This window comes from Daejeonella sp. H1SJ63 (assembly GCF_029360775.1).
Lineage (GTDB): Bacteria > Bacteroidota > Bacteroidia > Sphingobacteriales > Sphingobacteriaceae > Daejeonella.
The window spans coordinates 461,374-519,044 of record NZ_JARKMZ010000028.1; the positions used below are offsets into that span (position 1 = coordinate 461,374).

Annotated in this window: 36 protein-coding genes (2 of these 36 only partly in view); 30 read left to right on the plus strand and 6 right to left on the minus strand. The window is 38.2% G+C overall.

Going from position 1 to position 57,671, the window contains the following annotated elements; genetic code table 11:
• The 6 genes from P2W72_RS09840 to P2W72_RS09865 form a co-directional block, all read left to right on the plus strand.
• Positions 1-1,514, plus strand: the 3' portion of a protein-coding gene (locus P2W72_RS09840) for a SusC/RagA family TonB-linked outer membrane protein (RefSeq protein ID WP_276361587.1). It extends 1,741 nt beyond the left edge of the window; only the last 1,514 of its 3,255 coding nucleotides appear in the window; its start codon lies beyond the left edge, outside the window; it ends in the stop codon at positions 1,512-1,514.
• A 50-nt stretch (positions 1,515-1,564) separates the two neighbouring features.
• Entirely contained in the window at positions 1,565-3,184 is a 1,620-nt protein-coding gene (locus P2W72_RS09845) for a SusD/RagB family nutrient-binding outer membrane lipoprotein (protein ID WP_276361589.1), read from the plus strand.
• 492 nt (positions 3,185-3,676) lie between these two features.
• Entirely contained in the window at positions 3,677-5,020 is a 1,344-nt protein-coding gene (locus P2W72_RS09850) for an AGE family epimerase/isomerase (protein ID WP_276361591.1), read from the plus strand.
• A gap of 16 nt (positions 5,021-5,036) precedes the next feature.
• Entirely contained in the window at positions 5,037-6,389 is a 1,353-nt protein-coding gene (locus P2W72_RS09855) for an AGE family epimerase/isomerase (protein WP_276361593.1), read from the plus strand.
• 70 nt (positions 6,390-6,459) lie between these two features.
• Positions 6,460-7,803 (plus strand): AGE family epimerase/isomerase, encoded by a 1,344-nt coding sequence (locus P2W72_RS09860; RefSeq protein WP_276361595.1) that lies wholly within the window; start codon positions 6,460-6,462, stop codon positions 7,801-7,803.
• Positions 7,804-7,979: 176 nt separating this feature from the next.
• Entirely contained in the window at positions 7,980-8,921 is a 942-nt protein-coding gene (locus tag P2W72_RS09865) for an IS982 family transposase (RefSeq protein ID WP_276361597.1), read from the plus strand.
• 28 nt (positions 8,922-8,949) lie between these two features.
• Here the strand turns inward: P2W72_RS09865 and P2W72_RS09870 are convergent, their stop codons facing one another.
• The 6 genes from P2W72_RS09870 to P2W72_RS09895 form a co-directional block, all read right to left on the minus strand.
• The gene (locus P2W72_RS09870; protein WP_276361599.1) at positions 8,950-12,030 is read right to left on the minus strand and encodes a PVC-type heme-binding CxxCH protein; all 3,081 of its coding nucleotides are present in this window, start codon (positions 12,028-12,030) and stop codon (positions 8,950-8,952) included.
• A 42-nt stretch (positions 12,031-12,072) separates the two neighbouring features.
• Positions 12,073-12,969: a TIM barrel protein gene (locus P2W72_RS09875; RefSeq protein WP_276361601.1), complete on the minus strand. Its 897-nt coding sequence runs from the start codon at positions 12,967-12,969 to the stop codon at positions 12,073-12,075.
• A gap of 16 nt (positions 12,970-12,985) precedes the next feature.
• Positions 12,986-14,785, minus strand: a complete 1,800-nt coding sequence (locus P2W72_RS09880; RefSeq protein WP_276361604.1) for a RagB/SusD family nutrient uptake outer membrane protein — start codon at positions 14,783-14,785, stop codon at positions 12,986-12,988.
• A gap of 23 nt (positions 14,786-14,808) precedes the next feature.
• Entirely contained in the window at positions 14,809-18,192 is a 3,384-nt protein-coding gene (locus P2W72_RS09885; protein ID WP_276361606.1) for a SusC/RagA family TonB-linked outer membrane protein, read from the minus strand.
• A gap of 119 nt (positions 18,193-18,311) precedes the next feature.
• The gene (locus P2W72_RS09890) at positions 18,312-19,400 is read right to left on the minus strand and encodes a FecR family protein (RefSeq protein WP_276361608.1); all 1,089 of its coding nucleotides are present in this window, start codon (positions 19,398-19,400) and stop codon (positions 18,312-18,314) included.
• A gap of 59 nt (positions 19,401-19,459) precedes the next feature.
• Complete coding sequence (locus P2W72_RS09895) at positions 19,460-20,065, minus strand: RNA polymerase sigma-70 factor (RefSeq protein WP_276361610.1); 606 nt, start codon at positions 20,063-20,065, stop codon at positions 19,460-19,462.
• Between the two features lie 631 nt (positions 20,066-20,696).
• Between P2W72_RS09895 and nagA the strand changes: the two genes are divergently transcribed.
• The 24 genes from nagA to P2W72_RS10015 form a co-directional block, all read left to right on the plus strand.
• Positions 20,697-21,884: an N-acetylglucosamine-6-phosphate deacetylase gene (gene nagA, locus P2W72_RS09900; protein WP_276361612.1), complete on the plus strand. Its 1,188-nt coding sequence runs from the start codon at positions 20,697-20,699 to the stop codon at positions 21,882-21,884.
• A 26-nt stretch (positions 21,885-21,910) separates the two neighbouring features.
• Positions 21,911-22,666, plus strand: a complete 756-nt coding sequence (locus P2W72_RS09905; protein WP_276361613.1) for a glucosamine-6-phosphate deaminase — start codon at positions 21,911-21,913, stop codon at positions 22,664-22,666.
• A gap of 95 nt (positions 22,667-22,761) precedes the next feature.
• The gene (locus P2W72_RS09910; RefSeq protein ID WP_276361616.1) at positions 22,762-24,081 is read left to right on the plus strand and encodes a sugar MFS transporter; all 1,320 of its coding nucleotides are present in this window, start codon (positions 22,762-22,764) and stop codon (positions 24,079-24,081) included.
• A gap of 248 nt (positions 24,082-24,329) precedes the next feature.
• Positions 24,330-27,470, plus strand: a complete 3,141-nt coding sequence (locus P2W72_RS09915; RefSeq protein WP_276361618.1) for a heparinase II/III family protein — start codon at positions 24,330-24,332, stop codon at positions 27,468-27,470.
• 176 nt (positions 27,471-27,646) lie between these two features.
• Positions 27,647-28,462, plus strand: coding sequence for an SDR family oxidoreductase (locus P2W72_RS09920; protein ID WP_276361620.1), 816 nt, complete (start codon positions 27,647-27,649; stop codon positions 28,460-28,462).
• Entirely contained in the window at positions 28,462-29,664 is a 1,203-nt protein-coding gene (gene uxuA / locus P2W72_RS09925; RefSeq protein WP_276361622.1) for a mannonate dehydratase, read from the plus strand. Before P2W72_RS09920 ends, uxuA begins: the two co-directional genes overlap by 1 nt.
• A gap of 240 nt (positions 29,665-29,904) precedes the next feature.
• Positions 29,905-30,471: an RNA polymerase sigma-70 factor gene (locus P2W72_RS09930; protein ID WP_276361624.1), complete on the plus strand. Its 567-nt coding sequence runs from the start codon at positions 29,905-29,907 to the stop codon at positions 30,469-30,471.
• Positions 30,472-30,610: 139 nt separating this feature from the next.
• Entirely contained in the window at positions 30,611-31,702 is a 1,092-nt protein-coding gene (locus tag P2W72_RS09935) for a FecR family protein (protein ID WP_276361626.1), read from the plus strand.
• A 176-nt stretch (positions 31,703-31,878) separates the two neighbouring features.
• The gene (locus P2W72_RS09940; protein WP_276361628.1) at positions 31,879-35,247 is read left to right on the plus strand and encodes a SusC/RagA family TonB-linked outer membrane protein; all 3,369 of its coding nucleotides are present in this window, start codon (positions 31,879-31,881) and stop codon (positions 35,245-35,247) included.
• 17 nt (positions 35,248-35,264) lie between these two features.
• Positions 35,265-36,866 (plus strand): SusD/RagB family nutrient-binding outer membrane lipoprotein, encoded by a 1,602-nt coding sequence (locus P2W72_RS09945; RefSeq protein ID WP_276361631.1) that lies wholly within the window; start codon positions 35,265-35,267, stop codon positions 36,864-36,866.
• Between the two features lie 28 nt (positions 36,867-36,894).
• A complete protein-coding gene (locus P2W72_RS09950) occupies positions 36,895-38,136 on the plus strand; it encodes an aminotransferase class V-fold PLP-dependent enzyme (protein WP_276361633.1) in 1,242 nt (413 codons plus the stop codon).
• A gap of 37 nt (positions 38,137-38,173) precedes the next feature.
• Positions 38,174-39,436 carry an amidohydrolase/deacetylase family metallohydrolase gene (locus P2W72_RS09955; protein WP_276361636.1) on the plus strand — a complete coding sequence of 421 codons (1,263 nt, stop codon included), beginning with the start codon at positions 38,174-38,176 and terminating at the stop codon, positions 39,434-39,436.
• Between the two features lie 84 nt (positions 39,437-39,520).
• Positions 39,521-40,786, plus strand: coding sequence for an amidohydrolase/deacetylase family metallohydrolase (locus tag P2W72_RS09960; RefSeq protein WP_276361638.1), 1,266 nt, complete (start codon positions 39,521-39,523; stop codon positions 40,784-40,786).
• 58 nt (positions 40,787-40,844) lie between these two features.
• Positions 40,845-42,077 (plus strand): amidohydrolase/deacetylase family metallohydrolase, encoded by a 1,233-nt coding sequence (locus P2W72_RS09965; RefSeq protein WP_276361641.1) that lies wholly within the window; start codon positions 40,845-40,847, stop codon positions 42,075-42,077.
• 130 nt (positions 42,078-42,207) lie between these two features.
• Positions 42,208-43,473 (plus strand): C4-dicarboxylate transporter DctA, encoded by a 1,266-nt coding sequence (dctA, locus tag P2W72_RS09970; RefSeq protein ID WP_276361643.1) that lies wholly within the window; start codon positions 42,208-42,210, stop codon positions 43,471-43,473.
• Between the two features lie 123 nt (positions 43,474-43,596).
• Positions 43,597-44,070, plus strand: coding sequence for a RidA family protein (locus P2W72_RS09975; RefSeq protein ID WP_276361645.1), 474 nt, complete (start codon positions 43,597-43,599; stop codon positions 44,068-44,070).
• Between the two features lie 159 nt (positions 44,071-44,229).
• On the plus strand, positions 44,230-45,207 hold the full coding sequence (locus tag P2W72_RS09980) for an RES family NAD+ phosphorylase (protein WP_276361647.1): 978 nt from the start codon (positions 44,230-44,232) through the stop codon (positions 45,205-45,207).
• Between the two features lie 348 nt (positions 45,208-45,555).
• On the plus strand, positions 45,556-48,759 hold the full coding sequence (locus P2W72_RS09985) for a SusC/RagA family TonB-linked outer membrane protein (RefSeq protein ID WP_276361650.1): 3,204 nt from the start codon (positions 45,556-45,558) through the stop codon (positions 48,757-48,759).
• Positions 48,760-48,799: 40 nt separating this feature from the next.
• Complete coding sequence (locus P2W72_RS09990) at positions 48,800-50,416, plus strand: SusD/RagB family nutrient-binding outer membrane lipoprotein (RefSeq protein ID WP_276361652.1); 1,617 nt, start codon at positions 48,800-48,802, stop codon at positions 50,414-50,416.
• Between the two features lie 214 nt (positions 50,417-50,630).
• Positions 50,631-52,217 (plus strand): sulfatase, encoded by a 1,587-nt coding sequence (locus tag P2W72_RS09995; RefSeq protein ID WP_276361655.1) that lies wholly within the window; start codon positions 50,631-50,633, stop codon positions 52,215-52,217.
• Between the two features lie 46 nt (positions 52,218-52,263).
• Entirely contained in the window at positions 52,264-53,352 is a 1,089-nt protein-coding gene (locus P2W72_RS10000) for a formylglycine-generating enzyme family protein (RefSeq protein ID WP_276361658.1), read from the plus strand.
• A 524-nt stretch (positions 53,353-53,876) separates the two neighbouring features.
• Positions 53,877-54,434 (plus strand): RNA polymerase sigma-70 factor, encoded by a 558-nt coding sequence (locus tag P2W72_RS10005; protein WP_276361660.1) that lies wholly within the window; start codon positions 53,877-53,879, stop codon positions 54,432-54,434.
• A 71-nt stretch (positions 54,435-54,505) separates the two neighbouring features.
• A complete protein-coding gene (locus tag P2W72_RS10010) occupies positions 54,506-55,753 on the plus strand; it encodes a FecR family protein (RefSeq protein ID WP_276361663.1) in 1,248 nt (415 codons plus the stop codon).
• A gap of 111 nt (positions 55,754-55,864) precedes the next feature.
• Positions 55,865-57,671: the 5' portion of a SusC/RagA family TonB-linked outer membrane protein gene (locus tag P2W72_RS10015; RefSeq protein ID WP_276361666.1), read on the plus strand. It continues 1,661 nt past the right edge of the window; only the first 1,807 of its 3,468 coding nucleotides appear in the window; the start codon lies at positions 55,865-55,867; the stop codon falls past the right edge of the window.

Below are 57,671 nucleotides of genomic sequence, written 5' to 3' on the forward strand. Positions count from 1 at the left end.
AAAAAGTTAATGAGGATTGGAATTTCAATATTAATCTGGGAGGAAATATTCGGAATGACCGTAATTCATCCTTAAGCTCTAATACAGGTGTTGGTATGATAGTACCTGATTTTTGGACATTGTCTAATACTCTGGATGGTATCACTTCAAATAATCCCGGACCTAATATTGACGTACATTCTGCTTATGCCTTTGCAAATATTGGATGGAGGAATGCCATATTCCTGGATATAACTGGCAGAAATGACTGGAGTTCAACTTTACCAAAAGCAAACAGATCCTACTTCTATCCATCAGTTGGACTTAGCGTAATTCTTTCAGATTTGATAGAAATGCCTGAATTTTTATCCTTCGCCAAGTTAAGAGGCTCATGGGCAAAGGTTGGTAGTGGCGGTCCGGCATACATGCTTAACCGTACAGCGACATTTTCTCCTGGAGGAAATAACGGATATTTACAATTAAGCAGTACCCTGCCTAATACTGATTTACGTCCTGAAGAAACAAAGTCTTTAGAATATGGAATTGATTTGAGTTTTTTTAATGATCGTATCGGATTCAATGTAACAGGTTATAAAACAAATACCGTAAATCAATTGTTTACTGTTGCTCTGCCTCCGGGATCTGGTGCAAGTCAGTTTTTTACTAATGGTGGTGATGTTGAGAATAAGGGTGTTGAGTTGGGTCTAACTGGTATACCATTAAAAACTGCAAACTTTAAATGGGAGAATAGTTTAACATTTTCAAGAAATCAAAATTTAGTTAACAAACTAAATGATGAACGACCTAAACTTATAGTTGGATCGGATCAGAGTTTCCGTGATTTTGTTGTGGTTCAAGGTCAACCTTTTGGACAAATTTTTTCTATAGGATGGAGAAGAGATGCAAATGGTAATGTCATTGTGGGTAGTAATGGTGTTCCACTTAACTCCGGAACAAGAAGTCTGAGTGTGGCAAATGCTATACCGGATTGGATGGGTGGATTTAGTAATACCTTTTCTTTTAAGAACTTAAATCTTAGTTTCCTAATAGATCACCGTCAGGGAGGTACCGCACTATCTGTGACTGATGCAATGTTGAACTTTGAAGGATTAACTGAAAAAACATTAACGGGAAGAGAAGGCGGACTTATTTTTGGTCAGAATTTATTTCCTGGTCAAAGGGCTGTTAAACAGGATGGAACTCCAAACGATATTCCTGTAAATGCTCAGACATTCTGGAGAACCACCGGTGGTGTGGTAAATCCTGTAGGAGAGGCATTTGTAGAAAGTATGACCAATACCCGTCTTAGAGAATTAATGTTAGGTTATACTTTCCCTAAATCTTTGTTAAGAAACCTGCCGGTTAAAAGTGTTAAACTTTCTGTAGTAGGAAGAAATCTATGGTTCATCTACAGAGCTTCTAAAACAATTGATCCAGATATAACCGCAGGAACAGGAGTAATATCTGAAGGTCAGTCTGCTTTTGCACCTCCAACGGTTAGATCTTATGGACTCAATTTGAAAGTAGACTTATAATATAAGCTACGCTCAAATAAATAAATCATTTAATATTTAATTTTTTAAATATGAAACATTTACAAAATAGAATAGGCCACAGGCTTATCAATTTAGCTATTCTTGCAATTACAGTCTTACTTGCCAATAGTTGTACAGATAAGTTTGATGATAGAAATATTCCTCAGGATAGGATAGTTGCAGATAAAATGGATGCGAATTTAGCTGGACAAGCTTTCGCTTTTGCCCAATATAATTCTGTTAGTGGTTTGTCAACATACATATGGAATTCAGCGCTTTATTCAGATAGGTTTGCTCAATATTTTTCAAATATTCATCCTGCATTTCAATCAGAACAATATGTTGAAGCAGGAGCCCATAAGGATAGGTTATGGAGCAACTTTTATGATATGGTAGCAACTCAGTTACATTTTGTTCAGGAGTATACAGCTAAGAATAATTTACCTGTTGAAAATGCAATAACCAAAGTGCAGAAAGTTGCATCTTATCACAGAATGACTGATCATTTTGGACCTATGATCTACTCTGAGTTTGGAAGTGGTAAGACAAGTGTTAATTATACCTCGCAGAAGGATATGTACCTTGATTTCTTCAAATTACTGGATGAAGCATCGGCTGTGTTCAAACAAAATGCCGGAAAGAAAAATGCATTTGGAACAAATGATCAAATGTATAGGGGCGACGTCAATTTATGGGCAAAATTTACTAATTCACTAAGGCTCAGACTAGCATTAAGAATTGTTTATGTTGAGCCTGCATTAGCAAAGACACAGGCTGAAAAAGCGGTAGCTGATGGAGTCATGATTAATAATTCTGAAAGTGGTTTAATTGCATGTACTATTAATTCATTGAATGGTTTGTCTAAAATTACTTACCACGAAGAATGGAGAATGAGTGCAACAATCCATAGTTTAATGATTGGATATAATGATCCGAGAACTCCCGTTTATATGTCGCAACGTTGGGATGGGGGAGGTTACAGGGGGCTTAGAAATGGGCTGCCCGTAAATCAAAGAGACCGGGGTGCAATGACTTTAAGTTATTCAGCAATTGGCAACAGGTGGAGACCATTATATACCGGTGCTTGGGGTGATGCAGGAATAAATGCTCCAATGGGAGTATTAACAACTTCAGAGGTTTATTTTTTAAGAGCAGAAGGTGCCTTAAGAGGATGGAACATGGGTGGTACTGCTAAAGAGTTGTATGAAAATGGTATTCGCATGGCAATTTCTTCAATTACAACTGCCACATCTGCTGCCATTGAAACTTATATTAACGGCACTACATTACCTGTTCCCATAAATGATCCTTGGAATAGCCCTCCGGTAACGAATATTCCAGTCGCTTATCAGTCATCTGGTAGTTTCGAGACACAACTTGAACAAATCATAACTCAGAAATGGATTGCAATTTTTCCTGATGGATGGGAAGCATGGGCAGAACGTAGAAGAACAGGTTATCCATTAGGCTATGCCATCATAGAATCTCTGAACCCTAATCTAACTAAATTTGACCTGGCCAGAAGAAGAGAATATCCTCCAATTGAAGCTTCAGCGAATGCAGAAGGATTTAAAAGTGGTTTAACTTTATTAGGAGGGCCAGACCGTATGGATACCAGACTATGGTGGGATGCAAAACCATTAACCTCATTTAAACAGCCAACGAACTAGATTTTTAACAACTGGATTTTAATCGAATTCACATATCGGTTATTGATTAATGACCTTAATGTAACAAGATCTATTATTGATTAACCTTTATATCAATAATTTGATTATCAGATTTGGTTTAATTCAAATTACTTAAGGGCAGATCAGCCTGATCTGCTCTTAAGTAAAATTGATTCTTATCAAAATCTTGATTGTTTAACTGTTGCAATTTACCGGTAAATCATAATCAGAGATTCGATTTAAACCTCTTTTTGAAGTAATTCTGGGCCGACTTCCATTAGTTTGTTGAAAGCACCATGAACTAATTATCTATTATTTTCTTGAAAGCAATTTATTATATCCTGATCTGCTTGTCAGGTAATTGCTCTCAGATCATTCCTAAAAGGACTGTCATGTTTCAATGCTGCAATAAGGACAGGCATAGACCTTCCTGTATTGTGAGCAAAACGATTTGAAATAAATGTTGAATTGATATTATCTAAAATTTAAAATATGAAGAGTAACGATTTTTCCAGACGTGGTTTTTTAAGAATAAATGCCATGTCAGCTGCAAGTGTATTACTACTGGGGGCAGCAGGATGTGATGGCAAGAGTTCTGATTCATCAAGTAATACAAATTCTTTAAATGATCCCGGGGATCTGGATCTTGAGAAACTTAAAAATAAATACAAGGCAGAGTTATTTGATCGGTTTATCCCTAATATGGATAAATACGTTATAGATCATGAATTAGGCGGATTTATGTGTTCTGTAGAGATTGAATCAGGAAAATCTGGTTCAACTGATAAACGATCCTGGTATGAAGGTCGTGGAATGTGGACTTATTCCTTTCTCTATAATAACCTCGAGAAAAAGCCTGAATATTTAGAGATTGCTCGTAAGTCAAAGGATTTTATTTTAAAGTCACAGCCCAAAGATAACAGGTTTTGGACTACTTCATTTACCAAAGAAGGTAAACCCTTATCAGAGGATGAAGGAGATATTTACAGTAGCCTTTTCATTGCAGAAGGATTGGCTGAATATTCAAAAGCTTCTGGTGAAAGTCAATATATGACTCTTGCAAAGACTATTCTTTTTTCTTGTCTGGATCGTTTTGATAGCCCTGATTATGAATACCATGTTGCATATTTAACCAAAGACTCACCCAAAGTTCTTGCTCCAAGAGTATTGGGGCATTGGATGGTATTTTTAAGAGCAGCCACTCAGCTTCTTGAAAATGCACCGGATACTAAAGTTGAAAAGTTAGCAGATCGTTGTGTTGATGCGATAATGAATTATCATCTCAACCCTGACTATCATCTTGTTAATGAGTTGCTAAATCATGATTTAACCAGACCTGAGAATGAATTTAATCAATTTTCATATTTGGGTCATGGTATTGAAACCTTATGGATGGTATTATTTGAAGCTGCTCGTCGAAAAGACAAAGCTCTTTTTGATCGTACGGTTGAGGTTTTTAAGCGACATGTAACTGTTGCAAAAGATTCTGTTTATGGAGGTTATTTCCGTTCACTGGATCATGTAGATAATAATACATGGAAGGTAGATAAAGTATTATGGCTTCAGGAAGAAGTATTGATTGGAACCTTGTTTATTGCCGAGCATACCGGTGATACATGGGCTAAACAATGTTTTAATGAGACTTATGACTACGTATATAAAAATTTCGTCAGAGAAGGCTTTAAATTCTGGCTCTCAGGTGGTGATCGAAAGTTAAAAGAATACAATAAGGTCAGGGCCGAACATTATCATCACCCACGTCATTTGATGCTTAATCTTCTTGCTCTCAATCGAATGATTGAAAGAAAAGGTAATGTGTCAAATCTGTTTACCTGATAAAACCTGAAGAGTTATGAAAAGTACAGGTTTTTCCAGACGTGACTTTCTGCATTCAAACTCATTTTATGGATTATTAGGCACTATTTTTCTTAATAATTCATTTACCGATAAGTTTGATTCATCAAAGATTGCGGTAGATATCTTATTAGAGCAAAAGAATAGAGCTGGATTCATTGATATATCTGCACTTATTGAATTAAGAGCTAAATATCGTTCTGAATTGTTCGGTAATTTTTTGCCCAATATGAATAAATTGATAATCGATCATGAATTAGGTGGATTCATGTGTGATATTGATAACAAAAAAGGTAAACTTTTATCAACAAAGAAGCGTGCCTGGTTTGAAGGGAGAGGAATTTGGCTTTATTCATTTTTATATAACAATTTTGGTAAGGACCCCAGTTATTTAGAGATTGCAACTAAATCAAAGAATTTTATCCTAAAACATCTTCCACCTGATGAGAATTTTTGGATTTCATCCTTTACAAAAGAAGGGCATCCATTACCCGGCGAGGGAGACATATTTTCTAATCTGTACATCGCTGAAGGTTTAGCTGAATATTCAAAAGCTTCCGGTGAAATTGAATATTTCAACCTTGCTAAGAAATTATTACTTCAATGTGTTACTGTATACGATAAAGAGGACTACGAATATGCTTCTGAAAAATCAATTAAGGGTCCCAGAGTTTTAAATCACTGGATGATCATGTTGGGCAATTCTACCCAAATGCTCAACTACAAACAGGATAATGAAATTGAATTATTGGCCCAAAGGTGCGTGGATGCAATTTTAAATGATCATTTCAATCCTGATTGGCAACTATTAGATGTGATGCTTTCTCATGATTTAACAAGATTGTCAGATTCAGAATCAGCACAAAAAGTAAGTTTTGGATTAGGAGTTCAAGCTTTATGGATGATATTATCTGAGGCTTTAAGGAAAAAAGATTTAATACTTTTTGAAAAAGCTAAAAAACTCCTTAAAAGACATATTGAAGTAGCGAAGGATAAAGTCTACGGAGGATATTACTGGTCTATTGAGAATGTCAGTTCAAATACTTTTAAGCTTGGCAAAGTACTTTCATTGCACGATGAAATTTTAATTGGTTCCCTTTTATTAGTTGAACATCAGGCAGATCAATGGGCCTTGGGCTGTTTTTCTGAGACGTATAATTATATAAAGAATAATTTTATGAAGAAGGATTATGTATTTCCCGTGGAAAATGGGGATCGTAAAATTGTTAACTTTTCGGATAAGGGTATGGGCATATATCATCATCCAAGGCAGCTGGTACTAAACCTGCTGGCAATAGAAAGAATTATTGATCGCAATGGGAAGAGCTCTAATGTTTTTGCCACAGATTAACATTATTTAGGGTGCAATATCCTTTTTAAGGGATAAACACTGAATTATTTCAATCATTAATTTAAATAAAATGAAAAGATATTCTAGACGCGATTTTTTTAAGAAGAATTCAATGGCAGGCATTGGGATAATTGGTGCCGGGTCAGTTTTGAGTACAATGATTTCAACGGATGTATTGGCTTATATACCTGAAAAGCCAGACCATCTTACCAAGATCTCTGATTTGAACCTTAAAAATCTTCGAAAAACTTATAAAGAGGCATTACTGGATAAATTTATTCCCAATATGGATAAATATGTGATTGACCATGAACTTGGTGGATTTATGTGCTCAGTAGACATTTTGACGAAAAAACTTGTCAATACTAATAAAAGAGCCTGGTTTGAAGGCAGAGGGATGTGGACTTATTCCTTTCTCTATAATAACATCGATAAAAATCCGAGGTATTTAGAGATTGCCAGAAAGTCTAAGGATTTTATTTTAAAACTATTGCCGTCAGATGGAAGTTATTATATTTCAGGGTTTACCAAAGAAGGAAAACCTTTATCTGATGTTGAAGGCGATATTTATGGTAATTTATTTGTCGCTGAAGGTTTGGCTGAATTTGCAAAAGCCAGTAATCAGATTAAATATCTTGATCTTGCCAAAGAAATTACTTTAAGAGCTGTAAAACGTTACGACAGGCCGGAATTTACCTATCCTTATAAAGCACAAGAGCGGATTGAAGGACCAAGGATATTGGGACATTGGATGATTCTTTTAAGCCTATCTACCCAAATGCTCAGACAAAGACCAGATAAGGAAATAAGTCAATTAGCTGATCGTTGCGTTGATGCGATAATGAATCACCATCTAAATCCTGAATATAAATTACTAAATGAAGCTCTGGCTCATGATCTAGGTCCTTTATCAGATCCTATAGCATCACAGTTTGGAGATATTGGACATGGTTGCGAGACATTAGCTTTTGTGTTAAATTATGCTGTTTTAACAAAGGATAAAAATTTATTTGACCGGGCCGCAAAGGAATTTAAGAGACATGTTGATGTTGCCTGGGATGATGTTTATGGAGGACACTTTCATGTACTTGAAAATGTAAGTTCTAATATCTGGACTTTAAATAAAGTTAGATGGCTTCAGGAAGAAATTTTAATTGGGGCTATGATTCTTATTGAACACAGGGGAGATGAATGGGCTCTGAACTGTTATTCAAAAACAGAGGCTTTTATCAGACAAAAGTACGTTCGCCCGGAATATGCTTTTATTATTGATAGTGGTGACCGTAAGATGGAAAAGCATTCACAAGTAAGAGCAGAGCATTATCATTTCCCTAGACAATTGATGGTTGGGATATTGGCAATTGATAGGATTATTGAAAGAGGTGAGAAACCTTCGGGATTACTTGGACAGTGATTAAGATAAATTTTAGTTGTTTTTATCATTTTATTAATGAGCATGTTGACTCGATTTGGTAAATTTTCTTATTAACCTGAGTTCGATTAATAATTATTGAAATTTTAATGTAAAATAGCGGGCGGATATTTATATTTAATTATCTGATAATAAAATAGTTAGTAACAAAATTCGCTATGGTTACTTACGATAAAGTTACCGATATTTTCTGTATAGTCGATGAGTTCTGCAAGAACTTTGATAATACCACCCAACACTTCATTTTAGGGAAGCCATCCAAACGGGCCCCTAAGATGGCCAAAAGCGAGGTGATGTGCATCATTATGCTTTTCCATTTAAGCGGCTTCCGGTGCTTCAAACATTTCTATCTTTTCTATGTGGAATGTCATATGCAAAGCGATTTTCCTCAAACAGTGTCCTACAACCGGTTTGTAGAGCTTAGCCAAGGTGTGATACTGCCGATGGCCATCTTCCTTAAAACCTGTTGTTTAGGCAAGTGTACCGGGATATCCTTTGTGGATTCGACCCCTATCCGGGTTTGTAAAAATAAACGGAACAAGGTTTTCAAAGGCACGGCTACGGTAGGCCAATCCACAATGGGCTGGTTCTATGGTTTTAAACTGCACATCGTAATTAATGACAAGGGCGAGATCCTGAATTTTGCCGTTTCACAGGCCAATGTCGATGATCGGGACCCCTTGAAAAATGAGGAGTTCCTGAAAAACGTGTTTGGAAAGCTCTTCGCCGATAAAGGGTACATTTCCAAAAAGTTGGTGGAAATCCTGTTTACCGATGGCGTACGGTTAGTCACAGGAATCCGTAACAACATGAAAAACTGCTTAATGAGCATGAACGACAAGATTATGTTACGCAAAAGATCTGTAATAGTAACCGTTAATGACGAACTAAAGAATATCTGCCAGGTAGAACATTCAAGACACCGTTCTTTTGTAAACTTCATTGTAAACATTATCGCTGGATTGGCAGTATACAGCTTTTTCCCAAAAAAAGCCCTCGATCAGGTACGAAACTGTAAAAACAAATCAATTATATGCTTTTTGATTAATCGAACGCAGGCTTATAGGAATTGTTTCGTTTACGGGTTAAAGCAACAATGATTTGAGATCAAATTCTACAGCAAGTATGTTATTTCTTTTTAAGTTCAGATAAATAAGCAAGTAAATCTGCCAGTTCCTGATTACTCATTGTTTCATGCAAACCGGAAGGCATCATCGATTCGGTAAGTTCTTTTTTAGATTTCACATCACTGGTTTTGATCTTTTGTTTTACCCCAGCCGGATATTTCAGGTCGATGTCGCTTTCTGTTTTACTGGCAATAATACCGGTGAGTACTGATCCATCTTTCATACTTAGTTGCCAGCCCTCATAGCCGAAATTGATACCTGCTGAAGGTTGAACAATGGCTTCTAAAACAGCTTCTTTAGGTAATTTTGTCCCTATTTCAGAAAGATTCGGGCCAAAATCATAGCCTTCATTATTTACCCGGTGACAAACAAAGCAATTGTTTTTAAATACTGCTTTGCCTTTTTCAGCACTGGCATTTAAAGTCTCTATTTCTTTTATAGTTGGTATTTTCTTTTTCTGTACAGATTTGCCTCCATCAGGTAAATAGGTTCTGGCTTCTAAATAAATCGCTTTGCGCCAGGCTCCTTTCAAACCGTCAACAAAATTCGGGATCATTTCCTTTGAGATCTTTTTATCCCTCAATAACTGCAACACTTTGTCTTCACCACTCATACTGCCGCCCATTTTACTGGCAGCTTTTAAGCGGATAGGTTTATTGTATGATGATGAAAAAGCTACATTCTGTAAAATGTCGATGGATTGTTTGCTGCCAACACCTCTCAAAGCAGTTATTACTTTCATCGATTTAGAGGTGTCGCTATTGCTGATGGCATTACGTACCAGATCGGAGCCTTTTAAGTCTAATAATAAAGAAATTGCAGCACGTCCCAGTGGTATATCAGCTTTTGATATAGCAAGATCCATCAGTTTTGGTTTTTCGCTTTTAAGTTCATACCTGCGAACCAGGTCTATATATTCTTCAGTGCCATAAACTGATTTCAATACTTCAGTGACAGCTTTTTTAGCGATTTCAGATTGTTGTACCGTTTTAAGATCCAGATGATTTAAAACCAGTTTATTCAGTTCGGGATTGCTGGTTTTGTTGCTTTCAATCATGGCTAAAAGGTACCTGGCTTTTGCCGGTCCCGTATTAAAATCAAAAGCACGGAAATATCTTAATCGTGATTTAAGACTGACTCTTTGGTCTGAAGCAAGCTGAGCCAGGTAAGGGATAGCCTTATCTGTTCTGGCACGCCAAACAATATCTTTCCCTGCCTGATTTTTTAAAGGATTTTTTACGAGTTTGTTATATGCTGAAAAGCAGGCATCCCATTGACCATCGGCACCAATTCCCAGAGCTTCCAGATACCAGCGGTCTTTTCCATCGTGCTGATTTGCCAATGTTGCCCAAAATTTTGGCATTTCAGAAGATTTATTATGCCTCAAAGCGATGGCGCATTCACGTCTGACCTGCGGATCTTTATCAGTAACTAACTGCCCAATAACCCCGATTACATTTGAATTAACTTGTCTGGCTGCTCTCAATCCCATTATTCTTAAATCAGGATTGTCTTCTTTGATAGCCTCATTGATGTATTTATCGGCACGGACTATCTTAACCAGCACCCAAAAAGCTCTGGCACGCATCCGCGGATTTGGAGAGGACTTCCAAACTTTCTCTAACGCTGGGACAGCGGTTCCTCCAAGGCGTGTTAATGCTTCCCAGGCGTGATGACGGACCGCCAGATTTGGACTTTGCAAAGCAGTTACAGCTCCGGCAGCGGTATTGAAATCTTGTTTTGGAATGCTGAATTTTGAACCTTTTGGAGCAATGCGATAGATTCGCCCTTTCTGCTGATCACCAGCCTGATGACCACCCACTCCAGGGTCATACCAGTCGGCAATTATTAATGAACCATCCGGTGCAACGCAAACATCCGCCGGACGGAACCACTGATCACGTTCTCCTTTCAGGATATTGATAATTTCGGCTGTATATCCTGCGCCGGCTTTCTTAACAGGATAAGATCGAACCACGTTCGGTCCCGGATCAGAATGGATTATTTGATTTCGAAATTGTGAAGGCAGTAAAGATCCTTCGTAAATAACTATTCCGGTAGGAGAGCCGGCGCCCGTTTGTAAAAGATTTGGGATCACACCCGGATCATTTAAATGCCAGTGGCGTAATGGGATGGAATCTTCAATGTTCGTACGGTTTGCCGACCAGGAAGCGCCGGTCATTTCATCCTTATAGCCATAGTTACCGTAATCCATTACATAATTTATGCGGGTTGCCCGGTTGCCATCATCGTCGTTATCGCTTTGCCACATGGTACCGTAACTATCTACAGCAAGCTCATAATTATTCCTGAAGTTATGAGCCATACACTCTACCTGGGTACCATCCGGGTTACAACGGAAGATCATTCCCTGGGTATATTTTCCTGGCCCGATTTCATCGCCATCCTGATCTTTAACAGGATTTCCATTCTTATCCCTTAAGGTCTTTCCTTCGTTACCAAAATTGAAATACAGTTTTCCATCCGGCCCGAATGTAAATGTATGCATTCCATGGTCATGCTGTACACCACCAATTCCCTGAAATAATATTTCTTTACGATCGGCCTTGTCATCGCCATTGTCATCATAAAAAGCCCAAACATAAGGGCTCTGAGAAATCAGGATCCGGTTTCCCAGCACACAAATACCCAGAGGCGCATTGATCTCGGGTCCCTGATAAAAGACCTTAGTGGTATCAGAAACACCATCCCCATTTTTATCTTCCAGAATGATAATACGGTCGCCTTTTACAGTGGTGGGATTAGCATTTATTTCCGGGCGATAATTATAAGCCTCGGTAACCCAAATTCTTCCCCGCTCATCAACATCCATATTGGTTGGATTTTTAAGCATAGGTTCTGTTGCCAGAACCTGAATCTCTAAACCCGGGTCCGCTACCAGGCCTCTTAATGCATTTTCAGAAAGATGCTTTTGATTTTCATCTAAACCTGGTAAGCTGTCCTGGCCTGTTTTTTTCTGATAATCAGAACTACAGGAAGTAAGAAAAACCATTGTATTGAAGAAAATAAAAAAAAAGCTGTTTTTAATGGATGGAAGAATACGGCTAAACTTTATCATCATGGATTAAAATTACAGTTAGAATATTAGGGATTAATTTTGGTATTAAACTACATCACAAATCTGGACTCCTTGTTTTAAGGAGGCTAATTTATCAGGCCTTTTCGGAATAAATTCCTGTGCTACATGGCCTTTAAAGCCAGTTTCTATGATAGCTTTCATAATTGCCGGGTAATTTAATTCCTGTGTATCGTCTATTTCGTTTCTTCCGGGTACACCACCTGTATGGTAATGGGAAATGTATTTGCTGTATTGTTTTATGGTAGCAATTACATCACCTTCCATTATCTGCATGTGGTAAATATCATAAAGCAATTTAAACCTGTCTGAGCCCACTTCATCACATAAAGCAACGCCCCATTTAGTATGATCGCATTGATAATCATGATGATTTACCTTGCTGTTTAAAAGTTCCATTACCAGGGTTACCTTATGTTTTTCAGCCACATTGATCAGTCGTTTTAAACCGATAGCAGAATTTTTAATTCCCTGCCCGTCATCCAAACCATTACGGTTTCCTGAGAAACAAATTATTTGGTTATAGCCAGCTGCGGCTGCTTTAGGAATAATATCTTCATAACTTTTTACAAGTTCATCATGATATTTCAAATCATTAAAGCCTTTGGTGATGCCCTTACCTGCCCCCCAGGGCAGAGCAGAAGTAAGTCCGTATTTTTTAAGTATTGGCCATTCATCCGGGCCAACCAATTCAATAGACGAAAGCCCTATATTTTTGGCAGCCTTGCACAGATCTTCCAAAGGGATAGAATCATAGCACCAGCGGCAAACGGAATGATTTACTTTTCCTTTTAAATTGGATTCTAAAACGGCTTCTGCTGCAGAAATGCGATTAAATAAACCGTTGCCAACAATTGCAGCAGTAGTAGCAGCGGCCATTTTTAAAGCGGTTCTTCTTGAGAAACCTTGCAGATTTTGTTTCATGACTGGTCTGTAAAGATTAATATAAAGGGTTCTGGACAAGTTTACTGTTTCTGTTCATTTCATCCTTCTTGATAGGAAGAAAATAAAAACGCGGATTCCATGCTCTGGCCTGCGCTGTTATATTTGAATAGGTACGTACTGGCTGAATGGCACCATTTCCATCCATTAAACCGTCAACCCTTACTCCCTGTGCATTCTGATAAGCAACATCTGCAATCATCCAGCGACGTACGTCAAAATAACGCAGATCTTCAAATGCCAGTTCAATACGGCGCTCATTACGGTAACGGTCAATTAAAGCTTGTCCGCTTTCATTAACCTGAGGCATACCAACACGTGTTCTGATCATATTAATGTGAGTGCGGGCTTCCTGCTCCTGACCTAAAGCAAGGCATGCTTCTGCGTAATTCAATATAATTTCTGAATAACGTATGAAACGCCATGGAAGATCCTGCTTTACAAACTGAGCATTTAGGGTTGGATCAATAAACTTACGCATATAATAGCCTGTATAAGTGCCATTCCAGTCTTCAATCGGACTATTCCTTGTATCCAGACCTGGAACTACAGTACCATCAGGTTTTTTATAATATCCTACCTGGATAATCCCAATTGGGTCTTTTCCCGCTACATCTGAAGGACGCGGTCTCCAGACAGCTCCTTCATAATTGATACTGGCATAAAAACGAGGGTCACGGTTTGCATACGGAGCAGCCTTGTGGGCAGGATTGTTCCAGTCAAATTTAGAACCATCCGCCATTTCATACGCATCTACCATTTGACCAACCGGAGTATTGCTACCCCATCCATGCCAGCCATTGGGATTGTTATATAACCCAGGATTATAGCCGTCCCAGTTTTCATCAACTTTTGGTGTAAATAAGCGCAAAAATATATCTTCAGATGTTTCTTTAGACAGAAAAATATCCGCATAGTTTTTAATAGCCTCAGATGCTGAAGCCGGAGTTCCCGCTTTATAAATGCTATAAACTCCTAAATCCATTACCGCTTTTGCTGCATTTTTTGCTGCCTGCCAACGGGCAATTCTATCTCCTCCTACATATCCAACAAGTTCTTTATTAGTTCCACCTCCCCATGCAGCATCGCTATTGTATAAATCGCTTGCTGCGTATAATAATACTCTTGATTTTAAAGCCAGCGCAGCACCTTTAGTTGCACGTCCTTTATTATTCCCGGATTGTGTAAGCGGCAATAAAGCAGCTGCCGAATCCAATTGAGATGTTATAAACTTAATGCAATTTTCATAGCTGTCGCGAGGCGCAGTAAAGTCATCCGCAAGGCCATATGCCTTTGTTATAATAGGTACGCCGCCGTACATGGAAACTAAGTTATGATACAGATTGCCTCTTAAAAAGTATACTTCCCCCTTAATTCGATTTTTATCTGCCTGATTGTCAAAAGGGACTTTATCTATATTCGCAAAGAAAACATTGGCAGACCTGATGAATTTGTATACACGTGCCCAATTCATACCCCTTTGCCTGTTACCAGACCAGAAATTTTCGTCAAATATGGATAAGTCGCTGGGTGTTATAAGGCTCTTAGTTACGTTACTGCTTCCAAAGTCAGCATTGTATGTGGTTTCATCAACCATGGATGACATCATAATGTTACTAAAGCCATGGGGTATTCCAAAGTATATATTGTTTACAAATGCCTGAGCAAGAGCGGGGTCGCTCCAAACTGCCTCTTCCGAATACTTATCCGAAGGTGTCTGATCCAGAAAATCTTTCTTACACGAAATGGTATTTGTCAGGACGAATATCCCTAATAGTATATAATAAATTTTTTTCATGACGACTGATTTATAAAAAATGTTTAAAAAGTAACAGATAAACCACCATTTACTATTTTTTGTAAAGGATAACCTTGGCCTGAGCCAGATCCTAATTCAGGGTCGAAATCCTTCAAATCAGGGCTATAGGTTAACAGGTTATATCCATTTATGTATACGCGAAGGTTTTTAAGTCCGGCACGACGGATCATGGATGAGGGTATGCTGTAGCCTAATTCCAGGTTTTTGAGTCTCAAATAATCTGTTTTATGGACCCAAAAGGTGTTAGACTGACCTACCCAATATTCATTACCACGGTTAAAAGTACGGGGTCCGCTTGCATCCGGATTTTGAGGGGTCCAGCGATTATCAGCAAAATCTTTCAGGAAGTTTCCTATTTCGCCGGATTCAGTGGATATATATTGTATAGCTCCTGCTGCACCCTGAACTAATGCTGCAAAATCAAAGGCTTTGTAGCGCAGATTCATTGTGAAACCGCCATTAAGTGTAGGGGTAGTATTTTTATTAAATCTAACCCTGTCATCTACAGTGATTTTTCCATCTTTGTTATAATCTTCAAATATCACGTCTCCGGGGCGGGCATTACTTAAGTGCGGATATTTATCTATAGCAGCCTGGTCTTTGAAAATGCCCATTGCATTGTAATAAATATTGCTAAACATAGGGCGGCCGGTGGTTCTTTGATAATCAGGAGCGCCAGCAGGCTCATCCCAAAACAAAACTTTATTCTTTTGATATCCACCGTTAATGCCAAACTGGTAAGACAATTCGCCTGCTTTTCCGTTATATCCTACGCTGAAATCAAATCCTTTATTACCAACTTTACCAATATTTTCTCTAGGTAATTGAATACCTGTGGATGAGGGAACAGAGGCATTTCTAAACCACAGGATCTGAGAACGTGTGTAATTAAAGTAATCAGCAGTTACAGAGATCTTATCGTTTAATAAAGTTGCATCAAAACCAATATTAGCCTGATTTGCAACTTCCCAGGTAACTTCCTTATTTGGCAATACGGTCTCATATAATGCTGGGTTTTCAACATTGCCATTAGTTATAAATGTCAGTGCAGGATTCCATGTTTGCGCTCTGATTCCACCAAGTCCGTACATTGCCAAATATTGATATTCATCAATCTGGTCGTTACCTGTTTGTCCCCAGGAAGCGCGAAGTTTAAGGGAATTAACAGCCGCTATCTTGTCTTTCCAGAACTTTTCTTCGGATATTCTGTAACCTAAAGAAATCCCCGGGAAGAAGCCGAATCGGCTCTCTTTAGGGAAGATATAAGAACCCTGGTATCTCCATACAAATTCAGCCAGGTACTTTTGCTTATAATCATAGTTTACCCGGCCGAAGTAGTTTAATCTTGCCTGGGAATAAGCCCGACCATCATTTGACATAAACTGATCAGTAGCACCTGCAAACATTTGATCAAGTAATGGTGAAGTGAAATTTTTACGATAAGCGCTATAATTATCCCCCCTTCCCGTTATCTTTTCAACACCTGCCAAAAAATTGATATTATGGTCAGTAAGGAATTTAGTTTCATAATTAATAAGTCCATTGAGGAGAATATTCTGGTTATCTTCTGTTCTCAGTGTAAGGGCAGGGCTGTCGAATCCTCTTTTTGACTTTTGAAGTATAGGCTGGTTATTTGCATCAAACCCATTAAAAGAATACAAATACCATGGGGTCTGCCAGGTTTTTTGAAAACGAAAATTTTTATCGACGGCGGCATTTCCAGTTAAAGATAGCCCTTTCACCCATGGAATTTTTACATTTAGTCTGATATTGCTATTCACCACATATCGCTTATCATGATCATAGCCGGTAGCTTTGGTACTTACTACAACCGGATTATCCCCGTATTCGATATCAGGGCCGGGAACTCCGTTAGGCCAGTAAGCAGTCATGGTAGGTTTACCACGCATTACCATTCTGAAAATGCTGCCTGCACTACGGGTAGGATAGTTACGATCCTCCGTACGGCCTGCAACATCGAAAGTAAGGCTGATATTTTTATTTATCTTTCCGTCTAAATTTGTACGGAAATCGTATTGATTATACTTGGTTCCGCTATTGTAATAAAATCCTTCCTGGCCTGTTTTTCCTAAAGAAATAAGATATTTAACGCTCTCGCTTCCTCCGGAAACAGAAGTATTAAGGTAGTTTTGGCCAGACCATGGTTTTAAAACTTCTTTAAACCAGTCTGTATTAGGATAGTTCCAGGGATCTGAGCCATCAGCAAACGTTTGAATTTGCTTGTCACTATAGACAGGTGTATAGCCACCCGGATTTTTATAATAAGCAATTTCATTCACCATGGTAGCATAGGTTGGTGCATCTGCCATTTCAGGGAGCCTTGTTGGCCTGCCATAGCCCTGATTAAAGCTGGCTGTAATGGACGGGGCTCCTATTTTACCTCTTTTAGTAGTAACCAGGATAACCCCATTCGCTGCCTGGGCTCCGTATATTGCTGCAGAGGCATCCTTCAACACTGAAATGCTTTCGATCGTGCTCGGATCAAGACGGTCTAATGAACGGCCGGGAATACCGTCCACAACAATTAATGGGTCATTATTATTTAAAGTATTCATCCCGCGAATTCTTAAAATAGTGCGGTCTGCTCCAGGCTCGCTGCTTGGAGTTACAGCAACCAGACCTGGTAAACGTCCGGCTAAGCTATTACTTACGTTAATTGTAGGAGACTGAAGAATTTCCGATCCCTTAACGGAAGTAACAGAACCGGTTAAAGTCGCTTTCTTTTGTATACCATAACCCACCACCACAACTTCATCTAACTGACTATTTGCGGGGTTAAGCATAACACTTAATCTGGTTTGTCCTGAAAATCTTATTTCGTAGGTTTCAAAACCCAAATAAGAAAATATCAATGTCGCATTTTCAGGAGTACTAATTGAGAATTCACCATTGATATCTGTACTGGCACCAATATTAGTCCCTTTAATTTTTACCGATACACCAATTAATGGTTCACCCTGGCTATCGGTCACCTTTCCGCTTACTACAATATCGGCTTTAGAAGATTCAGTCTTTTGAATCGCTATAAGCTCGTTGTTGATAAATTGATAACCGAGCCCTGAGTTTTTCAGTAATTCCTTTAATGTATGTTCAATACTGGCATCTTCAAGATTAACAGATACTTTTTTCTTTATCTCATCCAGATTCTGATTATACAGAAATCTGTAAGAAGATTGTTCTTCAATCTGGCTTATTGCATGAGCTATTGCTGATTTATTTACCTTTAGATTAATTTTGTTCTGTGAAAATACTGTGGCTGAAGCACTTATCGAAAACAGAAGTGCCAAAATTGCAGTTAGATTCATACTAATAAGAACAAGATTAGAAGAGAACGATTTTCTTGAAATCGTAAAAAAACTTTTCATACTTTTGAATTAGGTTAAATTAAATAATCCAACTTTTCGCAGGGTTGGGGTTTTTGTTTAATCGATCATAACGGAGCATGCGTCAACATTCTCCGTTATTTATTTATATCGGGTATAACTTATTCAAGTGATCTAATAAATATTTCACGTCCTTGTATATTAAAATTGAATGCACCTACTTTTTGAAGGGCATTAAATGCCTGTTCTGCAGTTTCTTTCTCAAAGGAGCCATTAAATGTTAATGCTTTCACATCATCATCTTCAAACTCTATTTTAACATTATACCAGCGCTCGAGTTTTCCGGCTAATTCTTCAAATGTTTCACCCCTAAACTCAACTCTGTTGTAAATCCATGCTGTTTCAATTCGCTCCGTCTCTTGAAGTTTCGCATCCAGGTTAACCAGTTCGTAGGTTTTATCTGGTGCAGATTTCTCAGTTTTTGATGGCTCTTTCTGGGGGATGATAAGCTTCTGATTGGGGACAAGAAAAACAGATGGCTTAGCTTTATTTGTATTATCTGTTACCTCGATTTGGCCATGCAGAAGGGTTGCTTCTATATTTTTGTCTCCCTGATAATATTTAACATTAAATACGGTACCATGTACTATAATGTCAATTTTCCCGGCATGAACAATAAAAGGTCTGTCTTTTTGCTTTACTACATCAAAAAATGCTTCACCATCCAAGCGTACTTCGCGTTGTGTACCCGAGAATTCATAATCGTAGTATAGTTTGGAGCCCCCATTAAGCCAAACAGTGGTACCATCAGATAAAAGTACCTTACTTCTGCTGCCATTTTGAGCTGAAATAACTTGTTCTTCGGCAGTATTTACTTCTTGTTTTGATTTGCCTATAAAAAGTACCACAGCCACAGCCACAGAAGCTGCACAAGTATATATTAATCTTTTTGAAAATAGCCGTTGAATAAAGGGCTGTAGATTTCTTTGTGATATTTTATTGGCGTTTTGACGATCAATCTCTGCTTTACAGATAATTTTTTTGAAAAGAGTTTCTTCATTATTTTCTTCCTCTAAAACATCGTCCTGAGTAAAACTCTTATTCCAGAGTTTTTTTAACAAGGAATACCGATGATTCAGATGCAGATCAAGTTTTAGTAGGGAGTGTAACTCTTTTTGTTCATCAGCAGAGATTTCACCGCTCAATGAGCGACCCATCATTATCCATATTTTATCATTGCTGTCTATCATTAAGCAGGAGGCTCTTTTTAATAAAGACAGCAGAATGAACGAAATCTACTAAAAGGATTTTATTTTTTTTTCTCTGTAAGCTGAGAAACTTTATTTCCGGATTGGATATTTAAAGCAGCGCATAATCGCTTAACCGCAATTGCCATTTGTGTGTCGATAGTGTTTACGGAAATATTAAGGATCTCTGAAACTTCCTTATATTGCAATTGGTCTTCTCTTACCAATTGAAATATAAGCTTACAGCGCGGCGGTAAAGATTCTATTGCGCTTTGAACCGATTGCATTAATTCTGAAGTAACCAATAGATCATGCGGAGTATTATTTTCTGAATGAACATCGTATTCAGTAACTTCTAATAATTCAGTAACCACTCTTCGTGCTTCCTGAGAAAGGGCATTTAAAGATTGGTGTTTTACAGAGGTGTATAAATAAACCTTCAGGTTTTTAATCTGAGTTACATTTTCACGGTTATACCATAGTTTTACAAAAACATCCTCTACTATTTCTTCAGCCAGTTCTTTAAACTCAGTATAATTCCTGGAGAATGATATTAATTTTTTATGATAATGATTGTAAATCTTTTCAAAGGCTTGTTCATTGCCTTCTGAAACCAATTGCTGATATTCAGGCAAGCAATCAGGGAAAGGTTTTTTATATAACTTCATAATTGAAATTACTCCAAATTAACACTCTGAGAATTGAAGAGATTTGTTGGTAATCTTTGAACATTTCTCATTGTTTAAAATTTGCCAGCTTCTGTAATATCAATGTTACTGATTTAACATTAGGTTTCAAAATTTCTTTTCCCCCCAATTTATATAGCCAATGCCAGAATCATAGTAGTTTAATGCCGTGTTAAAAGCCCTGGGTTTTAGGGAAGAAATATTTTGTGCGGCGGCTACAATTTGCAAACCTGAGTTCTATTAATCAAAAAGTATATAATTGCTTTGTTTTTACAGTTTCGTACCTGATATATGGGGCTGATTTGCGTCTGATAAAATATTTCAGACAAAATAGTGATGTAGGGGAAATAATCAGAATTGTTAAACCATAATCAGATTTTTCTCCGGATATGGCTTTAGTAGGAACTATAACATATTGATGAAAACAACCAAATTAGCTTATATCAATATATATTTATCATCAATAGGACATTTTATATTTTATGAGTCATAATAAATGTAGCTGTTTCTTTAATTTTTGAAACACAAAGTTTACAAACCAAAACACATAATAAATAATTAGGTTCTGTTATTTTTCTAATTTAGGCAATCTGAATAACAGACAGTAAATCGTATGGAAAGAGTATTAAAAATACACAATGGTAAAATTTTAACTCCCTACAGAATATTTGAGGGAACAGTGATTGTTGAGGGATCAAAAATCCGTGAAGTTGTTGAAGGGAATATAGAAGTGGCGGGGGCTACAGAGATTGATGCAAAAGGCAAATATATTTCTCCGGGCTTTATTGATATTCACGTTCATGGTGGCGGTGGGCATGATTTTATGGATGGCTCAGAAGAGGCATTCCTTAAGATTGCAGAAACACATGCCAAATATGGCACTACAGGCTTAATGCCAACCACTCTGACCAGTGAGTTGGATGAATTATACAATACACTTGAATTATACAAGCAGGCAGATAAGAATAATACCAAGGGAGCACAATTTTTAGGGATGCATCTTGAGGGGCCTTATTTTGCAATGACTCAGCGTGGTGCTCAGGATCCAAGATATATCAGGAATCCGGATCCAAAAGAGTACATGGATATTCTTTCACGTTCGTCAGATATCAAGAGATGGAGTGCTGCACCTGAATTAAAGGGGGCAATTGAATTTGGGAATCATCTAAGATCCAAGGGAATTCTTGTTGCAATGGCTCATACTGATGCGATCTATGAGGAAGCTTTGGAAGCATTTGAAGCCGGATTTACGCTTGCAACACATTTCTATTCATGCATGTCGGGGGTTTCTCGCCGAAATTGTTTCCGTTATGCGGGAGTGATTGAAACAGCCTACCTCCTTGATGAGATGGATGTTGAAATTATTGCTGATGGAATTCACCTTCCTGCACCATTGCTCAAATTGATTTATAAAATCAAAGGTCCTGACCGTATTGCACTGATTACTGATTCTATGCGTGCTGCAGGCATGCCTCCGGGAGACAGTATTCTGGGCAGCAAGCACAACGGACTTAAAGTTCTTGTTGAAGATGGTGTAGCGAAATTACCTGATCGCAAATCTTTTGCAGGAAGTGTTGCTACATGTGATCGCCTGGTTCGTAACATGATCAATATGGCTGATGTTCCATTACTTGAAGCAGTGAAAATGGCAGCTCAAACCCCGGCAAATATATTGGGACTTGGTTCTTCTAAAGGATCAATCATCACCGGAAAAGATGCTGATATTATCATTTTTGACGATAACATCAATATAAGTACCACCATTGTGGGAGGAAGAGTGATATATAATAAAGAGAACTAATATTTACAGAATACAAAAATACCTTCATGAGAGAGATTAAAAAAGATAAGTTAACCGCTAAAATTTATAGTGGAAGACCCGAGTTAGGAGCTGCAGCTGCAGAAGAACTTACAGCAAGAATTGCTGAATTACTTAAAACAAAAGAATACGTAAATATAATCTTTGCTTCGGCACCTTCTCAGAACGAGTTTCTTGCTGAATTACTGAAGAAAGATATCGAATGGGGTAGAATCAATGCATTCCACATGGATGAATACATTGGTTTAGATCCGGATGCGCCACAGGGATTTGGTAACTTTCTTAAGGACAGACTTTTTAGTTTTGTTAGCTGTCGCACAGTCAATTATTTAAATGGAAATGAAGCAGATCCACAGGATGAATGTAAAAGATATTCAGACCTGCTGATCAAATATCCAACAGATATCGTTTGTCTGGGCATTGGCGAAAATACTCATCTGGCATTTAATGATCCTCATGTGGCTGATTTTAATGACCCATTGATCGTTAAGGTTGTTGATCTTGATCAGGCATGTCGTGTTCAGCAGGTTAATGATGGTTGTTTTGCCGGTATCGATCAGGTCCCAACCCATGCATTGACTATTACAATGCCGGCTTTGTTTAAATCAACTTATGCCATTGCAATTGTACCGGGTAAATTTAAAGCGGATGCAATTTACCATACCATTAACAGTGAAATCAGTGAGAATTATCCCTCAACGATTCTTAGAAGACATGATCATGCCATCTTATTTATTGACGAAGACAGTGCATCCAAATTATAAGATAAATTAGGACTGAACAATTAAAATAATATATTTAGAAAATTAAGACTTTAAGGTCGGGATTAAACGGAAACCTAGGATTAACAAAAAATAAAATGAGTAACAACAAAACAGTATCAGTAGGATCTTTAAGTCAGCGTGATACCATAACAGGTATGGTGATCATTGCGTTCATGTTCTTCATGTTTGGATTTACATCATGGATCAATGCAATCTTAATTCCGTATTTTAAAATTTCATTCGAGCTTTCACACGTTCAGTCTTATCTCGTAACATTCGCTTTTTACATTTCTTATTTGCTCTTTTCTGTTCCAGCATCTTATCTCCTGAAAAATGTAGGGTTTAAGAAAGGAATGATGATTGGTTTCTGGATCATGTCTACCGGAGCTTTCCTCTTCGTTCCGGCTGCAATAACTATGACTTATGAATTGTTTCTTTTGGGTTTGTTCTCAATCGGTGCCGGATTAGCCCTGCTTCAGTCGGCCGCTAATCCATACATTACTATTTTAGGTCCTAAAGAAAGTGCTGCTCAGCGTTTCAGTATTATGGGTATCTGTAATAAAGGAGCAGGAATTCTGGCACCTTTATTATTCGCGGCAGTTATTTTCAAAGCAACAGACAGTGCGATGCTGGATAATATCAGCTCCATGACTCAGGCAGAAAAAGATACTGTCTTCCATGAACTGATTCAGAGGGTTATTGTTCCTTATGCATGTGTCGGTACATTCCTGTTTCTGATTGGTTTGTTTATTCGCTATTCACCGCTTCCTGAGATTGATACAGAGCACGAAAGCGAAGAGTTAGCACAGGCTAATTCATCTAAAACGAGTATTATGCAATTTCCTCATCTTGTATTAGGAGCATTTGCAATATTTCTGCACGTAGGAACTCAGGTAATTTCTATCGATACGGTGATTAGTTACGCAGCAACTATGAACCTGAATCTTATCGAAGCGAAGGTGTTTCCTTCATATACTTTAACCGCTCAGATTTGCGCATATCTGGTTGGTATATTTTTTATTCCAAAATTTCTCTCTCAGTTAACAGCGTTAAAAGTTAGTACGATATTTGGAGCTATCCTCACCCTTCTCATTATTTACGCAAAAGGAGATGTAACATTCCTTGGTCATACCAATGATATTTCCCTTTGGTTTGTAGTAATGCTTGGTCTTGCAAATTCTTTGGTTTGGGCAGGTATCTGGCCATTGGCTTTAGATGGTCTGGGACGTTTTACCAAGGTAGGTGCTTCCCTGATGGTGATGGGTTTGGCAGGTAATGCAATACTTCCATTGATTTACGGATACTTTGTTGATGTGTTAGATGCACGTCATGCATATTGGGTATTGTTTCCATGCTATATGTATCTCATATTTTATGCGTTCCGAGGCTATCGCTTACGCAAATGGACCAGTTAAATCATTAATTTTCAATTCATTTAATGCTTAATTGTATCCTTATGGGTTGATATGGTAACGTACCCGTTTTTAAAGCCATTACAACTGATTTGATGAGTTTATATTCAGCTTTGATTTTGAATAATAGAAAAGTATAAGAATTTGATATAATCTTTTTTACGATGAAACCATCACGATTTTGCCAAAACCCGCAGGGGGTATGATGATTAAATCATGATCAATTCATCACCATTAAAAAAAATAAACGGATGAAAAACCTATTATGTTTATTAAGCCTTGTAACCGGATTTAGTGCAAATTCAGTTCTGGCTCAAACTGCAAATTCGCAACAGGTAGCCATTGAGCCCTGGTCATATTCAGAAAATTTTGAAGACAGGGAACTTGGAGCATGGGCATCTTATCCGCATTGGCAGGATATTGCTTATAACCAGGATTTCAGACCCAAAGAGATGGTATCCGGAGATCCTAATATATCTGTTGTTCAGAAGGTAACGGCTTTTACAAATGTTGATGCGTATGCAGGTGCTCAAAAGCTTCTGGATATGTATCTTGTTCCGGGCGCTAAGTTGAATTTCAGATTTTACTTAAAGTCAAATACGCCGTCAGAGTTTTATAAAGTAAGATTTGCAGCCGGAGATCTGGGTAAAATCGAATATACGATCAGCAATCCTGAACGAAATAAATGGGTTAATGCATCAGTAAGTTTTGAGGATCTGCTTAAAGCAAATCCGAAAATTTCAGGAATGGATAAGGTTAGGATTTATGCCCTTGCATTTATTGCTAAATTCCCGATGGCAGATCCGGCAATGCCTATTTATTTTGGGATAGATGATATTGCATTCGCTGCTGCCCGTGAAACTGCTTTCCGTTTCAATACTCCAGAGATGTATAAACTGCCTGAATACGCACAGTATATACCAAAGAAACATTATTTCGCAGGAGATAATTTTGTGCTGAATGGTCAGTGGCCGCTGGATGCAAAAAAGGTAAGTGTCGAGATCTTTTCTTTTGCAGATCAAAAGAAATCATTTTATAAAGCTGATCTGGTGAAAAATGGTTCAGACTGGAGTTTGAAGCCATTGAAGCTTAATTTTCCGGTAGGACTTTACCTGGCTAAGCTAAATGCAAGCAATGGTACTTCAGGTATTGCCACTACAGAGTTTACAATTCATATTGCTCCGGCAAATATGGCCGGAAAGCATCCACGTTTATTATTTGATGCCGATAAAAAGAAATTGCTTGATGCTAAGTTTAAGCAACCTGAATTTGCGAAGGTTTATGATGATATTCTGAAAAATGCAAAGGAACAGAGAGAAAAGATTCCTGTAAATACATTGATCTTTGATCTGGATCAGTTTCCTAAAGAAGATTGGTTGCCAACCTGGAATGCCTGGGGTAACAAAATTTATCATACAGGAGAAGCCTTAAGATTAAATGCGAGAGCTTATGCATTTCATGGTGATCGTGAGGCAGGTACATATGTGAAAGATGTATTGATTAAACTTTCTTCCTGGCCAAACTGGACACACCCATGGCAAACGAATAGGGGCAGATACAGCGAACACCGTACCGGTAGCTGGGCACATCGTGTGGCTGAGGCTTATGATCTTACTTACGATTTAATGAGTGCTGATGAAAGCAGGCAGATCCGCAAGGCTATCATGGCCAATATTGTAGATGGAGCACATCGTACTTATGTATTTAATGATGATGTAACAGCGGCCACTTCAAACTGGCTGGCAATGATTCTTGGTGGTTCATTAATGAATATGGCTTCAGTTTATGCTGACGGGCCGGATACAGAAAACCTTGAGCCATATTTCACCGGCGCGATCATTAAATATAACAAATTTATAAACCGTGTAGTGGATCAGAAAGACGGAGCATGGGGTGAAGGATATGGATATAACAGTTATTCCTTCTCTAATATGGCATACAGTTTACCATCACTGGATAATGTATTCAAGGTAGATTTAACTGCTCCGCTGGTGGGTAGTTATAACGAATTTATATGGGGCGGATTAATTAAAGATAAACTTTGGTTTGAATATGGTGATTCAGGAGGCCCGATGGGACCCGCAACATTCTGGAGTTTCCTTCTTGAAAAGAGAAGAGAACCAAGATTAAGCTGGTTCTATAATTTCATGAAGAAGGGAGAAAATTATGAGGATGTAATTTTCAACACCAAAGGAATTCAGGAAGATAGTCCGTTTGATGAAAATCCGGTAAAAATATTCCGAGAAGTAGGAACTACGGTATTTAAAGGTGGATGGGAAAAGGATGATTTCTCATTTGTAATGCGCTCAGGGGCATTCTATAATCATCAGCATATTGATCAGGGAAGTTTCTGGCTTGCTGATAAAGGAGTGATCTTTATAGAAGAACGTCATTTGAAAAACTCTACTTATTACGATGATCCTATTTATCAGTCTAAATTAATTCAGCCTGTTGGTCATTCAACGATTTTGATTAATGATAATGAGCAGAGTCAGCGTACCGGAGATCATCTTTACCATGCTCCCGGATTTAACGATCAGGCATACATCGCAAACTTTCTGGATGGAAAAGACGCTGCATTCTCTGCAGGTAATATTGGTGAATTGTATTTCGACAAAGTAAAGGATCTGAGCAGAAATGTTCTTTTCATCAAACCAAGAACTCTATTGATGCTTGATACTGCTGTTCCGTCTGATCAAGATGCAAAAGTTACATTATTGTATCAGACTGCTGAGCTTGAGCATATCAAGGCGGGAAATGATGTTTCTAACATTACTAAAAAGGGGGTGACCTTAAACATTATGCACCTTGCTCCAAAGGCTGTTGAAACTAAAGCTGTTGAAACCCCTCATTATCTTTATACCCTTCAGCGTGAGCGTCACCTGAAGAAAGAAGGAATGCTTACAGTTTCTGCAAGCACAAAGAATAAACAGCCACTGGTTATTGCCAATCTCTTAACCACCGATGGAAGTAACGGGGTTTCGGAAGTAATAACTGAAGAAGGAAATGGATTTGTGAGTGGTGTGGCATCGGGTAAAAAGTTTGCTTTCAGTACTAAACCAGGCAATACTTATCAGGCAGCAGGTATGGAAACAGATGCTGCAGCAATTACCTGGTCTGATGACAGAATCTTCCTGGCACTTGTTTCAACTTTTAGAAGTAAAGATGGTTCAAAAGTAATCAGCTCAAGCAGTCCGGTGAGTTTGGAGATTTCTTCAGAAGGGATCAAATATGGCAGCAATGCATCAGCTAAGTTAAATATTGCATCTGCTTCAAGACCTAAAGCAGTATTATTAAATGGAAAGGCTGTCAGCAATTATACTTACGACAATGCTAAAAAACAAGTTTCTATACAGATTGCTGAAGGTGAAGGACTAATTAAGATTAATTGATAGCTTGTTGATTTATTGCAATCAGATTTGAGTTATTTATCATTAAACTGATAAATTTACACCAATCCTGATAACAGATAATAGTATCAGGTATCAAGATGGAGGCAGCAAATAATGGAATGAACTGCTCTTTCCGATAACAGATAACAGGCAACAGAAAACAGATAACACAAAAAATGGAAGAATTCTCATTAAAGGATAAAGTAATAATAGTTACAGGAGGTACCGGCATTCTGGGCAATTCATTTATAAACGGAATTGTCAAAGCTGGGGGTACAGTTGGTATTCTTGGGAGGAATAAAGATGTGGCTAATGAACGGGCTGATGCAATTAATAAGAATGGTGGTTGTGCAATAGCCCTGATTGCAGATGCTATGGATGAAGCTCAGCTTATTGATGCAAAGAATAAAGTGCTTGATACATATGGACGTATTGATGGATTGGTAAATGGTGCCGGTGGAAATCAGCCACATGGAGTTTTATTGCCTGGTGATGATATCTTCAAAATGAACCTTGATGGGATGAAGCAGGTTATGGACCTGAATACCTGGGGAACCCTGATACCAACCCAGATATTTGGAGAAGCCATGGTTAATACGGTAGAGAAGGGGAGTATTGTTAATATATCATCCATGAATTCTAAACGTGCCATTACACGCGTACTAGGTTATAATATGGGTAAGGCAGCTGTAGATTGTTATAATCAGTGGTTTGCTGTTGAACTTGCTAATCGTTATGGCGATCGGATACGTATGAATGCTCTGGCTCCGGGGTTCTTCCTGACTGAGCAGAACAGAAATCTTCTGACTAATCCGGATGGTACTTTTACTGAGCGCGGTGAAAAAGTGATCAGAAATACACCGTTTAAGAGATTTGGCCATCCTGATGAATTACAGGGGGCTTTGGTATGGTTATTAAGTGATGCATCCAAATTCGTTACCGGATCTATGGTATGTGTGGATGGTGGATTTTCAATTTTTGGCGGAGTATAATGAACACTAATAATACAATTGACACAGCATTTGCTATGCAGCAAACTATGCGCTGGTACGGTCCGAATGATCCGGTAAGCCTTTCTGATATCCGACAGGCGGGTTGCTCAGGAATTGTTTCTGCCTTACATCATATCCCTAACGGGGAAGTATGGACGGTTGAAGAGATCGAGAAAAGACGAATAGAAGTCTGGAACGCCGGAATGATCTGGAGTGTAGTTGAAAGTGTACCTGTACATGAAAATATCAAAACTCAAACCGGGCTTTATCTTAAATACATTGAAAACTACAAGCAAAGTATCAGAAATTTAGCTGCATGCGGTATTAAATGCATTACGTATAATTTTATGCCGGTGCTTGACTGGACCAGAACTGATCTGGCTTACACTGTTGAAGATGGTTCAAAAGCACTCCGGTTTGAAAAGGCAGCTTTTATGGCCTTTGATTTATTTATTTTAAAGCGGCCGGGTTCAGAATCAGATTACACTCCCGAAGAAAGGGAGCGTGCCAGAGTTCGTTTTGCCGGTATGAGTGATCAGGATAAACATCAGCTTACCAGAAATATTATTGCAGGTTTGCCAGGAAGTGAAGAAAGTTTCACCATTGAGCAATTCCAGCAGGCTTTGGATACTTATAAAGGAATTGATGCTGCACAACTTCGTCAGAACCTCATCTATTTTCTTTCTGAAATTATTCCGGTAGCTGATGAATGTGGTGTCAAAATGGTGATTCATCCTGATGATCCTCCTTATGCAATATTAGGGCTTCCAAGAGTGGTTAGTACAGCAGACGATATCAGTAAACTTATCAGCGCTGTTCCTTCGCTTTCTAATGGACTTTGTTTTTGTACAGGGTCATTTGGTGTACGTCAGGATAATGATTTACCGGCGATGGTTGAACAGTTTGCAGATCGAATTAATTTTATTCATCTGAGAAGTACCCGAAGGAATGAACTTGGGGATTTTTATGAAGATAATCACCTTGACGGTGATGTAGATATGTATGCAGTTGTTAAGCAGCTGGTACAAATATCACAGGCCAGAAAAGTCTCTATTCCAATGAGACCGGATCATGGGCACCAGATGCTGGATGATTTGAAGAAAAAAACCAATCCGGGCTATTCAGCAATTGGCAGGCTGCGTGGTTTGGCAGAGTTGAGAGGATTAGAGTATGGAATAATGCATGGTTTAAATCAGAATTAATATTTTTTTCTTAAAAGTTAATATTTAAAAGTTAATATTGAATTAATATAGCCGTATTTAACATATTAAAATAATTCAGATCTCCGGTATTCGTGGTAATAACCGGAGATTTTTTTTGAATCCGGATAAAGGATAAGAAGATCGTTTTTGCTTGAAAATATTCTGTAAATGGTTGATTAATTATATATTAGGAATCAATGAAATTGCATAATCTATGGGAACTATTTTTATTGTTAAATAATGAATCATAATCATTCGGAGTTTAAATTTTGGAATGCTGATGTGAAAGAATTTGAGTTATTATTCAAATCTCATTATGTAAAACTTACTTTTTACGCTAATAAGTTTTTAAACGATATAGATATTTCTAAGGAAATTGCCTCGGAAGCATTAACTTTTCTTTGGGAGAAGAGAGGATCATTGTCATTTACGACTTCAGTTACAGCTTATCTATATAAAATGGTTCAGAATAAATGCCTGAATTATTTAAAACATCAGCGTATTGAAAATGAATACGTAAGTTACATGATCAGGAATAAACTTCTTGATGAAGTACCTGAACATGAAACCAACCCCTATCATGAAAAGGAACTTGCCGAACAGATCAGAAAGGCAATAGATACACTCCCTGAAAAATGCAAGCTTGTATTTGAGATGAGCCGCTTTGAATATCTGAAGAACAGGGAAATAGCCGAAAAACTCAATATTTCGCAGAATACTGTTGAAAGGCACATCACAATAGCTATTGAAAAGCTTAGAATAAGCCTTGGGTATACAATCAGTATTCTAATTGCTATGGCCCAATAATTTTCCTAAACCATTAATTTTTTATTCCTGAAATGTTAGTATGGAATATACCTTCCTTCGGAAATAATAACAAAATCTTAATAATAATTTAATATGTGTTGGGGGTACAGCAGTAAACAGTTGTCTTTAATTAACAAGCATGAAAGAAATCGACAAAGTTTTAATTACTAAGTATGTAACAAGGCAAGCTAACGAGGAGGAAGTTGCCCTGGCTAAGTATTTAATCAGCACCAGTGAAATTCATGAAGAATTCTATATACAGGTATATGAGTCATGGCAGCAGTCTTTACATTATAAGATAGGCTATATTGATTCGGAGAAGGCGTATACTGAATTTATGCACAAATCGAATACCAGAGATTCAGGCAAAGGCATCATTAAGCAGATGAGCTGGAGAAAGCTCTCGATTGCTGCCGTTTTGCTTGTTTTATGTGCTGTTTCACCTTATTATTTTGATAAAAGGCAGTTTAAAGTTAATTCCACATCAGAAATGGCCTTTTCCGAAATTAAAGTCCCTAAAGGATTTGTAAGGAAGCTTGTGCTGCCTGATGGAACAAAGGTTTCTGTAAATGCAGGGAGTACCCTGAAATATAATATTGACTTTGGTAAAAAAACAAGAACTGTTCATCTGAGCGGTGAAGCCTATTTCGATATTGCAAAAGGCGATGTACCGTTTATTGTTAATACCGATAACTATACAATCAGGGATATTGGTACTGTATTTAATGTTAAAGCCTATTCAGATGACCTCTCTTTTGAAACGATGGTTGTTGAAGGAGAAGTGCAGATCGAGGGGAAATTAACAATAGACTCAGATAAGCCACAGAAAGTTTCGGTCAAAAAACAACAGGTTTTCAAATTGAATTATGCTTCCGGAGAAACTGTTCAGAACCTCTCTGCTAATGATTTTTCAGATATCATTGAGGTTAAGGTTCAGAAACTCACCCCTTCACAGGTAGAAGAGTATGCCGGGTGGACAGAAGATTTACTGGTATTTGAAGGAAAGTCTTTCCATGAAATAATAAAAATTATGGAAAGAAGGTACGATGTAGACATTGTGCTGGAAGACAGTAATCTTAGAAATTATGAATATACAGGAAGCTTTAGAAATATTGATAGTGTAGAGAAAGCATTGAAAATAATGAAAGAAACCACAGATATAGAATATAATAAAAAGGGTAGGGAAATAACCATTCGCCGGATTGATAACTTAAATGATGAAGGACTATGATATAATAACAACGAATAAAAAATAACCGGAAGTGCGCTAACACTCCCGGCCGTTCAGTAGTAGCTAATACCCATTGCTTGGGAAGCCAGTATTAACTAATAACACACAAAACTATGAAAATTCTTTATCAAAATGCAGAATTCGTCTGTCTATTGCGGCGAAAAACCATCCGGGCTATGAAATTAATAGCAATTTTTACTTTAGCAGCAATCTTTCAGCTACGCGCCGAAGTTCATTCTCAATCATTCAATTTTAATGAAACCAATACGACTGTCAGACAGATGTTTAAACAGATCGAAAAGAATAGTAAATATTCAATTTTTTATCGTTTAGATCAGGTTGATCTTGATCAAAAGGTTAATGTGATTACTAATGGTGGAACGATTGAAAATGTTATGAGTCAGGTTTTGCGTAATCAACCATTAACTTTTGAGGTGGTTGATCAGGTTGTGGTTATTAAGCTGATTAATACTTCAATTTCGGATGCCAAAGCTATTGTTAAAGGTTTGGTTGTAGATTCTAAAGGTGAGACTTTGCCCGGAGTTAGTGTAAGAATAAAGGGGACCGCTACAGGTACAACAACAGATATATCGGGAGCTTATAGTCTGAATGCTCCTGATAAAAGTATTTTGGTTTTTACATATATAGGATATGTAACTCAGGAAGTATCAGTAGATGGAAGAACAAATATTAATGTTACCATGCTTGAAAACCGGCAGTCGCTGACTGAAGTTGTGGTGACCGCTTTTGGTGTAACCAAAGCAAAAAGAGGATTAGGTTATGCAGTTCAGGAGGTTCGTGGTCAGGAATTCACTGAGGCCCGAATGAATAATGTTGCAAGTGCTTTAACCGGTAAGATTGCAGGAGTTGATGCTACCCAGGTAAACTCTGGGCCCGGAAGTTCCAGCCGTGTAATTATCAGGGGTAATACCTCATTAAATGGCAATCAGCAGCCTTTATACATAGTTGATGGTATGCCTATTAATAATACAAATCGTGGTGCCGCAACTAATGCTCAGGGTTTGAATGTTGACCGTGGGGATGGTATTTCGAGTATGAATCCTGATGACATAGCGACTATATCAGTTTTGAAGGGTGGTGCTGCAGCTGCTCTGTATGGCAGTCAGGCTGCAAATGGAGTTATACTGATTACAACAAAAAGAGGGTATACTCAAAAAGGAGTTGGTATTGAGCTTAGCTCTGATGCGAATTTCGGAGCTCCCTCTGTTTTCCCAAATTTTCAATATGAATATGGTTCCGGAAATGATGGTGTAAAACCAGCTACTATAGCTGCTGCATTGAGTGCGGGCCGTATATCATTTGGGGCTAAAATGGATGGCTCAAGTGTGATACAGTTCGACGGGGTAATGCGGCCTTATTCTCCTGTTTACGTTAAACAGAATATTTTGAGTTATTATCAAACAAGTCAGAATATATCCAATACAGTAGCTTTCAATGCCGGTAATCAGAATATGCAAATGAGATTATCAGTAAGTGATCTTCGTTCAAAAGATAATCAACCTAATTCTAAATTTTACAGAAAAACTGTCAACCTGAATGTACAGGGTAAGATGGGTAAAAACGATTTTATAAAACTTGAATCTGGTGTTCAGTATAACATTGTCCAGGGTGTAAACAGACCCAATGTTGGTTATGCTGAAAGTGCAGCATGGCCTGTTTACCTGGCAGCAAGTACTGTTGATGTCCGGAACTTCAGAGGGCAGGATCCGAACCGGCCTGGAATTAATGTAGCAACCGGTAATGAACTGTTGTGGAATCCTGTTCTTCAGGCAACCAACCCTTATTTTACGGCTTATCAAATGGGTAACAACGACGATCAGCAGCGTTTGATTGGCAGAGCAAGTGTTCAGGTTAATATTTTGCCAAAACTGTTCATTAAAGGAACTGTTGCCAGAGATTTCAGTTATTATACAGAATCTAATTATGTACCTAAAGGACATGGATTCAGACCTCTTGGCTATTACAATTCTGCGACAGATCAGACTAATAAAACAAATTTCCAGGCTATAGTAAATTATAATACAAAGTTCCTCTCAGATAAGATCGGATTTAATTTAATGGCAGGTGGAAACAGGGATAAAAATTACAGTGAAAGAAATACTGCGAATGGTACCGAATGGGTAGTTCCTAATTTTTATAGTGTTTCAAACCTTGTTAACAGAGAACTGGTAAACATTGGACAGGGAGCAGAAGGTATCAATTCTCTTTTTGGAGAAGCTAATATTGACTATAAAAATGTCCTTTATTTAACTGTAACCGGACGGCAGGACTGGTTTTCAGTATTGAACCCTGGTTTTAATTCTATCTTTTATCCGTCTATAGGAGGAGGATTAATTCTTTCTGATGTAGTTAAACTTCCAAAGCTATTTAATTATGCTAAACTTCGTTCTTCATGGGCGCAGGTTGGAAGTGCTACAGTTGGTGCAGGAAGTATTAACAGGACTTATGCGCTTAATACGGTTAATGCAGATGGTCTTCCTGTTTTAAGTACTCCTAATGAATTGCAAAATCCAAACATCCGGCCTGTAACTGTAACAACGCTGGAAGGTGGATTCGAAGTCCAAATGCTTGATAGCCGCATAGGTTTAGATGTGAACTATTATTCAAGAAGAACGACCAACGATATACTTTCACCGCCAATATCCCAGACAACCGGATATTCTGCCGGAAGACAGAATATGGGACTTATCACCAATAAAGGCTGGGAGATCAGTTTAAATGGTTCTCCGATCAGGAAAGATAATTTCAGCTGGGATATCAATTATAACTTTGGGTATAACCAAAGTAAAATTGTTGAGCTTGCAGAGGGAATCTCTGTATTGTCATTGGGAACCGGAATTGGTGGTACCAACATGATTAATGCAGTTGGCCTGCCATATTCAACCTTAAGGTCATTTGTAATGAAGAGAGATGCAAATGGAGTGTTGGTTTATAATAAAGCAACCGGATATGAAGAAAGGGTTGAACAAGATATGGGTGTTGGAAATCCTCCATATTTGATGGGTATAGGTAATAATTTCAGATACAAAGCTTTTTCATTAACAATTGATATAGATTCTAAATTTGGTGCTGTAGGTTACAGTAACCTGATTCAATATGCGACCAGATTTGGCAGTACTCCATTGACTCTTCCGGGAAGAGAGTCGGGTTTAACTGTTAGTGGAGTTGATGTGACTGGTGCACCCTATACAAAGGTATGGTCTGTTGTAGATCTGGATACGTACTATAATAATTTTGGAAGTGCCTATCCTGGTCAGTTTGTTTACAAAACAGATTTTGTTAAGCTTCGCAGAGCCGTCTTTAAATATAATCTTCCTCCAAATCTTCTGAAATATATAAAGGTTCAGGCGGCTTCCTTAGGTATAACAGGATTGAATCTGGCAACACTTTATCAGGATAAGCGCATTAAAGAAGCTGGTGTTGATCCTGAAATACAGTCAACCGTAGGTAACGCACAGGGAACCCAGGGAGTTGCCGGACCGAGAACCAGAAATATAGGCTTTAATCTGAATGTAAGATTCTAAACATTAAATCTAAGAAGATGAAAATATTATCTATAAGAATGATATATGTGTCGATAGCCATTATCATTTTGTTCGCATTCCAGTCTTGTAATGACAAGGAATTAACGGATATGAATAAAAATCCGAATGTAATTGAATATGCTATACCTGCATATACGTTTACAGCTGCCGTACATAATAGTATCCCTGGTCAGAGCTACAGAGCACTTGGCGGAGGATTGCAATATTTCGCTGTTTACAGAGAGGTAAATGGATCAGGAGATAAATTCTATGATTTTGGAGGTACTGCGGGTAGTTTTGATGTTTATAATAATCAGTGGAACAGGCTTCTGCAGCTTAATGAGCAGATACCCGGCCCTGAAAATGTAAACAAAAGGGCTGCAATTGAGATTTTAAGAATATTAGCTATTCATCAGGTAACTGATGTGATTGGCGACATGCCTTATACCGAGGCCATGAAGGGTTTGGCTAATCTTAAACCTAAATATGATACCCAGAAAAGTATCTACACAGCAATGTTAAACGAACTTGATATTGCTCTGAAATCTATGGATTTGACTAAACCAAATGTATTTGGCAATGCAGATCCATATTTTAAAGGTGACATAAGCAAGTGGAAAAAATTCGGTTACACACTGATGATGCGTTTAGGAATGCGTTTGTCGGACGTGGAGCCTGCTACAGCCAAAACATGGGTTGAAAAAGCAGTTGCCGGAGGTGTTATGAGCGCTAATACTGATATTGCTTATCGTAAATTTGCAAATATTACAGGTCAGACTAATCCAAGGGTGGATGGGCTAATTGCCGGTGATTTCGTCACTCCGGGAGGAGATAATGTGTTTGGAGGTAAATGGTCAGCAAAGTTTATCGATCATTTGAAAAATACGCAGGATCCTCGTTTACCTATTGTATCAGTAGTTTGGGTGCCTTCAGGCAATACCTATGTTGCAGATAATACCGTTGCAAAGCAGCGTGGAATGATAAATGGAAGTCTGAATACTAAACCGACAGATTTTGATACCTACTCTGAACCATCATTGCTTTATTTGGATCGTGGTTCACCAATTATTACAATGGGGCCTGCAGAAGCATATCTTCTTCTGGCAGAAGCAGCATTAAGAGGTTGGAATGTTGGTACAACTGCAAAGGCGGCTTATGAGAATGGTGTTCGTGCTGCAATGGCTCAATGGGCATTATGGCCAACTGTGGCCCCTCATTCCGGGGTTATTTCTGCTACTGCAGTAGATACCTATTTAACGAACAATCCATATTTAACAGGCGGAACATTTGAACAACAGCTTGAGCAGATTTCAACTCAGAAATGGGTATCTATGTTAGGGGATGATTTTGAAATTTTTTCAAATTGGCGCCGTACTAAATATCCTGTATTCAATTACAAAAACTGGAGGCTGCCTAATGGAACTCTTTCTTATTATCCCGGAAACGTAACCGGTGGAAAGATGTGGAGAAGATTCTCAATACCTAATGCAGAGAAGACCTTGAATTCTGTTAACTACTTTGAAGCGATTAAAAGACAAAACTTCACAGAAGACCAGATAGACTTGTTGCAGGGCAGAATGTGGTGGGACGTTGGTCCGGGAACAGGTCAGGTAAATTGATATAACTTTTTAAATTAATTTTCATACTATGAAACGTAGAGATCTTATTAAATACCTGTCAGTAGCACCTTTGGCAGGCACTGTGATTGGTTCGGGTGTGCCTTTTCGGGCAGAGGCTGCTACATCAGCTGTAAAACCTAAGCGCGATCTGATTAATGAGCTGGGAATCAGAAGGTTTATTAATGCTTCCGGGCCATATACAGCGATATCAGCATCCCTGATGCATGATGAAGTGCTGGATGCAATTAACAGTTCTTCCAAAGGATTTGTAATGTATGGAGAAGTTCAGGACAAGGTAGGGGCAAAAATTGCAGAAATTTGTCATTCTGAAGCTGCTATGGTAACTGCAGGTTGTTCTTCGGCATTATTATTGGGTACAGCCGCTGCACTTACCGGAATGGATCGCAATAAAGTGGCACAATTGCCCAATGTAGATGATTTTGATAAAAACGAAGTAATAGTTCAGAAAAGTCATAACTATGGCTATATCCATGTTCTGAATAATACCGGAATTAAGAAGGTGTTAGTTGAAACTTCTGAGGAGCTGGAAAAAGCGATTAGTAGTAAAACTGCGCTGATGTATTTTTTGAATGATCATACACCTGATGGTAAAATTAAACATCAGGAGTGGCTGGCAGTTGCAAAAAAGAATAATATTCCCACAATTATTGATATAGCTGCAGACGTTCCTCCGGTAGAAAACCTTTGGAAGTTCAATGATATGGGCTTTGATATGGTATGCGTGTCGGGAGGAAAGGCAATAAGGGGTCCACAAAGTACCGGTATTCTTATGGGAAGAAAGGATCTTATTGCTGCAGCCCGCTTGAGTGCACCTCCGGATAATAAAAATATCGGACGTGGAATGAAAGTGAATAAGGAAGAGATTTTCGGACTTTATGCGGCTTTGGAAAGATATGTAAACCAGGATCATGATAAGGAGTGGAAGATGTGGGAAAGCCAGATTGCTGTGATAGATAATGCTGTGAAAAAAGTTAAAGGAGTTTCAACAGAAGTGGTTATTCCCCCAATTCATAACCGTACACCCAATCTTAGTATTTTTTGGGATTCGGCCGCAATTAAATTGACTACTAAGCAGATTACAGAAAAGTTGCGTGAGGGTAATCCTTCTATCGAAGTAGGAATTCGCAGTGCTTCTGTTCCAAGTCAGAGTGGTGCACTCAATATTACAGTATGGATGCTTCAGCCCGGAGAAGAGAAAATTGTTGCTAAACGCATCCAGGAAGAACTTTTTAAGGCATCTGTCAGCTGATTTAGTTATTGTATAGAGCTTACCTGAAACCGAAAATATGAGAATAATATCCTTAAGTGTAGTTTTCGGGTTCGCTCTGCTTACTTCTGTTGCTCTGGCACAGCCCCATACCATTCTGATAAAGGGGGGACATGTAATTGATGCAAAAAATAACATCAATGAAGTAATGGATATTGCAATTTACGAAGGTAAAATTGCAAAGGTTGCAAAGAACATTCAATCTTCTTCGGGAATGCAGATTGTGAATGCAAAGGGACTTTATGTTACTCCCGGCCTGATTGATCTGCATACCCATGTTTTTGCGGGTACAGAAAATGGCTCATATAGTAATGGCAGTGCTGCTCTATCTCCCGATGGATTTACTTTTCGCTCCGGTGTAACAACTGTAGTTGATGCAGGTGGGGCAGGTTGGAAGTCTTTTGACACTTTTAAGAGAAATATCATCGATAAGTCGCAGACCAGGGTATTGTCTTTCCTGAATATTGTTGGAATGGGAATGCGCGGGGGGGCTTACGAAATGGATCTTGGTGATATGGATCCCCAAAAAACAGCAGAAAAGGCATTGGCTAATAAGGAATATGTTGTAGGGTTTAAACATGCTCATTTTCTTAGGGCAGACTGGGTACCTATTCAAAGAATTGTAGAAGCAGGAACTATTGCCAATATGCCTGTTATGATAGACCTGGGCGGTAATGAATTGCCCGGAGGAAAAGTACTTCTTGATGATCTTTTTTTCAAGCTGCTACGTCCCGGTGATATCTATACTCACACTTTTACTGAAATAGCCAGAAGAGATCCTGTAGTGGATCCGCAGACCAGGCAATTAAAATCTTATATAATCCCTGCTCAGCAGAAAGGGATTTTGTTTGATGTTGGCTTTGGAGGCTCCAGCTTTAATTTCAATCAGGCCAGACCGGCTATTAAGGCCGGATTTCTGCCAAATACAATGGGCTCTGATCTTCATATTGGTAGTATGAATGGTGGTATGAAGGACCAGCTAAATGTACTTTCTGTTTTCCTTTCGATGGGAATGGATATTCAGGGCGTCATAGCACGCAGTACATGGGCTCCTGCAAAGGCCATTAAACGGGAAGATCTCGGGCATTTGTCGGAAGGGTCTGTTGCGGATATTGCTATTTTAAATTTGCGCGAGGGACAATTTGGGTTTAAAGATGTCGCAAATAACAGGCAGGAAGGTAAATATAAATTCGAATGCGAAATGACAATAAAGGGAGGAAAGATTGTATATGAATTGAATGCAATTTCTGATCCCATTTTAATTAATTCAAACAGTAAATAGAATTGAATTCAGGATAATACAGTTTTATTATTTGGCTGTTGAATTCACAAACAAGTTATTTTTTAATTTTTAACAACTAAACCTATGCGAAAAATTTCAATGTTTTTTCTCTCTGTACTATGTCTCCTGGTTTCTTTTACTCAGGCACAGGTTTCAGCTCCGATTTATAGTATAATCCTCAAGGGGGGGCACGTGATTGATGCCAAAAATAATATCAACGAAATCATGGATGTTGCCATACAGGACGGCAAAATAGCAAAGGTAGGAAAGGATATTAATCCTGCTCTTGGAAAGCAAATTGTCAATGTAAAAGGAATGTATGTCACTCCCGGTCTGATTGATATACATACTCATGTTTTTTATGGTACTGAGCCTAATCATGCATATAGTAATGGAAGCAATTCCGTAATGCCCGATGGTTATACTTTTCGTGCAGGAGTTACAACAGTTGTGGATTGTGGCGGGGCCGGCTGGAAGTCATTCCCATTATTGAAGAAGAATGTAATTGACAGGTCGCAAACAAGGGTTTTGTCATTTCTGAATATTGTTGGCGAAGGTATGAGAGGACGGGATGACTTTGAACAGGATATCAGTGATATGGATCCTAAAATGGCAGCTAAAACTGCTCTTGAAAATAAAGACTATGTTGTAGGATTTAAGCATGCACATTTTGCTAAGCCCGACTGGACACCTATTAGAAAAGTTGTGGAGGCAGGTACCCTTGCTAATATGCCTGTTATCATTGATTTGGGCGGAAGTGAAGTGCCTGGTGGTAAAGTATTACTTGATGATTTATTTTTCAAGTTATTACGTCCCGGAGATATCTATACCCACACTTTCACAGATATAGCCAGAAGAGATCAGATAGTAGATCCTGTAACCAAACAGTTAAAGCCTTATATCTTTCCTGCTCAAAAAAGAGGAATTGTATTTGACGTTGGATTTGGTGCAGCTGCTTTCGACTTCAGTCAGGCTGTTCCGGCCATTAAGGCCGGATTTTATCCTAATACTATCAGCACAGATCTTCATACCGGCAGCATGAACAGCGCTATGAAAAATATGCTGAATGTCTTATCTACTTTTCTTGCACTCGGTATGGATGTTCCTGATCTGATTGCCCGTAGTACATGGGCACCTGCCCAGGTTATTAAGCGTGAAGAACTTGGTAATCTGTCTGTAGGTTCAGTGGCTGATATAGCTGTTTTAGGTATACGTGAAGGTAAATTTAGCTTTAGGGATGTTGCAAATAAGAGACAGGAAGGAACAAAGAGATTCGAGTGTGAAATGACTGTAAGAGGAGGGAAGATTGTGTACGATTTGAATGCGATAGCCGGGAATGTTGCTAATTAAAGTTAGAACTAAACCGAAATACCTAAACCTCAGATTTTAATAATTAAATAATTAAGTTATGAAGAAAATATTTTTCCTGTTTATTTATATAGGAATATTGACAGGATTTGCTCAGGCTCAAACCAGGTATGAGATCCTTATCAAAGGCGGACATGTTGTGGATGCCAAGAATAACATTAATGAATTAATGGATGTAGCCATTCAGGATGGTAAGATAGCTGCAGTTGCAAAAGATATTAATCCTGATCTGGCTAAACAGGTTGTAGATGCAGGAGGAATGTATGTCTCTCCCGGATTCATTGATTTGCATAGCCATGTTTTTGCCGGAACTCAGCTTAACCGTGCTTTAAGTAATGGTGATTTATCTGTCGCACCTGATGGGTTCACTTTCAGATCAGGAGTAACCACGGTAGTTGACTGTGGTGATGCCGGATGGAAATCTTTTCCAACATTTAAAAGAAACATTATCGATAAATCAAAAACAAGGGTATTGACTTTTTTAAATATTGTAGGTGAGGGAATGAGAGGTCGTGCTGATTATGAGCAGAATATCAACGATATGGACTCTAAAATGGCAGCAAATACCGCACTTGAATATAAAGAGCATATCGTTGGATTTAAACTGGCACACTTCAATACATTTTCTTGGGTTCCGGTTCAGCGTGTTGTAGAAGCCGGCAAACTGGCTAATGTGCCTGTAATTATAGATTTGGGTTATCCTCTTCCACTTGAAGAGCTATTTTTCAAGTATTTGCGTCCCGGTGATATTTACACCCATGTTTTTACTCAGGCTGCCAGAAGAGAACCTGTTATAGATGCAAAATCAAAGCAATTAAGATCATTTATAATTCCCGCTCAAAAGAGAGGAATTTTATTTGATGTTGGCTTTGGTGGGGGTAGTTTCAATTTTAATCAGGCAATACCAGCTATTAAGGCAGGATTTATTCCAAATACAATCAGTACTGATCTTCATACCGGCAGTATGAACGCAGGTATGAAAGATCAGATCAATGTAATGTCAACCTTTCTCGCGATGGGCATGGATATTCCGGGAGTAATTTCACGCAGTACATGGGCACCCGCAAAGGCTATCAAGCGGGAGGAATTAGGCAATCTTTCGGTTGGTGCAATTGCCGATCTTGCTGTTGTGTCTGTTCGCTCAGGTAATTTCGGTTTCAGAGATGCTGACGGTAACAGGATTGGAGGTAATCAGAGATTAGAATGTGAAATGACAATCAAGGATGGAAAGATAGTTTATGAATTTAACTCAATCACCAGAACAAATCCATGATATTCTGAATACATCTTGTTTTTCTTTGACTTTGCCGGGTTAATTTATTTAACTGAATATTTAAATATGAATGTTACCGGTAAATGTCTGAGTTGATATAAATGGCAAACATTAATTCCTTATTTACTTTATGAAACGCGTAGTATCACATCTTTCCTTTCAGGTATTGGTTGCCATTGTCATTGGTGTCCTTGTTGGTTTGAACTCTCCCGGTTTTGCTCCAACGGCAAAATTGATTAGTCAAACCTTTATAAATATGATAAGCATGCTCATAGCACCAATTGTGTTTTTCACTATTGTGCTTGGGATAGCCCAAATGGGCGACATGAAAAAGGTCGGAAGAGTTGGAGGAAAAGCGCTCATCTATTTTGAACTGGTAACTACACTAGCCATTATTATTGGATTAATGGTTGCCAATATATTTCAGCCGGGAAAGGGTTTTGATCTTTCTTCAGTCAGTATTGATGGTTCTAAAGTGAAAACCTACCAGGATAGTGCAAATAACATTAATTGGGGCGAATTTTTATCCCACATTGTTTCCAAGAATATTTTCGACTCTTTCGCCAGAGGGGATGTCCTTCAGATATTATTTTTTGCAGTACTTTTTGGCTTCGGTTTGAGCAGAATGGGATCTTCGGGAACGGCTCTTATCAATACTTTTGAGAAATTGTCGAAAGTGTTTTTTAATATCATGAAAATGGTCATGACCCTTGCTCCCTTCGGTGCGTTTGGAGGGATGGCATACACGATAGGAACTTATGGACTCGAAACCCTTTACCCATTAGGGAAACTGATGATTGCGGTATATATAACCATGGCATTATTCATTTTCGGTGTTCTGAATTTGATTTGCTATTTGTATAAATTCAGCCTGTGGCAGTATCTTAAATTTATCCGTCAGGAAATAGTTATTGTTCTCGGGACATCATCTTCTGAATCTGTACTTCCCAGTATGATGCTGAAAATGGAAAGGCTGGGCTGTTCAAAATCAGTTGTCGGACTGGTTATTCCCACAGGTTATTCATTCAATCAGGACGGTACATCAATTTACCTTTCCATGGCTGTGATTTTTTTATCTCAGGTGTTTAATGTTAATCTTTCTTTGGGGCAGCAGATTACAGTAATTGGGGTTTTAATGATTACTTCCAAAGGTGTTGCAGGTGTGACAGGTACGGGATTTATTGTACTGGCATCTTCATTAGCGGCTTTAAAGATTCTGCCTGTAGAAAGTATTGCAATTCTGTTAGGTGTGGATAGATTTATGTCTGAAGCACGGTCTATCACAAATATGATCGGTAACGGAATAGCTGCAATAGTGATAGCCAAAAGTGAAAATGAGTTTGATCAGCAAGAGTATAATAGAAATATAAAGCCAGAAATGGCTGATTTGCTATAGCAGTTGCCTTGTAGTTTTTGATCCGGTCAGGCTTAGGATTGAAGCTTATGCAAGTGTTTGAAACAATAGAGGGTATTAACTGTATCCAAACCACTAAATATTAAGATAATAAAATATATAATCATGAATAAATTAACTCCAGACGAAAATTTTGCTTTAACCGGTTTAAGCCTTCCTCCAACGCCCCAGCCCATTGGTGTTTATATTACATTCCTCACTGTCGGACAAATGCTATATGTTTCTGGTCATGGCCCGATTCAAAATGATGGAACTTTAACCAAAGGGAAAGTAGGGGTAGACCTGGATATAGATGAGGGTAAGTTAGCTGCTCAGCAAGTGGGACTTAATATACTGGCAACCATAAAAGCAAACATGGGAACTTTTAATAAGATTAAACGGGTGGTTAAAACGCTGGGCATGGTTAACTGCACTCCTGAGTTTGAAAAGCATCCATATGTTATAAATGGCTGCAGCGAACTCTTTGCAAAGGTTTGGGGAACTGAAAATGGAATTGGAGTACGAAGCGCTGTGGGCTTCATCTCTTTGCCAAACAATAAACCTGTTGAGATTGAGGTAATTTTTGAATTAGAGTCATAAGGACGCACTCAGATTTTACAATTTTTTCTTTACATAAAATCTCTTGATTAAGGATCATTTATATATTAAAATCTACCATTCAAAATCTGATATTGTATTATTTTTTTTTGAATTCTTTGTTTAATAAATGAATATTGATATTGTTTGCAAATATATTTTATGCATCCGGTCAGTAAACATCAACTATTTGGGAAAGCGAAACATCACTATCAGGATGTTAAAGATCTGATAAGATATTGTTCTCTGGATCAGCCTTATGATAGAAGTGAGGTAATTTGGCTGTATGGTCAGAAGAGAAAATTAGTTGATTTATTCAGAGCATATAATATTCCTGAAATTTACCATGCCGAGATTGCTGCCAGCATGGTGTGCAAGAGCTGTGGTAATCATGATTTTGATTTAAACTCCTATGTTGGAACTGAAGAGGAGAAGTATAACCAGATTCATGTTAAACTGGTTGAAGCTGATAGAAAGTTCAAAAAGAAAATTATAGATCTGCAGGAATACATCAAAGTTTATCCTTCATTGGTATTAGATAATCCTTTGGCGAGAAAAATTCAAAAAGAAATTGAGAGTGGCACTTTGCCTAAATGTGATTTGAAAGACTTTGATTGTTTTAGAAGCCGGATCGTAGGAGACGCCAAGGTCTTTAAGAGTGTTGATCTTGGAGCTCCGGATATTGGGATAGCGAGGATTGGAAGGTATAACCATCCGGGTCAGAGTGTTTTTTATGTATCTGAAAGCAGAGATTGCTCGGTTGCTGAGATTCTGGATGATTATCATCAGCCGGCTTTAATCTGGATTCAAAAATACCATATTGATGGTTTGTCCAATATTCTGGATCTTAAAATTGATTGGGGAGGCTATTTGGATTTTGATAGTATCTTATTCACTGCCTTACTTAATAATAATGTTTTGGAAAGAAGAATGTCAAAAGACAATTCAACATGGAAGCCTGGATATTTGCTGACTAATTTCATAGCAGACTGTGCTAAAAAAGCCAATTATAATGGTATCAGATACAATTCCAGTAAGTTTAAGGACTCCAATATTGTTCTGTTTGATCCTAAACATAAAGCGATTCAGGCTATTGATAAACCTGATGTTTTTATCCATGATCCAATTCCTCCTTTGTAACAGAACAATTATAAATTTAGATAGTCGTCGATTTAACTCCTGTTTTTACCTGATTCCCCGTAGGGCCTTTTTATATAGGAAGGGTTGGTTTTTTCTGCTTATATAATCCGGGTCTTTTAATAATGTAACAATATACTACCTGCGAATATATATCCGGTCAATATTAGCGATTTGGTAGTAAATTAGGATGAGAATACAATTCACAAAACGAAAAATTAATATTAAAGCCTATGAATTAAAAAAATAAAAATGAATTGAACCTGAAGTGTTTGTGGACACTCTAATCAAACATCTAATGCAAATACCCAATGCTTTGGGAAATAAGTATTAATTAAACACATCTATCTTATGATTAACATATATCAAAACACAGAATTTGCCCGGCAATTACGGCGCAAGACCTTAATGACCTTAAAGTTTATAGCAATATTTATTTTTGCAATAATCTTTCAATTGCATGCAGAGAGCCGCTCTGATGCTAATCATTTTAACAAAACTACCCCTGCTGTAAAGCAGTTTGTTAATCCGGCTAATGACTCAAAGACTATCATAAAGGGTCAGGTTACTGATTCAAGGGGATTGACTTTACCTGGAGTAAGCGTTAAAGTAAAAGGAAGTAATGTTGGTACTTCAACAGACGCACAAGGTAATTATTCGTTTAATTTTCCTGATAACTCAGTCCTGGTATTCAGCTATATTGGATTTGTAAGTCAGGAAATCGCAGTTAATGGACGTTCAACTATAAATGTTGTTATGGTTGAAGATCTTCAATCATTGAGTGAGGTAGTTGTAACGGCTTTAGGAATAACGAGAGATAAAAAAGCACTTGCCTATTCTTTAACGGAAGTTAAAGGAGACTCATTTACTCAGGCGAGAGAAAATAATCTTGGAAATGCCTTGTCTGGTAAAATTGCAGGGGTTAATGCCAGTAGTACAGCTACCGGTCCGAGCGGTTCCAGCCGTGTCGTAATTCGTGGTAATGGATCTTTAAGTGGAGATAACCAGCCGCTTTATGTTGTTAATGGTGTACCAATTAATAATTCGAATAACGGAACGCCCGGAACATTTGGTGGAAAAGATGGCGGCGACGGATTAATAAGCATAAATCCTGACGATATTGAATCTTTGTCAGTATTGAAAGGTGGTCCGGCTGCTGCATTATATGGATCAAGGGCTGCAAATGGTGTGATTTTGATCACAACAAAATCAGGTATGGCTCAAAAAGGATTAGGTATTGATTTCAATTCAACATATACTTTAGAAAATGTTCTTTCTATGCCTGACTGGCAGTATGAATATGGTTCAGGAGACAGAGGGCTTAAGCCAACTTCTGCAGCTACTGCCAGAGTTATGGGAAGGACTTCATGGGGAGCTAAGTTAGATGGTACACCTGTTATTCAGTTAGATGGTGTATTAAGACCATATAGTGCTCAAAAAGACAATAACAAGAATTTCTATAATACAGGTGCAACTTTTTCAAATACAATTGCATTAAATGGAGGAAATGAAAATGCGAATTTCCGTTTTTCTGTTTCTGATATGAAGAATGATGGTATTATTCCTAATTCAGGGATGGATCGTAATACCTTTAACTTAAGTGCCAATGCAAATCTGTCTAAAAAGATTGTTTTTGAAGGGAGTGCTCAATATAACATTGAGGTAAATAAAAACCGTACCTCAATTGCAGATTTTACAAGTAATCCCAATGCCTCAGTTGGTGTAATGGCAACAAGTTTAGATGTCAGAACCCTTAATCCCGGATACGATGCAAATCAGTTCGAAGTAGCCTGGGCTGATGATCCATTTGTTACTAATCCATACTTTGCAGTTAATAAAGTAAAGAATGAAGATGAGCGCAGAAGATTTATCGGATCATTTAGTACCCGATATAATATTTCTGATTTTCTTTATGCCAGAGCCAGAGTTGGTATTGATTATTTTAATACTAATGGCTGGAGCATAGTTCCAACCGGTCAGCTTTATAATAATTTCGGAACTTATAGTACCAGTCGTATAAATGGTTATGAAACCAATGTTGAAGGGTTGGTAGGCTTCGATAAGACCTTTGGCAAGTTTTCTGTCAATGCTATGGCTGGAGGAAACCAGATGTATACTCAAAACCGTTCAGGTGGTTTAACCAGTGGTAACCTGAATGTGCCATTTAATTATTTTATCAGTAATGGTGCAAGTCAGAGTTTTACAGACAATTTTGGCGAATCTGCTATTAATTCATTGTTTGGATCAGTAGATGTCGGCTTTAATAGCTATTTATATTTAAATATGTCGGCACGTAAGGATTGGTTTTCGACTTTGTCACCTAAAAGTAATAGCGTACTTTATCCTTCAATCGGACTAAGCTTTGTGTTTTCTGATGCATGGAGTGCCAAGCCAGGCTGGATGGACTATGGTAAGATACGCACTTCATGGGCAGAAGTTGGTGGTGGAATGCCCGGACCTTATGGCTTAGATCTTCTTTATTCTGCCGGAGCAATTTCCCATTTGGGTCAGCCATTGATGACTATAACAGGAAATACTATTCCAAATCCACTGAAACCATTCACTTCAACTACAGCTGAAGCGGGGATTGAAATCAGGGCATTTAAAAATCGTGTTGGAGCTGATTTTACTGTATACCAGAAAACAACAACTAATGATATTGTAAGTGCAACAATTCCAACTACTTCAGGGTTTAGTGCGGTTAGCTTAAATGTTGGTGAAATGCGTAACCGTGGTGTTGAATTGTTATTGACAGGGGCTCCATTAAAATCTTCGAAAGGGTTGAACTGGGATGTAAGCTTCAATGTTGCATATAATGAAAATACCGTTGTGAAAATTGCAGATGGTTTGACCAGTCTGACTGGTGGTCAGCCCAGAACACAGAATGCCCGGGTTAATCATTATGAAGGCAAACCTTATGGTATGATTGCCGGTTTTAAGATTAAAGAAGATGCAAATGGTAATAAGGTCTTTAATAATGCAAGTGGTTTACCTATTCAAAGCTCTATTATGCCTTTGGGAAGGGGTGTACCTCCATTAACTTTAGGTCTGACAAATAGTTTCAGATATAAAGCATTTTCTATGGGATTCCTTCTTGATGGTAAATTTGGGGCTAAAATGTATACTTCAACAAATGCTTATGGAACAAGGTTTGGTTTGGATAAACGTACCACAGCCAATGGTGTACGCGAAACAGGGGTAACTGTAACAGGTGTTGATCAAAATGGTGCACCATTTACAAGATTGCTTTCCGCACAGGATTACTTCCAGGGTATTGCCTATTCAATAACTGATGAGTTTGTTTATGATGCTGATTTTATAAAACTACGTCAATTGACTTTAGGTTATAACCTGCCGCAAAACCTTCTTGTTAAAACGCCATTCCAGTCAGCAAACCTGTCATTAGTAGCACGTAATCTGTTTATGGTTTATAATAAGACACCAAATGTTGATCCTGAATCCAGTTACAGTGTAAGTGGAAGTTCTTACGGACTTGAGAATTTTGGAGTGCCTCCTACAAGAAGTTTTGGTCTAAACCTTTTGGTTAAATTCTAATTAACAGATCAGCATTTATAATTATCAAATTGAAATTATCATGATAAACTACATAAAAAAAACATTCAGCACCAAGCTGATGGCAATTGGAACCCTGGCGGTTCTGATTTTGCCTGCCTGCGATAAGGGGTTTGAAGAAATGAATAAAAATCCTAATGCATTCACTGAACCTGTTATCAGCAGTTTATTTTCTGCTACTATAGTCAGACATGCCGGTATTGGTGATGGTAATACATTATATCCTAATTCAAAGCAGGCTGGATCCTTTGTTCAATATTTCTCATCCTTAAATGCATTTCAATGGACCGGAGTAAAATATTTATATCAGGGTAAAGCCGATTATAACAATGGATTATGGAATACTGCCTTTAGTACTGAACTAAAGGAAACCCAACAGATTATTAATCTGACCAAGGGTAAGGCTGATATGGTTAATCAGTACAATATTGCCAGAATCTGGAGAGTACAGATTTTGCATAGGGTAACTGATATGTATGGTGATATGCCTTACTCAGAGGCAGCAGCCGGACTTAATGGTATTTATAAGCCAAAATACGATAAGCAGGCTGATATCTATGCTGATATGCTAAAAGAACTTGAAGAAGCTGCTAAGGCCCTTGATGCAACCAAGCCATCATATGGTTCTGCTGATTTTGTTTACGGAGGAGCACCAGTAAAGTGGAAAACATTCGCTTACTCTCTGATGCTGCGTTTAGGTATGCGAATGACAAAAGTAGATCCTGCTAAAGCTGAGATCTGGGTTAAAAAGGCAATTGCCGGTGGTGTAATGCAGAGTAATTCTGATATTGCTAAACTTTCACATACCTCAGCTTCCGGTACCAATTGGAATTGGAATTCGCGTCAGCTTCAAACTGCAGAGGGTGTTCCACCTTCAGCACAAGGCAGAGGGTTCTCTAAACTTAATAAGACTTTAATTGATTATTTGCAATCAACAAATGATCCCCGGTTGCCATTCTACGCAACTTTATGGAGGGGAAATATCAGTATTTCTGAACTACTTGTAAATTCTGATCCTGCAAAACAAAAAGGTCTTCCGGGCAATTATGATTATACCACTATTGCTAATTTAATTCCAAACTGGAACGCTGATATGCAAAGAGATTTCTCTGAAGTAAATATCAATACAATTGCACATTTAGAGGCTCCCACAACTTTTCAGAGTTATGCTGAAGTTGAGTATCTGTTAGCAGAAGCAGCATTACGTGGTTGGGGATCAGGTACTCCAAAGGAGCATTATGACAAGGGAGTTACCGCACATATTATGGCTACTTCACTTTATCCTAATGCCAGTCTTGTAATTCCTAATCCGGCAGCTGCAGCAGCAAATTACCTTAATGCAAATGCTTACAATTCTAATGCAACTTTTGCAGCACAGATGAGTCAGATCCATACTCAGTTTTGGGTAACAATGTTCGGTCAAATGAATAATATCGAGTCTTATGCTAATTGGCGTAGAACTGGTTATCCAGTGTTGATTCCCACAAATTACCCTGGAAATGAAACGGGTGGTGTTATTCAGAGACGTTTGCGTTATCCTGATGCTGAAGCAGCATTGAATACAGCTAATTATAATGCTGCTATTGCTGTGCAGGGACCAGATTTGTTTTTAACCAGAATCTGGTGGGATAAACTCTGACATATAGAAAAATTATAATTTTCCTATCAGGCACTTACTACTAAACCAGTAAGTGCCTTTTTTGATAATATTGAAATATTAATTGACAATTATTGATCACATGTCTTCATAATTATTCTAAATTAGCAATAGTCAAAGCTTAATTATAAATGTTCTAAATTTCATCTGATTGGGATATTTAGTAATGTTTTAATCATTTAGATATAAATAATAAATGCAAAAAATAAAATTCAGTTCAGGCATTATATTAAAATCATCAATTTGTTTTTATATGCTGCTTGCCGGTGTAATAACCATGGGTTATTCACAGGCAAAGTCATCAGGGTCCAAATCAAAACCCAACATAATCTTCCTTGCTATTGACGATCTCAACGATTGGATCAATCCCCTGGAACTGGGAGGTTTACCCGGATTGAAAACACCCAATTTCGACAGGTTGAGGAAAATGTCAATGTCCTTTACCAATGCACATATTCCATCTCCTGCCTGTGCTCCTTCCCGTGTGGCGATAATGACAGGGGTTAGTCCGGCAAAATCTGGCGTAACAGGCTGGAAACATGCGGATTGGAGAAAGGTTTCTGCTTTAAAAGATGTAGTAACTCTGGAACAATTTTTTAAGGCAAAGGGATATGAAACACTTGCTGGTGGTAAAATATATCATACACTTTCGCCACCCAGAGCCATGCTGAACCAATCGGAAGCCAAAGGCTGGGATTACTATTATCCTAGTTTGAGAATTCCAATTCCCTTTCAGGTCAGGGCACCTGATTCTCTGATTTCTCCGAAAAATTTTAAAGGTATTCAGCCTGAATATTTTACCTGGGGGCCAATCAATCAGGGCGATGATTTTATGGCTGACTACCACCTGGTGGAATGGGCAAATTATGAGTTGGGTCGAAAACATGATAAACCCTTGTTTTTGGCTTTGGGGCTAACTAAACCTCATGATCCCTGGGAGGTTCCCCGGAAATATTTTGATATGTATCCTTTGCAATCTGTACCCGATCTGGAGATCAAAGAGCATGATCTTGAGGATGCATTTGTTCATGGCAGAAGATCTCTTCACAAATTTATCACAGATAATAATCAGTTAAAAAAGGTAGTCCAGTCGTACATGGCAACCATCTCATTCACAGATGCAATGCTGGGTAAATTTCTTGATCATTTTGAAAAAACAGCATATGCCAAAAATACAATTCTGGTAGTATGGTCAGATCATGGAATGCACATGGGGGAAAAGGAAAACTGGGAGAAATTTACCCTCTGGGAGCGTTCAACTAAAGCTCCAATGTTTATAGTGGCTCCGGGTATCAGTAAACCGGGAAGTACAACAAACACTCCTGTCTCTATGATGGATATTTTTCCAACTCTGGTTGACCTGATCGGAGAGCAGGTGCCTGCATATTGTGATGGTGAAAGTCTTGTTCCAATGCTTAAAAATCAAAGTTTTGCACATAAACCTGTTCTAACGTCATATGAGATGCAGGAAGAGGGGCGTAAAAATGCAGGTGATGCCCATACAATACGAACTAAACGCTATCGTTACATCTATTATCCCTTCATAAACTTTGAAGAGCTTTATGACCATGATCTGGATAAGAATGAATGGAATAATATCGCTTACAAACCATCAAGCAAGAGTATCATACAAGAGCATAGAAAACTGATGTCACAGCTTGTTCCGGGTTTACAATGGAATGCTGCCCCGCCTAAAGGCTATACTGTAAATGCAGATGGGAGCGTTAAAAAGAATGATTATGTAAAAATTGAAGATCTTAAAGAAACTCGCTGGGGATTATAATCTTCTGCATTCAAATTTTATAAGATAATAAGATAAAGAACAAAGAATGAAGCTCAATAAATATGTTCTCCCTGGTTTAGTTGTGATTTCTCTGATTAGCATTAACTCTTGCGGTCAAAAGGCAAATTCAGTTTCTGAAACTGAGAAATCTTCTAAAACTGATTACATAAGTATTGATAAGATCGCTTTTAACGGGGATACTTCCAAAGCCGGGATGGTACCTATTTCTGGCGGTTCTTTTATGATGGGAGCTGATAATGATCAGGCCGATCAGGATGAATATCCTAAACATAAGGTAATTATTGATTCATTCTGGATGGATGAACATGAAGTAACGAATGATCAGTTTGCAAAGTTTGTAGAGAGTACAGGATATATAACCACTGCCGAGCGCAAGCCGGATTGGGAAGAACTGAAAAAGCAGTTGCCTCCTGATACACCTAAACCGGATGAATCATTATTGGTGCCTGCTTCTCTTGTATTTAGTCCCCCTGCCACGAAAGTTGAACTTAATGATTATTCCCAATGGTGGAGCTGGGTGCCGGGTGCAAACTGGAAGCACCCTGAAGGCCCTGGAAGTGATATTAAAGGAAAAGGTAACTATCCTGTAGTTCATGTAAGCTGGGACGATGCTATGGCCTATTGTAAATGGGCTGGTAAGAGATTGCCTGCTGAGGCTGAATGGGAGTATGCTTCACGCGGCGGACTGGTAAATAATATTTATTCGTGGGGCAACGAACATGTAAACAAAGGTAAAGCCAAGGCTAATACATGGGAAGGCAGCTTTCCTGATAATAATACCGCATTTGATAAGTTTAAGGGACTTGCTCCGGTAAAGTCATTTTCGCCGAATGCATATAAACTGTATGATATTGCAGGAAATGTCTGGGAATGGTGTGCTGACTGGTACAGGAATGATTATTATAAATCAGTAAACAGGCCAGAGGGTATAGTAAATCCTTCCGGACCAACTGATAGCTATGATCCGGATGAACCCTATACTCCGAAAAGAGTGTCGAGAGGAGGATCTTATATGTGCAATGAATCATATTGCACAGGATACAGAGTGGCAAGACGTATGAAAAGTTCTCCCGATTCAGGCATGAGTAACCTGGGTTTCAGATGTGTCAAATGAGTTATTTACAAGATTTGAATTTATGAATTTGCTATATTTAAGACAGAGGCTTATTGTATTAATCACACTTGTTTTTACCTTTTATTTAACCTCATGCTCTGAAGGTAATAATAGCAATTTAACCTCATCAAAACCTGCCGGAATATTGAAAGCTAAACAACCTGTGCCTTCATGCTGTGCAGCTAAACCATCCCGGTTTAAATCAATCAAAAATAAATATCAACATTAGGTAATGTTGTAAGTTATTCTTGGTCAGTAGTTTGCAATATTGTTGATTTGAAATCTGACATTGATTCCATTCTTCTGAGCACAAAAACGTTTCTTTTTTCTTTTTTTCTGACAAGAATATCTGTGTTTCCCTTTGCTTTATTGCTCTCTTCACTTTAAAGGTAATTAGATAATAATGTGTTATAAATACACTATGATTGAGCATCTTAAATTTCACCTAAGTGTATTAATTGAACATTTTTTTATTTAGCAGATTGAATTTTTATTTATTAATTTCAGCTATATTAGTTTTCAATATGGCCACATATGCAGCATATTCTGATATTGAGTTGCTCGATCTGTTAAGATCAGGTGATAAGGCTGCATTTTCTGAAATATATAACAGGTACTGGAAAAAGATATTTACTGTTGCAGCAAATAAAATTGGTCAGTTAGAAGAAGCTGAAGAGATTGTTCAGGAAATATTTATATCTATGTGGAACAGACGTGAAAGCATCTTTATCACAACCTCTTTGAATGCTTATCTTGCTGTTTCTGTGAAATACAGAGTTATTAAGGTTCTTGCTAAGCGTAATTTGTATAATAAATTTGCTGATCATAGTCTCAGTATTTTGCCTCAGTCTGATAACTCCACACAGGACTGGCTGGAATTTGAAGAATTAAAATCACGTCTTGCAGTTCTTGTTACCCAACTTCCCGATAAATGTAGATTAGTTTATAAACTTAGCCGGGAGGAAGGAATGTCGCAAAAGCAAATCGCAGAGGAGTTTGGTATCTCTGAAAAAACGGTTGAAGCCCATATTGGAAAGGCTCTTAAACATTTAAGAACAGGTTTGGGACAGATATTTTTATAATCCTTAATTTTTTTTTTCTCGCTGACTAAGGGATAGGGTCTTATTGAAGGACTTACTATAAAACCCTATTAATGGAATCTTTACGTTCAGAAGAAAGATATCAGGAACTGGCAGCTAAATGGCTGAATAATACCATAAGTTCTTCAGAGGCAGAAGAGTTTGCTCAATGGTATAATTCTGCTCAAACTGATGAAATCAGTTTGCCTGATGACTATGCAGCCAACGAAGATGCCTTAAAATCAAGAATATTTGATGTAATCAATGAGCATATTTCCCCTGTGGAAATGGTGTCAGGCAATAATTTCCGTAAGTGGTACGCAGCAGCGGCCGTTATAACCGTCCTTTTAGCTGCAGGTCTGTATTTTTATTCAGATAAGCCCAATGTTCAGAATCTGGTATCAGAACCTGTAAAAGTTGAATCTTTCAAATCTGAAAAGTCCCTGATAATTACCAAAAAATCTGAAAAAAATGTTGACTTGATTACTCAGAGGGATATTGAACCCGGAGAGGATAAAGCAATACTGATTTTGGGTGATGGAACGAAGATCATTCTTGATGATGCTCAGAATGGTATACTGGCTAATCAGGGTGGAAACAGTGTACTAAAAGCTGCAGAAGGAGAACTTATTTATTCATTTACCGAAGAGTTAGTCGCTAAGTCTGCAGATAAATCTGCTGAACAGATTATTTATAACACGATTGAAACACCAAAAGGAGGAAAATTTCAGGTCAGACTTCCGGATGGAAGTAAAGTCTGGTTGAATGCTGCTTCATCACTTCGTTTTCCTACAAATTTTGCAGCATCTAAAAGACAGGTAGAACTGAAAGGGGAGGCCTACTTTGAGGTGGCACATGACGAATCCAAGTTATTTGAAGTGAATACCCGTAATCAGATTGTTCAGGTTCTTGGTACTCATTTCAATATTAATGCATATGCTGATGAACCATCTGTAAACACTACTTTACTTGAAGGCAGTGTCAGAGTTTCTGATGTACGTACTAATATCTCTCAGTTGCTGAAGCCCGGCGAACAATCGCAGCTAACTGAACGTATTGAAGTAGTCAATGTAAAAAATACAGCCGAAGCAGTTGCCTGGAAAGAAGGGTATTTCCAATTCAATGAAGCTGATATAGAAACTGTGATGCGGCAAATTGAACGTTGGTACGATGTAACAGTGAGATATGAAGGTGAAATTCCTCTTTATCGTTTCGGAGGGGAAATAGAAAGAAGTTTAAGCCTTTTGCAGGTTCTTAAAATATTGGAAAAAACAAAAGTTCATTTTCGTTTAGAGGGAAGGGAGGTTATAGTTATGCCCTGACCCATACGAAAGAAAAAACAAACCAGAAGCGTTGCAGCGCCTCTGGTCAATGTTTTGAATTAAATAAAACTTGACACACAAACCTTATTCATTAACAAAACAAACAAATGTATGAATTCTCTAATTAAAAAGGGGTATTGTATAAGCAATACTCAGGCTGAAGTCTGTCTTTTTTCAGATTCGCTAAGTGATAGAGAGCAACATCGGATTGCATCCAGATCCGCTAAATTGTCGCTTTACAAACAATTAGGACGTATTATGAGATTGACGTTCATTTTAATCATGATTACTTTGATGAATGTCTATTCAAATGGCTATTCACAAAAAGTAACTTTGGTAGGAAAACATGCCCCGCTTGAAGAGTTTTTTTCAACGATCAAGCAGCAGACGGGTTATGTGTTCTTTTATGATTTAAATCTGTTAAAAACTGCAAAGCCGGTAACACTTAAAGTTGTTGATACTGAGTTGTCGCAGGTTCTTGATCTTCTTTTTGAAGACCAGCCTCTTGATTATAGCATTGAGAACAAAACCATTGTAATCAGTGAAAAAATGTCGGTTAAAGAAAGGAAGGCATTAAAAAACGCTCCTTTTATGCTGATGGATATCAGAGGAAAAGTAGTTGATTCAAAAGGGGAGTCGCTGCCCGGAGTTAGCGTTAGGGTAAAAGGTACAGCAGTAGGTACGACTACTGATGTGCAGGGTAACTTCTCTTTGAATGCCCCAGATAACGGAACTCTTATATTTAGCTATATCGGTTACATCGGTCAGGAGGTTTCAGTAAACGGAAGGACTTCGATAAACATAACCCTTCTTGAAGATTCGCAGGTTCTGGGTGAAGTTGTGGTAACAGCACTTGGTATCGAAAGAGAATCTAAATCATTGACTTATGCAGCTCAGACAATAAAGGCTGATGCTTTAAATCAGGCTAAAGAAACCAATCTGATAAATTCACTTCAAGGTAAAGTTGCCGGTGTTACAATTACCAAAAATGCTACAGGACCAGGAAGTTCTTCAAAAGTTTTGCTTCGTGGCAGCAGGTCAATTTTTGGTAATAATCAACCCCTTTATGTGATTGATGGCGTACCAATGGATAATACCAGCCGTGAGCAGGGTACAGGTGGTACACATGGCGGCCGTGATGGTGGTGATGGTATCGGAATGCTGAACAGCGATGATATCGAATCAATGACCATCCTTAAAGGTGCTTCTGCAGCTGCTTTGTATGGTAGCCAGGGGCAAAATGGTGCGATCATTATTACTACCAAAAGGGGTAAAGCAGGTAAAATTACGGTTGATTATACTGGAAATACTACCATCGACAGACCGTTTATTTTGCCGGATGTTCAGTCTGACTATGGACAGGGAGCCGGAGGAGTATTTAATGCAAATTCTGAAACCAGCTGGGGGCCAAAAATTACCGGACAGACCATTACTTTATGGAATGGCAAGCAAATGTCTATGCAGGGACAGCCCGATCGCATTAAAGATTTTTATCGTGATGGGTCAAGCTTAACCAACACCATTGGAATCAGCGGTGGCGGTGAGAAAATGCAAACCTATTTCTCTTATGGAAATAATCAGGCTAACGGTATTCTACGTAATCATACATTAGACCGCCATAATTTTGATTTTAAGATCGGCAATACTATTTCAGATAAACTTTCATTCTTTTCAAAACTAAGCTATATTGTTGAAGATGTTGATAATAAGCCATTTACAGGTGAAAGGAATGATGCAACAGGTAGTATTTATCACGCTCCTGCATCTATTCCACTTAGTGAAATGCAGAATTTCGAATATACTGATGCTTTAGGGAATCTTAGACAGAGTTATTGGAATCCGGGCTCAATATACCTGTCAAATCCTTATTGGAAAATGAACAGACAGTTGTTCTTTGAGCAAAAGCGCCGTCTTATTG

Bases quoted from the DNA above. Each gene is read 5' to 3' on its own strand.
- P2W72_RS09845 (WP_276361589.1), top strand. From the start codon at position 1,565: ATGAAACATTTACAAAATAGAATAGGCCACAGGCTTATCAATTTAGCT.
- P2W72_RS09850 (WP_276361591.1), top strand. From the start codon at position 3,677: ATGAAGAGTAACGATTTTTCCAGACGTGGTTTTTTAAGAATAAATGCC.
- P2W72_RS09855 (WP_276361593.1), top strand. From the start codon at position 5,037: ATGAAAAGTACAGGTTTTTCCAGACGTGACTTTCTGCATTCAAACTCA.
- P2W72_RS09860 (WP_276361595.1), top strand. From the start codon at position 6,460: ATGAAAAGATATTCTAGACGCGATTTTTTTAAGAAGAATTCAATGGCA.
- P2W72_RS09865 (WP_276361597.1), top strand. From the start codon at position 7,980: ATGGTTACTTACGATAAAGTTACCGATATTTTCTGTATAGTCGATGAG.
- P2W72_RS09870 (WP_276361599.1), bottom strand. From the start codon at position 12,030: ATGATGATAAAGTTTAGCCGTATTCTTCCATCCATTAAAAACAGCTTT.
- P2W72_RS09875 (WP_276361601.1), bottom strand. From the start codon at position 12,969: ATGAAACAAAATCTGCAAGGTTTCTCAAGAAGAACCGCTTTAAAAATG.
- P2W72_RS09880 (WP_276361604.1), bottom strand. From the start codon at position 14,785: ATGAAAAAAATTTATTATATACTATTAGGGATATTCGTCCTGACAAAT.
- P2W72_RS09885 (WP_276361606.1), bottom strand. From the start codon at position 18,192: ATGAAAAGTTTTTTTACGATTTCAAGAAAATCGTTCTCTTCTAATCTT.
- P2W72_RS09890 (WP_276361608.1), bottom strand. From the start codon at position 19,400: ATGATAGACAGCAATGATAAAATATGGATAATGATGGGTCGCTCATTG.
- P2W72_RS09895 (WP_276361610.1), bottom strand. From the start codon at position 20,065: ATGAAGTTATATAAAAAACCTTTCCCTGATTGCTTGCCTGAATATCAG.
- nagA (WP_276361612.1), top strand. From the start codon at position 20,697: ATGGAAAGAGTATTAAAAATACACAATGGTAAAATTTTAACTCCCTAC.
- P2W72_RS09905 (WP_276361613.1), top strand. From the start codon at position 21,911: ATGAGAGAGATTAAAAAAGATAAGTTAACCGCTAAAATTTATAGTGGA.
- P2W72_RS09910 (WP_276361616.1), top strand. From the start codon at position 22,762: ATGAGTAACAACAAAACAGTATCAGTAGGATCTTTAAGTCAGCGTGAT.
- P2W72_RS09915 (WP_276361618.1), top strand. From the start codon at position 24,330: ATGAAAAACCTATTATGTTTATTAAGCCTTGTAACCGGATTTAGTGCA.
- P2W72_RS09920 (WP_276361620.1), top strand. From the start codon at position 27,647: ATGGAAGAATTCTCATTAAAGGATAAAGTAATAATAGTTACAGGAGGT.
- uxuA (WP_276361622.1), top strand. From the start codon at position 28,462: ATGAACACTAATAATACAATTGACACAGCATTTGCTATGCAGCAAACT.
- P2W72_RS09930 (WP_276361624.1), top strand. From the start codon at position 29,905: ATGAATCATAATCATTCGGAGTTTAAATTTTGGAATGCTGATGTGAAA.
- P2W72_RS09935 (WP_276361626.1), top strand. From the start codon at position 30,611: ATGAAAGAAATCGACAAAGTTTTAATTACTAAGTATGTAACAAGGCAA.
- P2W72_RS09940 (WP_276361628.1), top strand. From the start codon at position 31,879: ATGAAATTAATAGCAATTTTTACTTTAGCAGCAATCTTTCAGCTACGC.
- P2W72_RS09945 (WP_276361631.1), top strand. From the start codon at position 35,265: ATGAAAATATTATCTATAAGAATGATATATGTGTCGATAGCCATTATC.
- P2W72_RS09950 (WP_276361633.1), top strand. From the start codon at position 36,895: ATGAAACGTAGAGATCTTATTAAATACCTGTCAGTAGCACCTTTGGCA.
- P2W72_RS09955 (WP_276361636.1), top strand. From the start codon at position 38,174: ATGAGAATAATATCCTTAAGTGTAGTTTTCGGGTTCGCTCTGCTTACT.
- P2W72_RS09960 (WP_276361638.1), top strand. From the start codon at position 39,521: ATGCGAAAAATTTCAATGTTTTTTCTCTCTGTACTATGTCTCCTGGTT.
- P2W72_RS09965 (WP_276361641.1), top strand. From the start codon at position 40,845: ATGAAGAAAATATTTTTCCTGTTTATTTATATAGGAATATTGACAGGA.
- dctA (WP_276361643.1), top strand. From the start codon at position 42,208: ATGAAACGCGTAGTATCACATCTTTCCTTTCAGGTATTGGTTGCCATT.
- P2W72_RS09975 (WP_276361645.1), top strand. From the start codon at position 43,597: ATGAATAAATTAACTCCAGACGAAAATTTTGCTTTAACCGGTTTAAGC.
- P2W72_RS09980 (WP_276361647.1), top strand. From the start codon at position 44,230: ATGCATCCGGTCAGTAAACATCAACTATTTGGGAAAGCGAAACATCAC.
- P2W72_RS09985 (WP_276361650.1), top strand. From the start codon at position 45,556: ATGATTAACATATATCAAAACACAGAATTTGCCCGGCAATTACGGCGC.
- P2W72_RS09990 (WP_276361652.1), top strand. From the start codon at position 48,800: ATGATAAACTACATAAAAAAAACATTCAGCACCAAGCTGATGGCAATT.
- P2W72_RS09995 (WP_276361655.1), top strand. From the start codon at position 50,631: ATGCAAAAAATAAAATTCAGTTCAGGCATTATATTAAAATCATCAATT.
- P2W72_RS10000 (WP_276361658.1), top strand. From the start codon at position 52,264: ATGAAGCTCAATAAATATGTTCTCCCTGGTTTAGTTGTGATTTCTCTG.
- P2W72_RS10005 (WP_276361660.1), top strand. From the start codon at position 53,877: ATGGCCACATATGCAGCATATTCTGATATTGAGTTGCTCGATCTGTTA.
- P2W72_RS10010 (WP_276361663.1), top strand. From the start codon at position 54,506: ATGGAATCTTTACGTTCAGAAGAAAGATATCAGGAACTGGCAGCTAAA.